Here is a 57,671-nt window from a genome sequence, read left to right on the forward strand (position 1 = left end):
CGCGCGTATCGGTCGCGCAGACGGTCAACCCGTCCTATCTCGTGGTGAGCCGCGACCGCCGCTTCGTGTATGCGGTCAACGAACTACCCGGCGATAACGGACCGGCATCGCAGCGCGGCGGCATCAGCGCCTTCCGCTTCGATGCAGCGAGTGGGCAATTGACGTTCCTGAACAAGGTCTCGTCGGACGGCAACGATCCGTGCTATCTGAGCCTGTCGCCGGACGGCAAGTATCTGCTGACCGCGAACTACTCGGTGGCGGCCGATCCGGGCGGCAGCTTCGCGGTGTTCCCGTTGCAGGACGACGGCCAGGTCGGCGCGTCGGTGCTGACCGTGCATCACGAAGGCGGCGGTCCGGTGAAGGGGCGTCAGGACAATTCGCATGTGCACTCCACCGTGTTCTCGCCGGATGGCCACTACCTGTTCGCGCAGGACCTCGGCGCCGACAAGCTGTACTCGTATCGCTATACGCCGGACGGCAGCCGCGGCCTGTTCGGTCCGACCGACTGGCGCTATACCCAGGAGAAGGCGGGCACCGGTCCGCGGCATCTGGTGTTCGGCGCGAACGGCAAGCAGGCGTATCTGACGAGCGAACTGGCCGGCACGGTCAGCACGTTCAATTACGACGACGGCAAGCTCACCCAGGTGCAGACCCTCTCGATGACCGAGCCGGGCTTCAAGGGCGCGGTGGGCGGGTCGGCGATTCATCTGTCGCCCGACGGGCGCTTCCTGTATGCATCCAATCGCGGCGACGCGAACGAGATCGTGATCTTCTCGGTGGACCCGGCCAATGGTCATCTGAAGAAGATCGGGCATCAGTCGAGCCTGGGAAAGTCGCCGCGCGAGTTCACGATCGACCCGACCGGCAACTGGCTGATCGTCGGCAATCAGAATAGCGGCAGCGTGTACGTGTTCAGGCGCGATCAGCAGAGCGGCCTGCTGGAGGCGAACCCGAAGCGGATCGATATCGACTCGCCGGTGGACTTCAAGCTGGTGTCGCCGTCGTAACGCCGAACCTCCGCGCTGAATGAAAAACGGGCCGCTCGAATGACTTCGAGCGGCCCGTTTCGTCATGGACGGTGACGTTGCAGTTCGCGGGTCGATCTGCCTGTCAACGCAAGCGTGCGCATCATTCCGCCGGTCCCGGCGCGAGCACTTCACGGCTGCCGTTGATACCCATCGCCGACACCAGCCCGGCCGTTTCCATCTGCTCGACCAGACGCGCCGCGCGGTTATAGCCGATGCGCAACTGCCGCTGCACCGACGAGATCGACGCGCGCCGCGTGCGTACCACGAAGGCGACCGCTTCGTCGTAGAGCGGATCGGCTTCCGCTTCGGGCGATTCGCCGAACAGGTCCTGGGACGCGCCGCCTTCGCTGGCCGGGCCATCGAGAATGCCTTCCTCGTATTGCGGCTCGCCGAACTGCTTCAGATATTCGACGATGCGATGCACTTCCTCGTCCGCGACGAACGCGCCGTGCACACGCTGCGGGTAGCCGGTGCCCGGCGGCAGGAACAGCATGTCGCCCTGGCCGAGCAGCGACTCCGCGCCCATCTGATCGAGAATCGTGCGCGAGTCGATCTTCGACGATACCTGGAACGCGACGCGCGTCGGAATGTTCGCCTTGATGAGGCCGGTGATCACGTCGACCGAAGGCCGCTGCGTGGCGAGAATCAGATGGATGCCGGCGGCGCGCGCCTTCTGCGCGAGGCGCGCGATCAGTTCCTCGATCTTCTTGCCGGCCACCATCATCAGGTCGGCCAGCTCGTCGATCACCACCACGATCAGCGGCAGCGGCGCGAGCGGTTCGGGCGCGTCCGGCGTCAACGAGAACGGGTTGCCGAGCTTCTTGCCCTTGGCTTCGGTGTCGCGGATCTTCTGGTTGAAGCCGGCGAGGTTGCGCACGCCGACCGCGGACATCAGCCGGTAGCGTTTCTCCATTTCGCCGACGCACCAGTTCAGCGCGTTGGCCGCGAGCTTCATGTCGGTCACGACCGGCGCGAGCAGATGCGGGATGCCTTCGTAGACCGAGAGCTCCAGCATCTTCGGATCGATCATGATCAGGCGCACTTCCTCGGGCGTCGCCTTGAAGAGCAGCGAGCAGATCATCGCGTTGATCGCCACCGACTTGCCGGAACCCGTCGTGCCCGCCACCAGCATGTGCGGTGCTTTCGCCAGATCGGCGACGACCGGGTGGCCGGTGATGTCCTTGCCCATCGCGAGCGTCAGCTGCGAGTGCGAGTTCTGGTAGACGCTCGCTTCGAGAATCTCGGAGAGGCGGATGGTCTGCCGCTTCGCATTCGGCAGTTCGAGGCCCATGCAGGTCTTGCCGGGAATCGTTTCGACCACGCGGATCGACGTGAGGCCGAGGCCGCGCGACAGATCCTTCATCAGGCCGACAATCTGGCTGCCGCGCACGCCGAGCGCGGGTTCGACTTCGAAGCGCGTGATCACCGGACCGGCGGAGGCGCCGACCACGGTGACCGGCACCTTGAATTCCTGCAGACGCTGTTCGATCAGCAGGCCGGTTTCGATCAGCGCATCCTCGGAGACGGTTTCGACGTCGATGTCGGCGGGCGCGAGCAGATCGAGCGTCGGCAGTTCGACCATCGATGCGGCGGGGGCGCGGAATTCGAAGCCGTTCGCCGGGGCGTGACCGCGTATGGGCGGGCGGGACGCGGGCGGGTCCTGGGGCTCGGCGATCGGCGCGGGAGCGGGCGCGGCCGGTTGTGGGGCTGGCGATGTGGGTGTTGCCTGGGTGCCTTCGGTGAGCTGAGGCGCGAAGGCTTGTGGCGCGGATGCCGCAGACTCAGCCGGGAGGGCAGGGGGCTGCACATCCGTTGCCTGGTCGGCCCAGGGCGGCACGCTTTCAGACGACGCGGCACGCGACGAGGCGGCCGCGTCGATGCTTTCCCAAGGCACGAGCGTCTTGTCGATGACGAGTTCGGCAAGCGGCGTTGCGGGTGTAGCCGTTGCGACCGTTGCGACGGCGGTTGCGGCTGCGGCTGCGGCTGCGGCTGCGGACGGCGAAGTGCCGTCGGCGAATGCGGACGCGTCCTCCGGGATGTCGTCCTCTTGCAGGCGAGCCGCGAAGATCTGGAACGGCGTCGGCGTGACGACGGGTGTCGCGGGTTTCGGCGTGGGGATCTCGAATGACGCGGGCGCCGTCGTGATGGCTGGCGTAATCGTCGCTGCCGATTCGAGTGTTGGCTTGGGTGCGAGCGCTTCCGCTGCCGTTGCCGCTGATGCTGCTGGAAGTGCCGACATCGGCGCGGGCGCGGAGACGGACTCAAACGTCGGCGCGTACTCGACCCCTGGCGCGGTTGCCGGCGTAGAGATTGGCGCGGCCGCAGCGATGGACCCAAGCACCGGTGCGGATTCCGCGACCGACGCAGATAAAGACTCCGATACGGATTCAGCCACCGGCGCAGATGCCGTCACCGACGCCGGTGCGAACGATGGCGTCGTGTTCAACGACGGCACGGCAGTCAACGGCGGTTGAACGACTGCCGGTTCGATCGGCCATTGCATGACCTGATCGGCGTCGTCTTCAACTGACGCATCGAATGCGTCGTTGGTGGATGGCGTGCCGGCGTTCGTCGCATGCGTTGTTTCAGGCTGCAACGTGTCAGGCGCCGGTTGTGTCGCATGATCGAACGACGTCGCGGCCATGGGCTCGGCAGTGGCTGTCGATGCCGTAGTCGCGGCGGTTGCCGCTGCCGCTGCCATCACCGATGCCGCTGCAACCGCCGTCTGCACCGCATGCACGTCAGGCGTTCCATGCGACGTCCCAAGCGGCGTCTCTACCGGCGTCGCGAACGACGTCTCCGCGCGCGCGGTATCGAATGACGACATCGCGACACTCATCGGCGGCGTGGTGAGTTTCGCGTGTTCCGCGCCGCTGGTTCGCGCAAGGCTCACGCCAGCGATATCCGTCCAGCGCGCGGTGTTCTCGGCGATGCTGCGCAAGGTCTCCTCGACGCTTGCGGGCGGCGTGACTTTCTGCGCGCCCTGCATCGTCCGCGAATAGGGGGGCGACGGAGGACGACGTACGCCCGCGCTCGACGGCGCAGTGTCCGCACGCGATGTCGCCGGGAGCGGTTGACGCGGCATCGGCGCGCGCTGGAGCGGCGTGGACGGCGTAACGGGATTGATCGAATGGAGCGAATTCGGCGACGCCGGGGCGCCACGTCCCGCTTCGACGGAGGTCTGTCTGGCGGAAGCGGAAGCAGAAGCGGAAACCTGATTAAACGCCGTACCCGCCAAACTACCGGCGGCGCCACTCGGCACGGTGCGCGCCGCATCCATCGGACGCGCATTTTTCATCGCGCTGCCGACCGGTACGCCGGCACGATCGACAGGATTCGCGCTGCCCGCCGGCCGCGCCGAAGCCAACGCCCCACCGGCACCCCGTCCCGCCACATCCCCGGTCCGCGCCTCGCGCAGCCAACCGGCCGGCGCAACCGGCTCGGCCGGCATCCACGCAGCGGCCTTATCCGTATTCGCAACCGATGCAGCCGACGCCGCCATCGGCGTCTGCCGCGGCGGCGTGATAGCGCCCGTACGCAACACCGGCTCAGCCTGCGCCGCACGGCCTCGCGCGGACGTCGCCCCGGCACGCCAGCTCGCGCTCGCCTGGCGCGTCGCCGCTTCTCTCGCGGCGGCTTCCCTCGCCGTCGCCGCGCCGGCACCCGCCGCCGCTTCCGCGCCACGGCCGCGCGCGGGCGGACGCCACACGGTCGGCCGCGCATAACGCCCGTTGGTTTTCGGCGCCATCGTGTTGACCGCGCCCGAACCCGGCGACGACAACCCATGCGACGACAGCCCCTGCGACATCGGCCCATCGTCGATGCTGCGATGACGGCGCGCTTCCTCGTCGCGCTTCGCCAGTCCGCGCGACAGACCCAGCCCGAACGCGGCATCCGCCCACGACGCGAAATCGCGCCAGCGGAAATCGATCAGCCACGGCAGGCTGATGCCGAACAGCGCCAGCGCCGCGAGCGGTGTGCCGATGTGTCCGAGCAGATGACCGAAGCCCGCGGCCAGCGCGTGCCCGAAGCCATTCACGCCGGTCACGTCGATCAGCGACGCCTCCAGCGTGCAGCTCGCCACCAGCACGCAGACGAAGCCGAGCCACAGCCGGATCGTGCCGGGACCGCGCAGGCCCGCGCCGCCCGGCAATACCGACTTCACGAGACGCCACAAAAGAGGAAGGAACCAGACGGCCGACCCGCCGAACCAGCCGAAAACTACCGTGTGCATGCTAGACATCAACGAATGACGGACCCGCGAAAACGCAATCCGTCGAGTTTAAACCGGCGAAGCGCGTGGCTTCGAAGGCGGACGCAAGCGGGCTTGCGTCGCAAGGGAGGAGGGCGCGATCCGCGAGCCGCGCGTGGGTCATTGCGCGCTGCGCTCGAAGATCAGCGTGTCGCCGTTATCCAGCACCAGCTGCATCTGCTGCGGCGCGCGCATCTGCACGCCGGTACGCTCGATGTGCGTGAGCGCATTCAGATACGCACCCTCGATCTGGCCGCCCGGCGTCGCGCAGGCCATGCGCGTGCCACCCAGCGTGCCGAAGCTCAGCTTGCCGTCTTTCAGCGCATACGAACCCATGTAGCGGTTGCAACCGGAGAAGCCGCTCGCGTGACGCTGGCCTTTGTCGGTGGACAGCTTGAGCGTGATCGGCGCCCCCTGATCGCCGGACGGAACCGCGCGTGCGGTGCCGTCGGCCTGTTTCCAGCCGCTCAACGTCCAGCTCGTGTCGTCGAGCAGTTGCGTGGCGGCGGGGTTGAACGGATCGGGCGCGGCGGCTTCCGAGTCCGGATGTTTCGGGATCGCGCAGGCGCTCAACAGCGCGGCGACGCTCAACGCGGCGACGGCCGCGCGCGCATACGGGGTGAAGCGCGCAAGAGCTCGCGCGGAGGAGCTTTGGAGCATGGCGTCGTTCCTCTTCAAACTGGCGAAGGCGTAAGGGTAACGCACTAAGCTCGCCGCGCGCGAGCGCGACGGCGGCACAGAGTGCGCAATGGCAGGCGCATCAAGGCGCGCAGCGGGGGACGCATGTTAACATCGTGTTCTATTCAATCCCACCCTCATCCGACTTTTATCTGGAGACCCCATGCAGATCGGCCAACGGATCGGCACGCCCCTTTCTGATTCCGCCACGCGCGTCATGCTGCTCGGCGCCGGCGAGCTCGGCAAGGAAGTGATCATCGCGCTGCAACGGCTGGGCGTCGAAGTGATCGCCGTCGACCGTTATCCGAATGCGCCGGGTCATCAGGTCGCGCATCGCGCGCACGTGATCGACATGACCGACCGCGCCGCGCTGCGCGCGCTGGTCGAACAGGAACGCCCGCATCTGATCGTCCCTGAGATCGAGGCGATCGCGACCGACGCGCTCGCCGCGATCGAAACCGACGGCCTCGCCGAAGTGATCCCGACCGCGCGCGCCACCCAGCTCACCATGAACCGCGAAGGCATCCGCCGGCTGGCCGCCGAGGAGCTCGGCCTGCCGACCTCGCCGTACGCGTTCGCCGATTCGCTCGACGAATTGCGCGCGGGCATCGCCAAGGTCGGTTATCCATGCGTGGTGAAGCCGGTGATGTCGTCGTCGGGCAAGGGCCAGTCGGTGCTGAAGAGCGATGCCGACGTCGAACCCGCATGGCAATACGCGATGGCCGGCGGCCGCGTGAATCACGGGCGCGTGATCGTCGAGGGCTTTATCGACTTCGAATACGAAATCACGCAGTTGACGGTGCGCGCGATCGACCCGTCGAGCGGCGCGGTCGGCACGTATTTCTGCGATCCGATCGGTCACGTGCAGGTGGCGGGCGACTACGTCGAATCGTGGCAGCCGCAGCCGATGAGCCCGCTCGCGCTGCAACGCGCGCGCGACGTCGCGGAGAAGGTGACGGCGGCGCTCGGCGGCCGGGGGCTGTTCGGTGTCGAACTGTTCGTGCGTGGCGACGAGGTGTGGTTCTCCGAAGTCAGCCCGCGTCCGCATGACACGGGTCTCGTCACGCTGTGCTCGCAGCGTTTCTCCGAGTTCGAACTGCATGCGCGCGCGATTCTCGGCTTGCCGGTGGATACGTCGTTGCGGGCGCCGGGCGCGTCGGCGGTGATTTATGGCGGCCTGGACGAAGCGGGCATCGCCTTCGAAGGCGTGGCCGCCGCGCTGGCCGTGCCCAATGCGGACCTGCGGCTGTTCGGCAAGCCCGAAAGTTTCCTGAAGCGCCGCATGGGCGTCGCGCTCGCGACCGGCGACAACCTCGACGAAGCCCGTGCCCGCGCGAAGCAGGCTGCGGCGGCGGTGCATCCCGTATCGGCGAAGTAAGACCGGCGAGCCGATTGCGCGGTGGGGCGAACCGATGCGCGTCGGCGCGTGTCTATCGACGGTGGAAGAGGGAGGCCGCTGCGCGCGTCGTGCCGCGTCCGGGAGCTGGGTCGTTGAGGCGGGAGGCCGGTATGGCGTTGGGAATGGACGGGAAGCAAGACGGGGATCGGACTGGCGAAGCGCGCCGCGGCGGCCTGCGCCGCGCGGCGGGCCGCCTGGGCGCGCTGAGCGTGGCGCTCGTGTTCAGCGCCGGATTGAGCGGTTGCGGTCTTGCGGCCGCGCCATGCCGGGTCGCGTCGGCGGGATTGAAGATCGTGCCGCTGGTCGGGCACGTCGCCGCCGCGCCGACCGATGCGTGCGCCGACGTCATCGATCCGTGAACGCCATCCCGCAACGGCGGCGCGATCGATGAATCCATGCGCTCGTGACCTGACGCGCGGCAACCGGCGAGGGCTTCCCATGAAGAGAAAGTTTGTTGCAATCACCATCGCATTCGGGCTTGCGACGCTCGCGGGCAGCGCGTACGCCGACTCCTTGCGTCTGACCGAAATCCAGACCCAGGGCCGTCAAACCCACAAGTACACCTGCGCGACCGGCAAGATTCTGCAAGTCACTTACTGGAACGCATCGAACGGCCAGAGCTTCGCGCTGGTGCCCGTGAAAGGCCAGCAACTGCTGTTCGTCAACACGCTGTCGGCGTCCGGCGTGCGCTATCAGGCCGGTATCTACACGTGGTGGACCAAGGGCCCGCGCGCCGATCTCTACGACGCGACTAACGGCGAAAACGCGCCACCTGTTCTGTCCGACTGCGTGACCATCAATCGTTGAGCGCGCGGCGCATGCGGTAATCGTGCGCCTCGCCCTGCGTCCTCCTTCCTGCCTCGTCATCCCTGCCCGCCGGCGCACATCCTTTCCGTTCGAGTAGTAAGCTGTCCGGCGTGGCAGGTGGCGTGTTCGCCGTGTTGTCCGCCTTGTCGTCGATCGTTGCGTCACGTCTTACCGTGCGCGGCCTCGCGCGGCTGCCGTCTTCCTCGACTGTCCTCTTTTGGCTGTTTCGTCTGCTTTGTCTGCTCTGACCGTTCCGTCCATTTACGGACCCCGACGGCCGGGCTCGCGGCCCGCGTCCGTTCAATCAAGCGAGACCCTCCATGAAAGCATCGGACCTGTTCGTCAAATCGCTGGAAGCCGAAGGTGTCGAGTACGTGTTCGGCATCCCCGGTGAAGAAAATCTCGATCTGCTCGAATCGCTGCGCCGCTCGAAAATCCGTCTGATCCTCACGCGCCACGAGCAGGCGGCCGGTTTCATGGCCGCCACCTATGGGCGGCTGACCGGCCGCACCGGCGTCTGTCTGGCCACGCTCGGCCCCGGCGCGACCAACTTCGTGACCGCCGCCGCTTACGCGCAGCTCGGCGGCATGCCGATGCTGATGGTCACCGGCCAGAAGCCGATCAAGTCGAGCAAGCAGGGCCATTTCCAGATCGTCGACGTGGTGCGGATGATGGAGCCGCTGACCAAGTACACGCGCCAGATCGTCTCGATCGGCAATATTCCGGCGGCCGTGCGCGAGGCGGTGCGCCAGGCCGAGGAGGAGCGCCCCGGCGCCACCCACCTCGAATTGCCCGAGGACGTCGCGCACGAGGAGGGCGACGGCAAGCCGATTCCGAAGAGCTACAGCCGCCGTCCGGTGGCGGAGGAAAAAGCGGTCGCGCGCGCGGTCGAGGCCATCATGCAGGCGAAGCATCCGCTGCTGATGATCGGCGCGGGCGGCAACCGCAAGACCACCACCAAAATGCTGCGCGAGTTCGTCGACCAGACCGGCATTCCATTTTTCACCACGCAGATGGGCAAGGGCGTGATCGACGAATCGCATCCGATGTGGCTCGGCAACGCGACGCTATCGGATGGCGACTTCGTGCACCGTGCGATCGACCACGCCGACTGCATCATCAACGTCGGCCACGACGTGATCGAGAAGCCGCCGTTTTTCATGCGCAGCGGCGACGCGGGTGAAAAGACCGTGATTCACGTGAATTTTCTCGGCGCGGAAGTGGATACCGTGTACTTCCCGCAGATCGAGGTGGTCGGCGATATCGCCAATGCGGTCTGGCAACTGAAGGAAAGCCTCAAGGTGCGCCAGGAGCATTGGGACTTCACGCGCTTCAAGGAGATCAAGGAACACTTCGAGGCGCATCTGGCGAAGGGTCAGCACGACGACCGTTTCCCGATGTACCCGGTGCGGATCGTCAACGACGTGTACGAATCGACGCCGGTGGACGGCATCGTGTGTCTGGACAACGGCATGTACAAGATCTGGTTCGCCCGCTATTACCGCGCGCACGAGCCGAATTCGCTGCTGCTCGACAACGCGCTGGCGTCGATGGGCGCGGGCTTGCCGTCGGCGATCGCGACGAAGATCGTGCACCCGGACCGCAAGGTGATGGCCGTATGCGGCGATGGCGGCTTCATGATGAATTCGCAGGAACTGGAAACGGCGGTGCGTCTGAAGCTGGATCTGGTGGTCCTGATTCTGCGCGACGACGCGTTCGGCATGATCCGCTGGAAGCAGGAAAACATGAATTTCCCCGACTACGGCATGACGCTTGCGAATCCGGATTTCGTCGCGTATGCGCAGAGCTACGGCGCGAAGGGGCATCGGGTCGAAACGGCGGCGGAGTTCGCGCCGCTGCTGCGCGAGTGTTTCGTCACGCCGGGCGTGCACGTGATCGACGTGCCGGTCGACTATTCGGACAACGAGCGCGTGCTCAATCGCGAGATCAAACGCCTGAGCGCGCAGCTTTGAGCGGCGCAACCCACGTCAGACACCGGAACCCGCAGAACCAGGAGAGTGCGTCATGTTGAACAAAACCTACCCGTACTACCTCGCGAACGAAGCGGTCGCGGCGAATACCGATCTCGAAGTCACCGACAAATTCAGCGGCGAAGTGGCGACCCGCGTGGCGATGGCCGACGCGGCCGCGATCGACCGCGCGATCGGCGCCGCCGTCGACGCGATGCCGGCGCTGCGCGCGTTCCCGCCGTTCAAGCGCCAGGCGGTGCTGGAGCACTGCGTGAAACGCTTTCGCGAGCGTTACGACGAGCTGGCGCTCGCGCTGTGCATCGAGGCGGGCAAGCCGATCAACGACTCGAAAGGCGAAGTCACGCGGCTGATCGACACCTTCAAGGTGGCCGCCGAGGAGGCGGTGCGCATCGACGGGGAAATCGTCAATCTGGAGATTTCGCCGCGCGCGAAGGGCTATCACGGCTACGTGAAGCGCGTGCCGATCGGCCCGTGCTCGTTCATTTCGCCGTTCAATTTTCCGCTCAACCTGACCGCGCACAAGGTCGCGCCGGCCATCGCGGCGGGCGTGCCGTTCGTGCTGAAGCCCGCGAGCCGCACGCCGGTCGGCGCGTTGATCATGGGCGAGATTCTCGCGGAAACCGATCTGCCGAAGGGCGCGTTCTCGATCCTGCCCGCGCATCGCGACGGCGCCGATCTGTTCACCACCGACGAGCGCTTCAAACTGTTGTCCTTCACCGGCTCGCCGGCGGTGGGCTGGGAGCTGAAGAAAAAAGCCGGCAAGAAGAAGGTGATTCTGGAGTTGGGCGGCAACGCGGCGGCGATCGTCGACGGCGATCAGGGCGGCAAGCTCGACTACGTGGTCGAGCGGCTCGCGTTCGGCGCGTTCTATCAGTCGGGGCAGAGCTGCATCGGCGTGCAGCGGATTCTGGTGCACGCGAGCCTCTATGACGCGCTGCGCGAAAAGCTGATCGCGAAGACGAAGTCGCTGGTGATGGGCGATCCGAAGGACGAAAAGACCTTCGTGGGGCCGATGATCTCGGAATCGGAGTCGCGACGCCTCGCCGGCTGGATGGACGCCGCCGTGCAGGCGGGCGCGAAGATCGTCGCGGGCGGCAAGGTGGACGGCGCGATGTTCGAGGCCACGCTGCTCGAGGGCGTGCGGCGCGATACCGATCTGTATCGCAAGGAGGCGTTCGGGCCGGTGGCGATTCTCGAACCGTTCGACCATTTCGACGCGGCGCTCGCCACCGTCAACGACAGCGATTTCGGCCTGCAGGCGGGCGTGTTCACCGATTCGCTCGCGCATGCGCATCGCGCGTGGGACGAACTCGACGTGGGCGGCGTGGTGATCAACGACGTGCCGTCGTTCCGCGTCGACAACATGCCGTACGGCGGCGTGAAGGACTCGGGCCTCGGCCGCGAGGGCGTGCGCTACGCGATCGAGGACATGACCGAAATGCGCCTGATGGTGATGCGCGAGACGTGGTGAGCGGGCTGTCACGCAACTGTCTTCTGTGCAAACTACGCTCGCCAGCACGGCGCGGCGGTGTGTCGTCGGCGCAGCGCCGCGCCGCCGCGACGCTGCGCGGCTTTCGCGGGCGTAAGCAGAAAGCCGCCGGATGCGCCATGAGTGTTTTTGCTGAAGTGCTACAATACCGGCCTTTCCGGCGGGTGTTTCCGCCGGCCGGAGCCGGTCGCATTTTCCTGCAATACCAACGGGTCCCGTGCGGAACGCCGTGGCTCCGCCTTCATCACGATGCCCTCCGCGGTTCCGACCGCTGCCGCGCGCACGCGCCAAGCGCATTTTTAGCGAAAGCCAAGCCACCATGTCCGACACAGCCGTCACGCCCAGCACTGCGACCTTCGATCAATTCGGCCTCGCGCCCGACATTCTGAGGGCCGTCAAGGAATCGGGCTACACCACGCCCACGCCGATCCAGGCGCAGGCGATTCCGGTCGTGCTGGCCGGCCGCGACGTGATGGGCGCCGCGCAAACGGGCACCGGCAAGACCGCGAGCTTCTCGCTGCCGATCATCCAGCGTCTGCTGGCGCACGCCAGCACGAGCGCTTCGCCGGCGCGCCATCCGGTGCGCGCGCTGATCCTCACGCCGACCCGCGAACTCGCCGACCAGGTCGCCGCCAACGTGCAGTCGTACGCGAAGCACACGGCGCTGCGCAGCGCCGTGGTGTTCGGCGGCGTGGACATGAACCCGCAATCCGACCAGTTGCGCCGCGGCGTCGAGATTCTGATCGCCACGCCGGGCCGTCTGCTCGATCACGTGCAGCAGAAAACCGCGAATCTGGGCCAGGTGCAGATTCTGGTGCTCGACGAAGCCGACCGCATGCTCGACATGGGCTTCCTGCCGGACCTGCAGCGCATCCTGAATCTGCTGCCGAAGGAACGCCAGACGCTGCTGTTCTCGGCCACGTTTTCCGGTGAAATCAAGAAGCTTGCCGCCACGTATCTGCGCAACCCGCAGACCATCGAAGTCGCGCGCAGCAATTCCACCGCGACCAACGTGACGCAGATCGTCTACGAAGTCGCGGAAGGCGACAAGACCGGCGCGGTCGTGCAACTGATCCGCGAGCGCAGCCTCAAGCAGGTGATCGTGTTCTGCAACAGCAAGATCGGCGCGAGCCGTCTCGCGCGCAGCCTGGAACGCGACGGCGTGGTCGCCACCGCGATTCACGGCGACCGTTCGCAGAACGAGCGGATGCAGGCGCTGGACGCGTTCAAGCGCGGCGAGATCGAAGCGCTGGTGGCCACCGACGTCGCCGCGCGCGGTCTGGATATCGCCGAACTGCCGGCCGTGATCAACTTCGACCTGCCGTTCAATGCGGAAGACTATGTGCACCGCATCGGCCGTACCGGCCGCGCGGGTGCGTCGGGCGACGCGCTGTCGCTGTGCAGCCCGAACGAGCGCAAGCAACTGGCGGACATCGAGAAGCTGATCAAGCGTCCGCTGGACGTGCAGCGTTTGACCGTGGATGCGCCGGTGCGCCATCACCACGAAGATCGCCCGCCGCGTCGCGAACGCAGCGAGGGGCGGGACGGACGTGATGGCCGCGATGGTCGTGACGAGCGTGGCGCTCGCCGGCGTTCGGGTCCGGGATCGTCGGGTTCGTTCGACCGTCCGCATCATCACCGCGCGCAGCCGATCGACGATTTCTTCCTGAAGCCGTACGAGCCTTCGCCGGCTTCGGTTCGCAAGGTTGAAGAGGCGGCGGCTTCGTCCAGCGCCGCGCCGCAGAAGTCGGGCTCGAAGCAGCCGCTCGCGGCCTTGCTGGGTGGCTTCGGCATGCCGCGGAAGTCGACTTCGTCTTCCTGAATTGAGGGTTGTTGAGGTTTGTCGGGCGGCGCTGTTGGCGCCGCTTTTTTGTTGGCGGCGCATTTTTTCGCCGTGCTTTTTTCTTCGCGACGCTTTTCCGCTTCGGTTTCTGCTTCGGTTTTCGCTTCGTTTTTTGCGTTATGCCCCGCCGATCTTCATCCGCTTCGCCCACGCGGCGGTAGCGGCGGCGTAGAAGCCGTCCAGCGTTTGCTTTGAGGCCGTGGCGCTGCCACTTGTGCCTTCGCTCCCGCTTCCCACATCCAGCCCAAGATGCCGCGCGGCCGCGTTCAACGCGTCGAGCGGCTTTTCCTTATCCAGCGCCGTCGCGCCGTTCTGCTTGCTGAGCTTTTCGCCCAGCGCGTTCGTCACCACGGGCACATGCAGATAAGCCGGCGTCGGCACACCGAGGCAACGCTGCAGATAAATCTGCCGGGCCGTCGAATCCATCAGGTCCACGCCGCGCACGATGTGCGTGATGCGCTCGTCCGCGTCGTCGACCACGACCGCGAGTTGATAGGCCCATTGGTCATCCGCGCGGCGCAGCACGAAATCGCCGACCTCGGTGGCCAGGTTCTGCATCTGAGCGCCTTGCCAGCGGTCCTGAAAATGGACGATGGCCGCGTCGCCGTCCGGCACGCGCAGACGCCACGCGCGCGCGGTCTTGCCGTGCAGGCCGTCGCGGCAGGTGCCGGGGTAGGCGAGGGTCGTGTTGCGGGCGTGCGCGTTCAGCAGCGAGTCGGCGATCTCCTTGCGCGTGCAGCCGCATGGATAGATCGACCCGGTCGACTTCAGTTGTTCCAGCGCCTGTTGATAGCGCGCCATGCGGTGGCTTTGCCAGACGGGCGGCTCGTCCGCGTGCATGCCGAAATGGGCGAGCGTCGCGAGGATGTCGTCGGCGGCGCCCGGCACCGTGCGCGGCGCGTCGATATCCTCGATGCGCACCAGCCACGTGCCGCGATGCGCGCGCGCGTCGAGCCAACTGGCGAGCGCGCTGACGAGCGAGCCGAAATGCAGCGGCCCGGTGGGTGAAGGCGCGAAGCGGCCGCGATAGGCGGTCATGGCGGCGATGGATGTGATGGCAGTGATGGCAGCGATTGCAGTGATGGCCGTCCCGAGGCAAACGGGCCGCCGCAACGCGCCTCGTTCATCATGCGGCGTGCGCGGCCTTGCTGTCCGGATGGCACGCCGGACACGTCTTGCCCGCCACGTAAAACGGCGACTGCTGTGCCTCGGGCGGCACCACCGCGCGGCATCCGAAGCACTGCACGGTCGCGGTAGGCTCCAGCTGCGGATTCAGCGCGGTGCGGTAGTCGAACACGAAGCAGTCGCCGTGATAATGCGCACCGCCCACTTCCTCGAAGTACTTCAGGATGCCGCCTTCGAGCTGGTACACGTTCTCGATACCCACTTCCTTCATGTGGATCGCAGCCTTCTCGCAGCGAATCCCGCCCGTGCAGAACGACACGACCGTCTTGCCTTCGAGATCGGCGCGATTCTGCTCGATCACTTCGGGGAATTCGCTGAACTTCGCAATGCGGTAGTCGAGCGCGTCGTCGAACGTGCCGACGTCGACTTCGAATGCGTTGCGCGTGTCCAGCATGACGACCGGGCGGCCCTCGTCGTCATGGCCGCGGTCCAGCCACTGCTTGAGCGTGGGTGCGTCGACGAACGGCGCGCGGCCCAGTTCCGGACGGATCGCCGGCTTCTTCATCGTGATGATTTCGCGCTTGAGCTTGACCAGCATGCGCGTGAACGGCTGCTTGTCCGACAGGCTTTCCTTGAACTGCAGCGTGGCGAACTTGCCCTCGAACAGCGGATCGTGGCGGATGTAGTCGATGAACGCGTCCGTGGCTTCGCGCGGGCCGGCGACGAACAGGTTGATGCCTTCCGGCGCGAGCAGCACGGTGCCGCGCAGACCGAGCGCATTGCAGCGGTCGGTGACGAACGGGCGCCAGGCGGCGGTGTCTTCGATGGTCGCGAAGTGATACGCGGCGAGGTTGACGATACTCATGGGTGTCCAGCGGTAAAAGTGGCCGACGGACTGAATGCCGACGGCCGGATCGCACGTGGCGCGGCCACGTCGAATTGGGCGAAACCCCTATTATCCCTCAAGCCGCCGGTTTCCCCGACCTGGCCGAATGGCCAGGTATTTGCGATAGCTCAAGGCGGGGGCGAACCGGCGTCGATCGTTGGGCGTGAGCGGCAGCGGTCCGGGCGGTTTCGCGCCGGGTCGGGCGACGCGAAGCGCGCACCGCGTCGACGTCGAGATGACTTGCCGAATGGTTAAAACAGCCATGGACCCAGCGTGTTAGGGCCGCTCGTGCCGGCGTCCTAAGCCGGATGGCCAACGCGCCGTTTTGGCCTGAAAACTCCGGGAGGGTGGAGTTACAATGTCGCCCATGTCAGATCCCCGCTTCGTTCATCTCCGCGTTCACTCCGAATTCTCGATTGCCGACGGCATCGTGCGTCTTGACGACATCGTCAAGGCCGCTGCCAAGGACGGCCAGGGCGCGCTCGCCCTCACCGATCTCGGCAACGCGTTCGGCCTCGTCCGTTTCTACAAGGAAGCCCGTGGCAAAGGGGTCAAACCCATTGCCGGCTGCGACGTCTGGATCACCAATCCGGACGACCGCGACAAACCTTCCCGTCTGCTCCTGCTGGTCAAGGACGGGCGCGGTTACCTGAATCTGTGCGAACTGCTCAGCAAGGCCTCGCTCACGAACCAGTATCGCGGCCGCGCGGAAGTCGAGGCCGGCTGGCTCGAATCCGGTCTCGGCGAAGGGTTGCTCGCGGTGTCGGGCGCGCAGCAAGGCGACATCGGCCTCGCGTTCGCGGCAGGTAACGAGGAGGCGGCGAGGCGCAATGCGCTGCATTGGGCGAAGGTGTTTCCGGGCGGCTTCTACATCGAGTTGCAGCGCTGCGGTCAGCCGGGCGGCGAACAATACGTGCAGCAGGCGGTTGCGCTCGCGGCGGCGCTGAAACTGCCGGTGGTCGCCACGCACCCCATGCAGTTCATGACGCCGGACGACTTCACCGCCCACGAAGCGCGCGTGTGTATTTCCGAAGGCGACATTCTCGCGAATCCGCGCCGCTCGAAGCGTTTCACGTCGGAGCAGTATTTCCGCAGCCAGGAGGAAATGGCCGCGTTGTTCGCGGATATTCCGTCGGCGCTCGCCAATACGGTCGAAATCGCCAAACGCTGCAATCTGACGCTCGAACTCGGCAAGCCGAAGCTGCCGCTGTTCCCCACGCCGGACGGCATGTCGCTCGACGACTATCTGGTGCAACTGTCGAAAGAGGGCCTGGAAAAGCGGCTCGAACAGTTGTACCCGGACGCGGCCGAACGCGACGCGCAGCGCGCCACGTACTACGCGCGCCTCGAATTCGAGTGCGGCACGATCATCAAGATGGGCTTTCCGGGCTACTTCCTGATCGTTGCGGACTTCATCAACTGGGCCAAGAACAACGGCGTGCCGGTGGGCCCGGGGCGGGGCTCGGGCGCCGGTTCGCTGGTCGCGTACGCGCTCGGCGTGACCGACCTCGATCCGCTGCGCTACAACCTGCTGTTCGAACGGTTCCTGAATCCGGAACGGGTGTCGATGCCCGACTTCGACATCGACTTCTGCCAGCACGGCCGCGACCGCGTGATCCAGTACGTGAAGGAAAAGTACGGCGCGGACGCGGTGTCGCAGATCGCCACCTTCGGCACGATGGCGGCCAAGGCGGCGGTGCGCGACATCGGCCGGGTGCTCGATCTCGGCTACATGTTCACGGACGGCATCGCCAAGCTGATTCCGTTCAAGCCGGGCAAGCACGTGACCATCGCCGACGCGATGAAGGAAGAGCCGCTGTTGCAGGAACGCTTCGACAACGAAGACGAAGTGCATCAGCTGCTCGAACTCGCGCAGCGCGTGGAAGGGCTCACGCGTAACGTCGGCATGCACGCGGGCGGCGTGTTGATCGCGCCGGGCAAGCTGACCGACTTCTGCCCGCTCTACACGCAGGGCGACGAAAGCGGCGTGGTGAGCCAGTACGACAAGGACGACGTGGAAGCCGTCGGCCTCGTGAAGTTCGACTTTCTGGGTCTCACCACGCTGACCATTCTCGATTGGGCCGAGCGCTATATCCGCCGTCTCGATCCGTCGAAGCAGGACTGGTCGCTCGCGCAGGTGCCGCTGGACGACGCCGCGTCGTTCTCGATCCTGAAGAAAGCGAATACGGTCGCCGTGTTCCAGCTGGAAAGCCGCGGCATGCAGGGCATGCTGAAAGACGCGCAGCCTGACCGCTTCGAGGACATCATCGCGCTGGTCGCGTTGTACCGTCCGGGCCCAATGGACCTGATCCCGAGCTTCTGCGCGCGTAAGCACGGCCGCGAAGTGGTCGAGTATCCGGACCCGCGCGTCGAACCTGTTCTGAAAGAGACCTACGGCATCATGGTCTACCAGGAGCAGGTGATGCAGATGGCGCAGATCATCGGCGGTTACTCGCTGGGCGGCGCCGACTTGCTGCGCCGCGCGATGGGTAAGAAGAAGGCCGAGGAAATGGCCCAGCATCGCGAGCTGTTCCGCCAGGGCGCCGCGAAGAACGGGCTGACCGGCGAGAAGGCCGACGAAATCTTCGACTTGATGGAGAAGTTCGCGGGCTACGGCTTCAACAAGTCGCACGCGGCCGCGTACGCGCTGCTCGCGTATCACACGGCCTGGCTGAAGGCGCACCATCCGGCGGAATTCATGGCGGCGAATATGTCGCTCGCCATGGACGACACGGACAAGGTCAAGATCCTGTTCGAGGACTGCCTCACGAACAAGATGGCGGTGCTGCCGCCGGACGTCAATCTGTCCGCGTACCGTTTCGAACCGGTCGCCGAGCCGGACGGCAAGCGCTCGAAAACGATCCGCTATGGTCTCGGCGCGATCAAGGGCAGCGGTCAGAACGCGATCGAGGAAATCCTGCGCGCGCGCGAAGAGGGTCCGTTTATCGACATCTTCGATTTCTGCAACCGCGTCGACCGCCGTATCGTCAATCGCCGCACGGTCGAGGCGTTGATCCGCGCGGGCGCGTTCGACGCCCTGCATGCGAACCGCGCGCAACTGATCGCCTCGGTGTCGCTGGCCATGGAGGCGGCCGAGCAGGCGAGCGCCAACGCGCTGCAAGCCGGTCTGTTCGACATGGGCGACGCGCCGTCGCAAGGTCATGAACTGGTCGACGAGCCCGAGTGGCCGGAAAAGAAAAAGCTGCAGGAAGAGAAGGCCGCCTTGGGCTTCTACCTGTCGGGCCATCTGTTCGACGCGTACAAGAACGAAGTGCGCCGCTTCGTGCGCCAGAAAATCGGCGAATTGAAGGAAGGGCGCGACAAGCTGGTCGCCGGCGTGATCGCTTCGCTGCGCACCCAGATGACCCAGCGCGGCAAGATGCTGATCGCGCTGCTCGACGACGGCACCGGCCAGTGCGAAGTGACGGTCTTCAACGAAACATTCGAGGCGCACAAGCAACTGTTCAAGGAAGACGAACTACTGGTCGTCCAAGGGCAGGCGCGCAACGACGCGTTCACCGGCGGCATCCGCTTCACTGTCGAAACGGTGATGGATCTCGGCCGGGCACGCTGCCGCTATGCGGATGCCGTGAAGGTGCAGATGAACGGCAATGCGGATGCGTCGGCGTTGCGGCGCGTGCTCGAAGCGCATAGCGCGGGCAAGGACGAATCGGCAGCCGCGCCGGCGCCGGCCGCTTCCGGGCGTGGCGGCAATGGCGGTGGCCGTAACGGTGGCGGCGGTTATGGCGGCGACAACGGCCGTCAGCGTCAGCCGGTGCATATCCCGAACGGGCTGGCGGTGCAGGTGGTGTACCGCAGCGAGAACGCGCAAGGCGAAATGCGCCTGGGCGACGCGTGGCGCGTGAAGCCGACCGACGAACTGCTCGCGGCGTTGCGCGGCGAGTTCGCGGGCAGCTCGATCGAGATCGTTTATCAATAAGTCGAGGGTAGGGCGTGCCGCGCGCGGCACGCCGTTTCAACGCTGCGGCTAGCGCCGAGCCTTGTCGCCCAGCAGCCCCAGCTTCAGAAACCGGTAATACACCGTCTCCGCGTTGAACAACGCGATCATGAAGCCCGCCCGGCCATCCAGAAAACCGCGCCGCAGCAGATAAGTGCGCACGAAGGCCCACGTGCCGCGCCCCAGCGCCTTGCGGAAACCGCCGCGTTTGCCCGCGGCGTGACGTTGCTTCGCGCCGGCGCTCGAATACGAATCGAGTTTGCGCAGCACGCTCTCGAAGTCTTCGTACGAGTAGTGCATCAACTTGCCGGCGAGCCGTTGCGCCGGCGTGTCGAACACCAGCCGCTCGTGCACGAGGTCGTCGGAGAAACGCGCGGCGCCGCGCTTGAACAGACGCGGAATCCAGTCCGGATACCAGCCGCTGTGATGAATCCAGTGGCCGCAGAAACTGGACAGACGGTCCACCGCGTAGATGTCGGCGGTGGGGGCGAGCAAGGTCGCGCGGATCGATTCCGCCAGTTCGGGCGAGACGATTTCGTCGGCGTCGAGCGAGAGAATCCAGCTCGTCGAGAGCGCATCGACCGCGCGGTTCTTTTGCGGGCCGAAGCCTGGCCAGTCGGTTTCCTCGATCACGCGGGCGCCGTGCGCGCGGGCGATGTCGGCGGTGCCGTCGGTGCTGCCGCCGTCGATCACGACGATCTGATCGGCGAACGACACCGCCTGCAGGCATTCGGCCAGTCGTGCCGCCGCGTTTTTGGTGATGATGGCGACGCCGAGGGTGGTTGCTTGCATGCGTGAATCGAACCGGAAGCGAAGGGTGAAAAAGGGACGAGCGGATACCGCCATCGAGGCGACGCGCCAGTATACACAGCCCATCCGTCCCCGCCCCCAGCCGTTACGCGCAAGCGTTTACAATGCATGTCTTTGATCTTGCGCGCGGCGGATATTCCGTCCACCGCGTTGCCGCCGTCCCGCATTCCCAGAGGATTCCTTGAGCGCGAAGCCATCGTTAAGCAAACCCATCGGTGCAGGTGAGGCGTCGTCGCCCGCCGTCGTTTTCCGGCGCTTGTGGCCGTATATCAAGCCGCTGATCTGGGTCGTCATCGGCGCGGTCGTCGCCATGGCCGTGAGCGCCAGCACCGACGCGCTGATTCCCGCGTTGCTCAAGCCGCTGCTGGACAAAGGCTTCGGCGCGCATGCCAGCGACAAGGCCAAATGGTTCGTGCCGGTCGCGGTGATCGGCCTCGCGCTGATCCGCGGCTTGTCGCAATACGCGTCAGGCTATCTGCTCGCCTACGTGTCGAACCGGATCCTGCTCGAACTGCGGCTGAAAATGTTCAACCGCATGATTCACACGAGCGTCGCGTTTTTCCAGCGGGAAACCGCGAGCACGGTGATCAACGCGATCGTCTTCGAGGTGAATCAGATCCTCAACGTGCTGCTGAGCGTGATGGTCACGCTGGTGCGCGATTCGCTGACCGTGGTGTTCCTGCTCGGCTATCTGTTCTATCTGAACTGGCGCCTGACGCTGATCGTCGCGGTGCTGCTGCCGGGCATCGGCTGGCTGGTCGGCAAGATCAACCGCCGGCTGCGGCGTCTGAACCGCGAGCATCAGTTGCTGACCAACGAGCTGTCGTACATCGTCGAGGAGACGGTGGGCGGCTACAAGGTCGTCAAGGTGCACAACGGCGAGCAGTACGAGATCGACCGCTTTACGTCGATGAGCAAGCGTCTGCGCGGCTACGCGATGCGGATGACCGTTTCCGGCGGCCTCGCGCAGCCGCTCACGCAGTTTCTCGCGTCGATCGCGCTGGCTGTCGTGATCACGATCGCGGTGGTGCAGTCGTCGTCGGATCAGACCACGGTCGGCGGTTTCGTCGCGTTCGTCACGTCGATGCTGCTGATCATTTCGCCGCTCAAGCATCTGATGGACGTGAACCAGCCGCTGCAACGCGGGATGACCGCGTGCGAGCTGATCTTCGGTCTGATCGACGAACCGTCCGAGCCGGAAGGCGGCGGCAAGCCGCTCGAGCGCGCGCGCGGCGAAGTCGAGTTCCGCGAGGTGTCGTTCAGCTACGGCAGCAGTGCGACGCATAACCGGCACACGCTGGATTCCGTGTCGTTCAAGGTCGCGCCGGGCGAAATGGTCGCGCTGGCCGGTCCGTCGGGCAGCGGCAAGACCACGCTGGTGAACCTGCTGCCGCGTTTCTTCGACACGACCGGCGGCGAGATTCTGGTCGATGGCGTGTCGTTGCCGGAATACGATCTGCACGCGCTGCGCAGCCAGATCGCGATGGTGAGCCAGGACGTCGTGCTGTTCAACGACACGGTGGCGAACAACGTCGCCTATGGGCAGACCGCGCAGCCGGAGAAGGTGGAAGCGGCGCTACGCGCGGCCAATCTGTGGGATACCGTCGCGGCCATGCCGAACGGCATCGACACGCTGGTCGGCGACAACGGGTTGATGCTGTCGGGCGGCCAGCGCCAACGTCTGGCCATCGCGCGTGCGATCTATAAAGACGCGCCGATCCTGATTCTCGACGAGGCAACCTCGGCGCTGGATTCTGAATCGGAGCGCCACGTGCAGGCCGCGCTGGAAACGCTGATGAAGGGGCGCACGACGCTGGTCATCGCGCACCGGCTGTCCACCATCGAGCGCGCGAACCGGATTCTGGTGATGGAAGCGGGGCGGATCGTCGAAAGCGGCAGCCACCGCGAACTGCTGAATCAGAACGGCCTGTACGCCAACCTGCACCGCATCCAGTTTCAGCAGGATGCGGCGTAAGGCGGCGTAGCGGTTCCGCTTCCCGCCAACTGTTGCTGGATCGCGCTCATCACGTCGGCGGGCGCGATCTCGTCGACATCGCCGGTACTCTGAATGCCGATCGAGCGGCACGCGCCGGTGAGCCGCAGATAAGGCGGCTCGCGGTCCGAAAATAGCGAAACGCTCGGCGTCGGCGTGGAATGGGCGACGTGCATCAAGCCGCCGTCCGCGCCCACGAAAAGGCGCGCCTGCGCCGCCACTTCGCGCGATTGCAGCAGGGTGAGTTGTGCGACGCAGGAACTGAGTTTCAGCGTCGCGAAACTGCGCTTCGACAACGCCTGCGCCGTGTCCAGTCCGTTATCCGAGCCGAGCAGCACGACGTGCTTCGGCATGGCCGGGTCGCTGGAACGGTCGATCATCTCCAGCACGTCGCCCCAATGCCCGTAGGTGCGGTTCGCGTCGAGCCCGCCGACGGCTAGCGCGAGAAAGGGCGCGTCCGGCACGAACGGACGCACCGATTCGCGGGTGGCCGGCTTTGTCGCGAGATACGGCTTGCTGATCGCGACGATGTTCGCATCCGTGTAGCCCAGCGCGAACGCGCGATTGACCGCCGCGTAGCTGAACGTGGTCTGGTTGCGGTCCGGGCCGTAGAAATACTGGAACAGACAGATATACGGCAGGTGCCGGAAGTGCCGGGCTTTCAGCTTGATCGACGGCAGGTTGAATTCCGACATCACGATCGCGTCGTACTGGCGGCCGGCCAGTTGCTGCAAGTCGGCGTAGACGTGCTGGAACACGTCGTCTTCCTCGAACAGTTTCTGCAGGTTCGGCAGCGTGAACAGGTCGATATCGAAGCCGCGGCCTTTGAGCAGCGCGCGGCCGGACATGTCCATCGTCGCGTCGCCGAAATTACGCTTGCCGGTGTAGATCCAGAGCAGCCGTTTCGTATTCGCGGCGTTCGCGAGTTCGAGGCGCCGTTGCCCGCGCAATCTGAGCAATCCGTACTTGTGCAGGTATTTCTTGACGATCTTCGCGCGCGACTGCTTGCGCAGAAATACGTCGGGCTCGTGCGCGACGCCGGGGTAGGGGATGCGGGTGGAGCGCTCGACCGCCGTGTCCACGATGCGCTTCAACGGGGCGGGCGCACTGCGGTAAAGCGCGCACATCAATCGGTTCATTGCTCGACGCTGGAAAAATTCTGGGGCTTGCCGCCGGCCCGGTGCGGGCCCGGCGCTGTGGTCGGGCGTATGGTACCAGTACACCGCAGCCGCGCCGATCGTCGTGACGGCGCGCAAACGAACGTCGTTCCGCGCGAGCCTCGCCGCGCCCGTCCGCGACGGCCGCCGGCGCATGCGGACGGCCCCGGCCGATTCGTCGGATCAGGACTTGACCCGGTACAATGGCGGGTCGCCACACGGGGGCGAGCGCTCGTCGCTCAAGGTGCGTCGTATCGATTACGAGCCACGTTCACGAGACATGGCGGGATCGGCACGCCGGCCCTTGCCGATTCTCGATCGATTCTCGATCGCGCCACGTTCGCTCTCCGCGCTCCCGGGCCGCGCACTTCCCATCAATGAGATTCGTCGCCGCGTCATGTTCAGTATCCTGATTCCGAGCTGGAACAATCTGCCGTATCTGAAGCTGTGTATCGACAGCGTCCGCCGCCATTCGGCGTTCGATCACGAGATCATCGTGCACGTCAACGACGGCAGCGACGGCACGCTCGACTGGGTGCGCGAGCAGGGCATCCGTCATACGTGGAGCAAGGGCAACGTCGGCGTGTGTCTCGCGCTGAACGACGTGGCGCGCCTCGCCACGCGCGACTGGATCCTGTTCCTGAACGACGACATGTTCTGCACGCCGGGCTGGGATCTTGGTTTCGAGGCCAACCTGCGCGCGCTCGGTCACTCGTGCGCGTATCTGTCCACGGTGCTGATCGAGCCGACCGATACCGGCAACGCCAACGTCACGGCGGCCAATTTCGGCACCGGCCCCGAGAATTTCGACGAAGCGGGTCTGCTCGAATTCGCCGCGTCGCTGCAGGCGTCCGATCGCGACGGCGTCGCGCTGCAGCCCATGCTGATCAGCCGCCAGTTGTGGCATACCGTGGGCGGCTACAGCATCGAGTTCGGCCCCGGCATGAGCAGCGACGACGATTTTCTGATGAAGCTGTGGCTGGTCGGTTGCCGCACGTTCCGCTCGGTGGGCGCGAGCCGCATCTATCACTTCGGCACCAAGTCGACCGGTCGCATCCGCCGCAATCGGGGCGGTCGCGAGTTCCTGATGAAGTGGGGCATTTCGCAACGCGATTTCACGCGCGACTTTATCCGTCGCAGCGCCGGCGCCGCGCCCGGCTCGTTGCCCAACGTGCCGCGCGCGCCGTTCAAGAGCCGCTTCAAGCGCGTGCTGTACGCGCTCGGCCGCTATCCGTTCGAGGATCTGGAAGGCTGGGAACCCGATCTGCCCGCCAAACTCACGTTGAACAAACCGTTCGGCGGCACGGCAAAAGACTAGACCGCGCGCGAGCCGCCCCGCGCCGCCGTCAAGCCGCGCGATCCGTTTGCACGAGCCATCACCACGGAATTCATTCGATGTTCTCAATCATCATCCCGACCTGGAACAACCTGCCTTATCTGCGTCTCGTGATCGAGAGCCTGCGGCGTCATTCCACGCACGCCCACCAGATCATCGTGCACGTCAACGACGGCTCGGACGGCACGCTGGCCTGGGTGCGCGAAGAGGGCATCGAGCACACCGCGTCGCCGGGCAACATCGGCATCTGCCACGCGGTCAACATCGCGGCGGCGCGCGCCACGCGCGACTACATCGTCTACATGAACGACGACATGTACTGCTGCCCGGGTTGGGACGACGCGCTCGTCAAACGGCTCGCGCAGATGCCCGCGGACAATCTCTTCATGCTGTCGGGCACGATGGTCGAGCCGGTCGATTCCGGCAACCCGTGCGTGGTGGTGCGCAACTTCGGCCGCGACGTGGAGAATTTCCGCGCCGACGAACTGGTCGCCGCGACGCCGCAACTGCTGCGCGCGGACTGGCGCGGCGCGACGTGGCCGCCCACGCTCGTGCATCGCGACTGGTGGTTCAAGCTCGGCGGCTACAGCAGTGAACTGAGCCCCGGCATGAGCAGCGACAACGATTTTTCGATGAAGCTGTGGGACGCCGGTTGCCGCGTGTTTCTCGGCGTCGGCGACAGTCTCGTGTATCACTTCCAGCAGAAGAGCACCGGCAAGATCGTGAAGAACGACGGGCGCCGCCAGTTCCTCAACAAGTGGGGCATGACGCAGGCCACCTTCGACCGGTATTTCCTGCGGCGCGGCAGCGCGGTGGAAGGTGGACTCGCGGTCGGCGAGCCGCAGCGAAGCGGCCGCTTGCGTCGCGCGCTGCTGAAGTCGCGGATCAAACGCGCGTTCAGCTAATGCGGTGAGCGCACGCGTTCAGCCGGCGTGTTCGGCCACGGTGGTCGACCGGGGTGGCCAACGCCATGCCCGTGTCCCGGCCATTCAGGGGCTAGCCGACGCGTTCGCATTCGCCCGCACTCCCGCTGCCGGCGCGGCATCCGCACGTTAGCTCTGCATCTACACGCCGCCCGTCACCAGCGGCAACACCGTCAAATCCGGGTGCGTGCCGTCGACGATGCTGCGGCCCACATGCACGCCTTCGTGAATCGCTTCGTCGTCGCTGGCGAAGCTTTCTTCGCCATCCGCGTGGAAGGGCACCGCGTGGCCCGGAATCGCCGGATTGGCGCCGGGGTGGCACACGTAGCCGACGTACGTGTAGCGGTCTGTCGCGCCGCCGGCCGACGGTGCGGCCGGGTGCGTCGTCATCTGCGCCGACCGGCCGCTTTCGCCGGGCGGATGCGCGACGAAGGCCGCCACGTGAATCTCGAAACCCTCGTACGCCACACTCTGCCAGGGCAAGGTTTGATCGGCCATGGCCGCCTCCTTCACGATCGCGTCTGTCAAAAGTCTAGGCGATTCCGCAAGCCCGCGTTGTCCGCGCCCGCTCCCCCGTCGGATAGAATGACGCGCCTTGCACCCAACCCGACTCTCGCTCATGTGGTTCAAAAACCTTCAGTTGCACCGTCTTCCCGCTCCGTGGTCCGTCACGCCCGAACAGATGCAGAAATGGCTCGCGCCGTACGCATTCGCCCCCGGCAATAGCGTCGAGATGCAGAGCCACGGCTGGGCGTCGCCGCGCGACGACGACTCGCTGGTGTATGCGCTCAATGGCCAGTTGCTGCTGAGCTTTCGCACGGAAAAGAAATTGCTGCCGGCCTCGGTGGTCACGCAGGTGACCAAGGCGCGCGCCGCCGAACTCGAGGAACAGCAGGGCTTCAAACCCGGCCGCAAGCAGATGCGCGAACTCAAGGAGCAGGTCACCGACGAACTGCTGCCGCGCGCCTTCAGCATCCGCCGCGATACGCGCGTGTGGATCGATTGCAGGAACGGCTGGCTGGTGATCGACGCGGCTTCGCAGGCGGTCGCCGACGAAGTGCGCGGTCTGCTGGTGAAATCGATCGATCAGTTGCCGCTCGGCACGGTGCGCGTCGCGCAATCGCCGGTTGCGGCGATGACCGACTGGCTGCTTTCCGGTGAAGGCCCCGCGGGCTTCACGCTCGACCAGGACACCGAGCTGCGTTCGCCGACCGAAGGCAACGCGACCGTGCGCTACGTCGGCCATACGCTCGACGCGGAAGACATGCGCCGTCATATCGAAGCCGGCAAGCAATGCATGCGGCTCGCGATGACGTGGAACGACCGCGTGTCGTTCGTGCTGACGCCGTCGCTGGTGATCAAGCGCATCGCGCCGCTCGACGTGCTGAAGGAAGCGAGCGACCCGACCGCGCAGAACGACGACGAGCGTTTCGATTCGGATGTCGCGCTGATGACCGCCGAGCTCGACCGCATGCTGTGCGATCTGCTCGACGCGCTTGGCGGCGAACAGGACGATCTGCAGATGCCGCAGCCCGTCGCGGCCTGACTGTTCGATGACCTGAGCATCTGAGCATCTGAACGTCTGAGCATTTGATGAGCATCTAGCCTCTGATTAAGCCGGATTTGGCCTGTCTGAATCCGGCTTAATAAAATTTACCCTTCATGTCCCGGCCGTCACACTGCTTGCGCTGACGGTGCATGCCGCCAGGAGCATTCCGTTCCATCGACGCGCGCCGGGTCTGTCAATGTGTCAGTCACTCCGTTCATGCCGGCCGCGTCACTCCGACCAGGACCCGACATGAAAATTGCCCACTCCATTTCCTCGATCGCGCTGCGTGTGGCTGGCATCGCGTGCGTGACCTGCGCGGCGGCCGTATCGACGCCGGGCGTCGCCGGCGCGACCGGCATGCCGTACCCGTCGACCCCGTTACCCGGCTATGCGCAGGACGAACTGCAGCGGATCGTCGATGCCGCGACCGGTTCGATGCCGCAGGCGCGGCAGCCCGAGCCGGCGTCGAAGTTTGAAACGGAAGAAGGGCAGAGCGTGGTGACGCCGCAGCGCGAAGAGGCCGAACCGCAGGCCTCGACCTATCGCGACGAGCGTCCATCGAAATCGCGCCGCCGCAAACGGCACCATTACGTCTGAGCTGTAGGTGAAGCGATGCGCGGCAGGACGATGCGCGGCACACGCCACGAACCGGCGTCGTAACGCAGCGTGCCGTGCAGCCGCCTCCGTCCGCCCGCGTTGAGCGACCCGCCGCCGTTGCCGCGAATATGATTAAGATGGCGATCAGTAGCGCGCATCCGTCACGGAGAGCTGCCGATGGTTCGTCTGGTCATGATCCTGCTGGGCGTCGATTACCTGCGCACGCGCTGGCGTTCGTTGCAGACGGTCGGCTGGGTGAGCGTGGCGCTCGGCGTGGTGGTGTTCGTCGATGCGCTCGACAACGCGCTGTATTTCCCGATCACGCCTTTTGCGTTGCTGCTGCTGCTCGAAGGGCTCGCGACGCTCGCGGTCGCATGGACCGGCATGGGCGGCCAGCGCACGCTGCGCTACGTGAAGGGCTTCGCATTCTGCTGCGCGGCGTTGCTGATTCTCGTCGGCAAGCACGGCAACTTCATTCTGTCGATGATCTTCGGCACGCTGTTTCTCGCCGATGGCCTGTTGCAGATCGTGTCGGCCAGAGTGGTCCGCTATCGCACGTGGCGGCTGGCGATGATCGGCGGCGGCATCGAGATCGCATTGGCGATTTTTTTCTATCAGCCGTATCCGACGCACTATGCCGGGACCGTGCCGTATTGCCTGGGGCTCGGCTTGATCTTCGGCGGCTGGAACATGATCTTGCTGAGCACGCGCGTGCGGCGGCTCGTGTCGAATCCGGCGGTGGGTGGACGGGGTGCGGCGGATAACGTCGCGAGCGAGGCGGCCGACGCGAATGACGCGGCCCGCAACGCCGAAGCCGCGAACCGCGGCGCGACCCCGAGCACGGCGACTGCTGCAATATCGCCCGCACCATCCCCCGCACGCTCCATCCGCGAATGGGACGGCCCGCCCGCTGCCGACGAAGCCGCGTTGACCGTGCACATCTGGACGCCGGTCGGCTCGGCGAAGGGCGAAGCGCGGCGTCAGTTGATCGTCGACCGCTATATCGCGGCAGTGGATCGCAACGGCGTGATCTCGACCGGCCATGCCGCGCTCGAATCGCCCGAGGGCGTCTACATCAGTCTGTATCCCGGCGTGGAGATCGATCGGTCGCCGGACGATTTCGCGCGCCTGCTACGCGCCACGCGCGAGAACGACGTGCCGGGGCTGTTCCAGCCCGACTACCCGACGGAAGCGCAGGCGTGGTGCCCGTCGACGGTTCAGGTGCGCATCCGCAATTACGATCCGGCGAGTCTGCGCCGCTTCTGGGATACGTATCGTCAGGACACCACGTACAACCTCACGTATCGCAACTGTTCGAGCAGCGTATCGCGGGCGCTGGAGGCGGCGATCGAGGGCGCGTCGGCGCGCGTGTGGGGCGAGCAGGGCGGATGGCGGCCGTTTCTGCGCGTGCTCGCCACGCCGGAGTTGTGGGTCGCGGCGCAGCTGCGCAAACGCGCCGCGACGATGGCGTGGACGCCGGGCCTTACGCTCGATTACGCGCGGGCGCTCAGCATGCTGGCCGATCCGCGTCCGTCGGGCTGGGTCAAGATGGCGCGCCTCGCGGTGCGGCGGATGATGCGCTCGCGACGGCGGTGGCGTGAAGAAGCACGGCATGCGCCGGCGTCCCATGATGCCGCGCGGCGCGTGGGCGGCGATACCGCGCGCGAATGAAGCGCTTCGCCAGCGGGAGACATGGATAGCCGGGAGGCAAGGCCGGGATGCGGGGCCGAGGTGGAAAGCCGTCGCTTTTCCGCGCGTTTTCGCGGCAAGACAGGCGCGCGCTGCCCAACATCGACGATGAAGAAAAAACGGTATTCGCATCAACGGCTTGGGGCTTTTGCCGGATAGTTATCCCCAGGCTTGCAAACAAAATCTGGGGATAAGTTTCGATGGACGCGTTGCCCGCGACGGCACTTAAGGCACGGTAACGCTAGACGGCTATCCACTCGCCGCCGGCGCACCGGACCGCGAGGCCGCACAAGCGCCCGAGCGATTCGCGAACAGCCTCGCGCCCGCCATCGCACCTCGCCAGGTAAACGCAACCGCATCAAGCACTTGCCCCGGTTGCTGGAAGCTTATCCACAAGCTTGCGAACAGTTTCTGTTGATAACTGCCTCGTCCGAAGCGCACCATCGATCCACTCGCCAACGTGCGCATCGCCACAGAAATCCGCCCGCCGGCAGCCTAAAGTTTTCCTGAAATCTGCCGACATGCACTGAACTCGCGTCGACTTCGTTTCACCCCGTTGTCGACCTCATTTTCAAACCGTGAACCGTTGCCGGCGCGCCGCGCCGAACCTGAACAGCATGATCTCCCGCACTCTGGCCGTCCTGTCGGCGGCCGTTCTTCTGGCATTACCGGCCACGTCGACCCTGCGCGCCGCGCCGGCCGAGCTTGCCGCGATCGCGGTCAGCCTGACGGTGCAGGAAACCTGTCTCGTGCAATCCGCCGATGCAGCGATCAGCCAGGCCAATCAGCCGGTGGTGTCCTGTCTGCACGGCGCGCCGTTCGAAATCACCCAGGTCGGCCTCGACCCGGCGACATCGGGCGCTGGCGCAAATTCGAACGCGTCGAACGCAGCCAACGCCGCGAACCCGGCCAACGCGACGAACGCATCGCGCGGCGCCGCGCAGCCGGTCGCATTCGTCGCGTCGCGCGACGCCCAGCAGACGGTCTGGACGGTCAATTTCTAATTTCTGGTTTGTCTCGACGAGCGCACCGTCGGCATCATCCTCAAAAACTGATCGTCGCGGTAATCGTGTCGCTATAACTGCCGGGCATCGGCGTGGTCTGCGCGGGCACTCGCCCATAGACCGGAATCGATACGGGATTGCCCGTCCCCGTGCCGGTCGACATGACCGTGCTGCCCGTGCCGTCGCCCCACGCGTGCGTATGGCCGGAATCCGTATAAAGCTGGTAATTCACCGCGCCGCCGCCGCCCGAGCGCTGCATCTGCCGCGCGCCGACATTGCCGCTCGAACCGCCGCTCAGCGCGATTTCATACGCGTCGCCATTGGTGCAGCGCGCCGTCACCGAGCCGGTCGCGCTCAACGCCGAACTCAGCACGCCCGTCGACGTGAACGCAATGTTGGTCGTGCTGATCAGGCAGTTGTTCACGACCGTCGCGCTGGCCGTGAACGAGAAGCTGCCGTTGCTCGTCGTCAGCGCCGCGCAGCCTGGCGCGAGCAGCAGATAGTAGCCATAGTTCAACGAGGTCTGACTCACCAGTTGCGAGTACGGCGTGCTCGCGTTGTTGACGGTCGGCACGGTCGGCTGGTTGCCGAGGATCTGGCCATAGAAGTTGACCGTCGCCGACGCGGTCGTGTCGGTCGCGGGCTTGTTCAGGATCAGCGAGATCGGCGTGGTGCCGAGCGTCGTCGAGCCCCACGGAATCGAATACGCGGCGTCCTGATACAGGTTGTACTGCAACTGGCTGGTGCCGTTCGCCATGGCGCGCGGCGTGGTGCCGTTCATGTTCAGACAGACCTGCACGCTCGGCGTCAGCGTGATCGCGGGCCACGTACATTGCACCGTGACGCTGCCCGTCGCGTTCACGGTGCTCAGCGCGATCGGGCTGACGTTGCCGAAGCTCAGCGCGGAGGGGCTCGCCGTGCAGGTTTGCGCGCTCGCGAAGCGGGGCAGCGCGCCGAGTACGACGCACAGCGCGATCAGCCACAGGACGCGCTTCATGGCGCCGCCGCGGCGCTGGACGACGCGGCGCTCGTACTGGCCTGCCCGCAGATCAACGGCCCGATGGTCGGCAGCGAACCATCGCTCTTTCGCTCGTAGTCGAACGACACGCTGCAATGCAGGTTCGGCCCCTCGATCTCCAGATGATTCTCGCGCTGCAGATGCTCGATGAACGTCAACCCGTCATAGCCGACGATCGTATCGCCGCCGCTTTCCACGTGATGCACGCGCGTGCCCGGCGGCAGCAGCTTGCCGTCCGCGCCGCGCAGAATCACCGAGGCCGCGCTGTAGCGCGACACGCGGAAGGTCGCCAGCACGCCCGCATGCGCCTTCGGCACGAGGTCCATCGAGGTCGTCGCGATGCGCGCGTCGGCGGGCAGGTTCATGCTGTCGATCGCGACCTGGTTGTGCTGGTACGCGTTCAGATCCGGAATCAGCAGATGGCCGCTGCGATCGGTCGTGCCGATCACGCGGTTTTCGTGCAGCACCGGCACGCCCGCGACGCCGTCGGTGGAGACCAGCGCGAAACCGTCGTCGATCCGGCGCGACGGCTGCACCGTGTGATCCATCAGCACGATCGCGCCGGTGAGGTCGAGCGAGGCGCCCGCCTGACGGTCGATGTCCTGCGCGACCGCCGTTACCTCGCCGTATTTGCCGAGGTACTGCGCCTGCGCCTGGCGGTACGGCACCGCGCCCGTGCCGCCGGCCTGCACGCCCCAGCCCCAGCCGCCGGCATAGTCGGGCGGACGCTGCGCGTTGAGGTTGTAGGTGGACTGGTTGTTCTGACGGCCGACGCTCGTGTTGATCGACGTGTTGTTGCCGAGGCCGAAGCTCGCGGTGAGGAAGATGCCCTGCGCGTCGTGCTGCAGGAAGTCCTTGTAGGTGCTGAAGGTCAGCGAGGCCAGACTGCCGAAGCTCAGCGTGTACGACAGCGAGCCGATGCGCGATGCGGATACGCCCGGATAGCGATAGCCGATGTAGCTGAGCGACAGCGTCTGCCGGCTGAAGACAGGCAGCGCGAGCGTCACGCGGTCGGTGGCGGTCGGCACCGGCGTGCCGTCGCGCGCGGCGAGGTCGCCGAAGTTGCCGTACGCGCGCAAAGTCTGCGCATCGATCGAGAAGCGCGGTTCGATCAGTTGATAGCCGAAGCCGACCTGCGTGCCGTTCAGCTTGCCCGCGCTCGCCGACAGCGAGCCGTTGATCACGCCCGCCATGCCCATGCGCACCAGCGCGCCGGCGCCTGCGTTGACGAGTCCGCCGGTCGCTTCGGCGTGACCTTCGAGCGTCAGCGAATCGCTGACGCCGCGCCGCGCGGTCGCGCTGACGGCCGGCCGCGGATCGTAGGAAAACGACTCGATGCCGTAGTTGCGGCGCAGGAAACCGGCTTCGAACGAATAGCTCGACAGGCCCGCGGCCAGCATCCGCGTATCGACGTAGAGCGGCAGCGAGGTCGCGATCGTGCGGCCGAGCGCGTCGTGCGTGATGACGGTCGCCTCGCCCGCGCCGGTGATGCCCGGCACGTTGTTGACGATGAACGGCCCGCTCGGCACGTTGCCGCTGTATTGCCGCACGTTGTTGATGTACAGATCCACCGCCGAGGGCACCACCGCCGTGCCCGACAGCGACTGCACCGGAAACGTCACGAGGTCGGGGCGCAGCGCGAAATTGCTGCGCCACTGGAAGCCGCCGAGGCGGATCGAGCGGCTCCAGTCGAGCGACGACGAGATCGTGTCGCCCACTTGCGTGGTGCTGAGCGAGGCCGGGTTCGAGGTGCTCCACGAACTGTCGTAGCGCACGTAGCGATGCAGGTCGCGGTACAGGTAGGCGATGCCGGTGTTGCTCACCACGCCGTACGGATCGAAGTAGCGTTCCTCGCTCCAGAGCGCGAGCTGGGCGTTGCTGTTGGTTTGCGCGAAGGCGTCGTAGTTGATCAGGAAGCCGCGCGACGATTCCGCGTCCGGCGTTTTCGTCAGCTCGCGGGTGTCGAACGTGTAGGGGCGGCGGATCGCGTCGGGTACTTCCAGGTCGATGCTCTGGCTCGCCGCGTCGTAGCGGTAGCGCAGGCCGGGAATGCGGTCGAGTTCGAGCGTGGCGGAGTCGGCGGCGCCGAGCTTGTCGGTGGCGACGCCGATGTCGCTCAGGTCTCTTGCCGTCGCGCTCAGGTGACCGTCGACGTCGCGAAAGTGCGCGATCAGCGAAGTGCGTTGGCCATTGAGCATGACTTCGAGGTACAGGTCACGGCCTGCCGCGGCGCTCGCGGCGGGTTGTAGCGCGGTGGCGCCGGCGGGGATCGGCGGCGTGGCCGTCGATGCGCTGCCCGGCGCCGCGGATGCCGGCGTGTTCGGGTTGGTGCGTGTCGTTGCGCCTGGACTCGGGTTCGGCGACGCATTCGACGGCGCCCCCGGCACGGGCAACGACATCGGCGAGGACATCGGCAACGGCAGGGGCAGGGGTGTCGTGCCACGCGCGCTGCCGCGCATGCGCGGGTTGGGGGGATTGCTGGTCGTCACCGCATCGGCCGGCGGCACGGCGTCCGCCGGCGTGCCGATCGAACCGGGCGGCGGCGCGGAAGGCGTGGGCGCAACCACTGAACCCAGATCCACGCCTGAAGCGGCGCCCGAAGGTGGGGCCGCCGTTGCGCCCGAAGTCGCGACGGGACTCGAGGTGGCGCTGGCAGCCGGCGTGGCGACTGAACCCGGGGCCGGGCCTGCAGCCGGCCCCGGCCCCGCGGTTGAACCTGCCTCCGGCGCCGCCGCCCCCACGGCCGCCGCCCGCTGCGGGATCTGCGCGCCGGCCCGGCCCGCACCGCACAGGAACAGCATGGCCGCGAGCGCGACGGCATGCGGCTTCCATCCATGACGTGTTCGCCGTCGTGTCATTCTCATCGATTGCGTGGCGGTCCATCGTGTCCGTTCCTTCGGCCGGCGCGCGCGCCGCGCCGGTCTCATGTGCTTGCGCGCTCCTCCAGCGCGCCGGGTCGTCCCGGGCCGCCACGCGGCCCGCGCCGCCCTAGTCGAGCTTGACGGCGGCTTCGGCCGGCAGCGAGTTGACCGATGCCCGTACTTTCAGCGGACCGTTCTGCGCGACGCTGTCCGGCAGCGCGACCGGCCAGTGCCGCTCGCGTCCGGCCAGCGCGTAGCCGAGCAGTCCCTTGTTGATCGTGTAGGCGTTGCCGGCGTTGTCGATCAACTGCACGGCGGCGATCTGCGCGCGCCGGCGGCCGGTGTTGTCGACCCGCAGCATCCAGCTTTGCGCGCTGCGCGCCAGATGCCAGGCAAGCTTCGGCTGACCGACGTCGACGGCCGGTTCGACGAACACCGGCACCGAGTAGCGCAGACGGATCGTCACTCCGCTGGTGGGCGCGGCATCCGGTTCAGGCAACTCGTCGATCAGCACGCGATAACCCTGCTCGGCCGCCGACGGCGCCGCGCCGGTGCGCACCAGCCGCACCAGTTGATCGGCATGGCCGGCGATCTGGATCAGCGGCGGACTGGCGACGAGGTCCTGGGTCGGCGTCAGCGTGTCCTCGCCGCCTGCCTGGTCCCAGCGGAACACGCGCACCTGGCCGAACAGCGGTTTCTCGCCGGGGTTCTTCAGCGTGATGCCGGTCGCGTTGGCCTCCGCCGACATGTCCACCATGACCGGCGAAATCTGCAGCGTCGCGGCTCGCGCGCCGGGCGCGCAAAGCGCGACCGCAATGGCGACGCCGGCAATCCCGGCGGTCGCGAAGGCTGGTGCGAGCCGGCTCGCGCGGGCGCGGACGACGGAAGGCCGGCGAGGCGCGCCCATGGCGCTCGCGCCGCGCGTCAAAAGTAGACCGTGGCGGTGATGGTGGTCTGATACGTGTCGGGTTTCGGCGTGGCCTGCGCCGGCACCTGGCCATACACGGTGATGGACTGCGCCGACCCGCTGCCGGTGCCGCTGACCGTGTTGGTGCCTTGCGTGTTGCCCCACAGGGTGGTGTGACCCGCGTCCTGGTACAGCTGGAAGCCGACCGTGGTGCCGGTGTTGCCGGTCGCGGTGCCAGCCATCAGACGGCTCGTCACCGTCGAACCGGTGACCGTGCCGCCGTCGAGCCCGACGTTGTACGGCGTGGTGTTCGTGCAGGTGACCGCGACCGTGGTCTGCTGGTTGATCGCGGTGGCCAGCACGCCGTTGCTGCCGAAATTCAGCGGGGTCGCGCTGATCGAGCAGTTGGCGGCGAGGGTGAGCGTGACGGTGAAGGTACTGGTTGCGGTGCCGTTCGAATACACGGCGGCCCGTGCAAGCTGAAGAGGCAAACCGAACATCAATGCGACGATCAAGCTGGATGACAGCAGTTTCCGTTTCATCATGAAACCTCTCAGGCCGACAGGACACCGGTTTTATCGCGCGGTCAATTTCAATCCGGCTCGCCGGAACGGCGAGTGACGGTTGGCATTTCCGCGCTGAGTGTTTGCTTTATGAAAAACGTCATTGCAATGAGTGAATTGAGTCTACACCAGACTTTCTTTGCGATACAAACGCTATGGCGATAAATTGCGCTTCAATGAATGCGTCAATGGCGATTCAGTGCTGGACGGGCAGGCAGGGCGGGCGAGACAGACGAGTCATTGTTGCCGCGCCGGGATGCTCGGGAAAATACCTAAATTGGCATTTTTTTCGAATGGGAATGAAAAATGGCAATTCGATTCGTGCGTATTGATTCGGAATTATGCGAATCGGATAATTTAACAATGCCGAATGGCTCGCTGTCCGTTGCATTAAAACGGCGATTTAAATCGATGCCGAATAGCCATTGATGCAGCGTAAATCGCCGATAATCGTTTGCGCCTAAAGCGGAGTGGGCGTCATTCGTCCAGTGCCCATGCGCGTCGGCGCTGCATCAGCGTGCTAGCGAGCGAGACCGCCGTGCCGATCGCACCCATCGCCGCGGCCAGCGCCACGATCAGCGGCCCGGTATGCGCACGGCTCGCGAACAGGCTGACCAGCAGGCCCGCGAGCGGCTGCGTGAGGTTGTTCAGCAGGATGATCACGCCGGTCGTCTTGCCATAGTCCTGCGGCGGCACGAGCCGCTGCCGCGCGCCGCGAATGTAGACGTTGAACATCTTGTCGAAGCCGACGATCAGCAGGAAGCCGAGCGCGTAGCCCCATGGCGCCGCGCTCGCGCCGGCGATCACGCCGCCCGCGCAGATCGCCGTGAACGCGAGCGGACCGAGCACGCGCGGCGGCCACGTGCTGCGCGCGATGGCCAGCAGGATCAGCACCGTGGTCACCGCGCCGGCGGTTTGCAGACCGGCGTAGTAGCGGTTCGATTGCGCGTGCACGCCGGTCACCATCGCGGCCGAGGTGGCGAGCGTCACGCCGATCACGAGGTTTTCCGCGGCGGCGAGCAGCACGATTTTTTTCAGGCCGGGGAGCACCAGCACGTGGCGCAGCGCGATGCGTAAGGGCAGCGTCCAGTGACCACGCGCGGCGGCCGGCGGTTCGGCGGCGCGAAAGCCGCTGCCGCGCTGCCAGACGAGCAGGGCGGCGTCGGCGGTGAGGAACAGCAGGCCGGTGCCGGCGACCACCCACTCCCAGCGCCACAGGCCGAGCAGCAGCGCGGCGAGCATCGGCCCGAGCACGAAGCCCATCTGGTCGGCGAGTTGCGAGTAGGCGAGCACGCGCTGGAATTGCTGCGTGCTGAAGATTTGCGGCAGCATGACTTCGCGCGCGACGAGCCCCTGGCTCGTCAACACACCGCACACGGCCGAGAGCGCGATCAGCCAGCCGATGCCGCCGAATGCCGCGTAAGCGAGCACGCCGCCGAAGCAGGCGAGCGCGCGCACGGCCTGGCTGATGCGCATCAACCTGAGCGGCGAGACGCGGTCGCACAGCGCGCCGAAAAATGGAAACACGAGATAGCGCGGCAAGGTCTCGATAAAGAACGCGAGACCCGACCACGAGACTTGATGCGTCGTTTGAAAGACGACGAGCGGGACGAGAAACAGCAGGATCTGATCGGCGAGACGCGCGACAAACAGCGAGCCGAAAAAAGCTTGATGGTTGACGCGCACCGCGGATGTCCCGTCGCTGGAAAGGTGGCACCGATCCTATCAAAGAACGCTGCCGTGCGCGCCGCTCGCCTGCGCCGGCCATGGCGTGACGTGGCGTCATGCGGCGCACCGGGCGGGCGATTCGTGATTCATGCAGCCACGCCCGCCGAAGTTCGCCCCACGCCTTACTTCATGCAGTCGTTCATGTTCTGCAGCACCTGCTCCGGGCTCAGATCGCGCGTGTGGCTGGCGAGCGACCAGCGATGGCCGAACGGGTCCTGCAACTGACCGTAGCGGTCGCCCCAGAACATGTCGCTGACGGGCAGCACGACGGTCGCGCCCGCTTCGACCGCCTGATTGAAGCTCGCGTCGACGTCCTCCACGTAGTGATGGATCATGACCGGCGTGCCCTTCAATGCGATCGGACCGAGCGTGTTGTGATCGGGCCATTCGTCGGTCAGCATCAGCATGGAGTCGCCGATCTTCAGGCAGGCGTGCATGATCTTGCCGCCGGGGCCGGGCAGATGGAACTGTTCGACGGCGTTGAAGGCTTTCTTGTAGAACGCGATGGCTTCGGCGGCGTTCGCGCAGATCAGGTACGGCGTGAGCGAGTGCATCCCTTCCGGGATCGGTTTGACGGCGGGGGTGGACATGACGGCGGCTCCTTGAATCGATCGTTCGTGAAGTGGCGTTGTGTTGGCTTGCGTGGCATCGCGTGAGTCGAGGACCTCGCTGGGCGCGGTCTTCAACAGTACGACGAACACCCAGCCTGCGAATCGACACGCCGGGAAAAATATTTTTTGCGCGGTGCTGGCGGCGGCGGACGTACCGGACAGGTGGAATGTGCCGGCGTCGCGCCCGCCGCCTTAACCGGCCGGATTGTCCTCGTCGGGCGGCGTGGCCGGCGCGTTGGGCGTGGCAGGTGCGTTGGGCGTACCCGGCTCGCCCGACGCCGCCGCGCCGGCGGGCGCGCCGAGAATGCTGACCTGGAAGGTCGGCGTGGCCGCCAGCGACTGCAAGGTGGCGTCTTCCGGAATGTGTTCCAGCAGCGGCAGGATCACCGAGCCGCCGATCACCGCGCGGCGGCTGTCGTCGGCCGGCCGCAAACCCCACACGTCCTGATAGACGACCGGCACCGCGACGCCGTTGCGGGTCGTGTTGCCGATATACAGCATCACGTGACCGCCGATGTAGATCAGCGTGCGCAACGGCACGCCATGCTGCGCGAGATAGTCGAGGCGCTGCGCGGGCGTGGACGACGACAGGTCGACCATGCGCCCCGCGCTCATCTGCGTCGACGAATGGCGCGGCAGCCAGACGCCAAACGCCGCGAAGATGCTTTGCAATTCCGACGAGCAGTCGTTGTAGAGGCCGCTGTTGCCCCAGCCGTACGGCCGGCCGATCAACGTCTTCATCAGCATGGCCAGGTGACGCGGCGTGGCGGCGAGCGGCATCGGCGCGATCTGGTCGTCACGCAGCGTCGCGGTGCGGATCAGTGCCTGGCCGTCGGCGTCGCGCGCGGGGACGAGGAGCTGGCGCGTGATGGCGTCGGACGAAGCAGCGGCGGCGGAGGCGGCGTTGGAAACCGCAAGAGACGCAGCCGAAGCGGGAGAAGCCGAAGCGGAAGACGCCCCCAGCGGCAACATCGTCCCCGCCGGCGCATCGAAGCGGAACACGCCACGGCTGTCCCGCACCGCCGCCGACGCCACGATCACCGCACCGAGCGATCGCGCTGTCGCCGCGCGCCACGTGTCGACGAAGCGGTCGTCGGTCATGCCGACGCCGTCGCTGCGCACCCAGCCTTGAACATCGGGCGTCTGCACATAGCGCCACGCACCGTCGGCGCTGCTGCCCAGCACATAGAGCGGCGTGCCGGGCCGTACCGCCGAGATCTGCAGGTTGTCGAACGGATAACCTTCGCCGGCCAGCCGGTGATCGTAGAACGACGGATCGATGGTCGGCAGTTCGCGCACCATCAGGTTGGTCGTGGCGATCGCGCGCCGCTCGGGGCGATAGACGGCGTCCTGCGTGAACTGCGCGACGTTCTCGTTGAGCGCGATCGCATCGATCCACGCCTTGTCGTGCGGCCGGAAGTTTTCGCCGTAGCCGAGCGCCGCGCCGCTTTTGCCCGTGTTGTCGAACTTGTCGAGCCGGCGTTGCTGCAAAGCGGCAATGTCCGCGCCTTGCTGACGGTAGACCCGCATCGCCACGAACGCCGAATTCCACGGCGACGGCGCGCTGGTGCCGGTGCCGAAATAGCGCGCGTAGAGGGCCTTGAAGTGCGCCTGCTGATCGGCGGCGCTCAGGAACGGACGGTCGTAGCCGGGGCTATCCGGTTCGAGCCAGTGATCGACGTTCTGATCGTAATTCCCGATCGGGAACAACGACACGGTATCGAGCGGCGCGCGCGCGTCGCGCGACTGCGACGGATTGCTGCAGGCGCCCAGCGCGACGAGCGCCGCGAGCGCGGTGCCGAGAGCGGCGGCGCGGCCGATGGCCGGCAGCGCGAAAGCAAGGCGGGGTGGGACGGCGACAGGCATGGGCTTCGAATCGGAAAGGGCCAGGGGCACGATGATACGGCGTCGGCGCGCGCGGCGATATGAACGGCGCGTGACATGATGCGCTGCAAGGTGTTGTGAGCACACGCCGTTGTGCAAATCCATACACAACGCTTTCGTGTTTTCATGTCGTTTCAGGCCGTGCCTTGAGGCTTTCGGCACCACGGCTATCCCGTCACGTATCACCCATCAGGAGAACGACATGCAAACCAGCGCACGCAATCAATTCACCGGCGAAGTCAGCGAAGTCAAACACGGCGCCGTGAACGACGAAGTCACGCTGCGCACCCAGGACGGTCTGGAGATCGTCGCGATCATCACGCATGGCAGCGCCGAAAAGCTCGGCCTCGCCGCCGGCAAGAAGGCGTTCGCGCTGGTCAAGGCATCGTCGGTGATCGTGATGGTCGATGTCGCGAAGAACCAGGTGTCGGCGCGTAACTGCATCGCCGGCACGGTGTCGGCCGTCACGAAGGGCGCGGTCAACTCGGAAGTGACGATCAGCGCAGGCAGCGCGCAGATCGCGGCGATCATCACCAACGACAGCGTCGATCGTCTCGCGCTCGCGAGCGGCAAGGCGGCAACGGCGATCTTCAAGGCATCGAGCGTGATCGTCGGCGTCGATCAGTAAGCGCGCGTTCCGGCGTAAAAAGGGGGACGTGCCGCGCGCGTCCCCCTCGTTTTTTGTCTCTTCCGTCTTCCTCCTCTCCCGCGTTGCGCTGAAGGAACCGGCCGCTTGCATTAAACTGCAGAGCCTCGTTCCTCATTCCGTGTTCGTCACGGGCACCGCCATGTTCGACGTTTCCTCCGCCTCAACTCTGCCCAAGGCCGCGCACTACGAAGAACTCGTCGCGCAGGCGCGCTCGCTCCTCGCTGGCGAAACCGACTGGATCGCCAATGCCGCGAATTTCTCCGCCTTCGTGTTCCATTCGCTGAGCGATCTGAACTGGGCCGGCTTCTATTTCCACGACGGCAAGGAGCTGGTGGTCGGGCCGTTCCAGGGCAAGCCCGCCTGCGTGCGCATTCCGCTCGGCAAGGGCGTCTGCGGCACGGCCGCGCAAACGCGCCAGACGCAGGTGGTGCGCGACGTGCACGAATTCCCCGGTCATATCGCATGCGATTCGGCATCGAACTCGGAAATCGTCGTGCCGCTCGTCGCGCCGGACGGCACGCTGATCGGCGTGTGGGACGTGGACAGCCCGGTGGTCGCGCGCTTCGACGAAGAAGACGCGAAGGGCATGGAAGCGCTGTGCGCGGTGTTCATCGAAACGGCCTTGCCGCGCGGCGTGTAAACCGGCGTTTCAGTTGGCACATAATCCGGCATACAAGCGGATTCTCACGGCACCCTATGCACATTTGTACATAGACTAGATGCACTTCAGGGGATGGGTCGGCGGACCTCATCCCGCTATCGTTCTCTCCACGCGCTCACGATGTCCCGCCCATAACGCTTGCGGGGCCACGACGATGAGCGCGACGAACCCCCACCAGGTTTTGGAGACACGCATGAGTTCCGCCATCGCTACCCCCGCCGTTTCTTCCGGCAACACCCAGCCGCTGACCTTCCAGCGCTCCCCCGCATTGCCCCGCAATTGCACGTTCGACGCCCACGACTGGGAAATCCTCGCCCGCTACTGGCATCCGGTCGCCTTCGCCGCCGACGTCACCGACAAGCCCATCAGCGCGACCCTGCTCGACGAGCCGCTCGTCGTATTCCGCTCGAACGGCCAGCTGGTGAGCGCGCGCGACATCTGCCCGCACCGCGGCGCGCCGTTGAGCCAGGGGTGGGTCGATAACGGCAACATCGTGTGTCCGTATCACGGTCTCGCCTACGGCAACGACGGCAAGTGCAAGCACATTCCGTCGCAAGGCGACGGCCCGATCCCCGAGCGCCTGCAACTCGTCACGTACGCGACGCAGGAAGCCTATGGGCTGGTGTGGGTGTCGCTCGGCGGCGGCCACGAGGCGTTGCCCTCGTTCCCGTTCTGGAACGACGCGGACTTCCAGCAGATCCTGCCGCCGTCGATCGACATCAATGCATCGGCCGGACGTCAGACCGAAGGCTTCATCGACGTCGCGCATTTCGCGTGGATTCACCACGACAGCTTCGCCGACCGGCAGAACCCGGTGGTGCCGCAGTACTCGGTCGAACGACGCGAGCGCGGCATGCAGGCAGAGTACGTGAGCAACGTCAGCAACTTCCCGAAGTCGATGCAGCACCGCGCGCCCGACGGCTTCCTGTGGCGCCGTATTTTCGAAGTGGACGTGCCGTTCTTCGCGCGTCTGACCGTGCATTTCCCCGAGAACGGGCGCCTCTCGATCCTGAACGCCGCGAGCCCGATCTCGGCGCGCAAGACGCGTCTGTTCGTGCCGATCGTGCGTAATTTCGACAAGGATCTGCCGCTCGAGGACGTCTACGCATTCAACCGCCAGGTGTTCGAGGAAGACCGCGCGATCGTCGAGCAACAGCGTCCGGAAGATCTGCCGATCGACCGCACGGCCGAAGCGCCGATCCTGGCCGACCGCTCGTCGGGCGCCTATCGTCGCGCGCTGGCCGAGATCGGTCTCGGCCAGGCTTATGTGCGCTAACGCGCGCCGCGATTCGGGAGAGATGCCATGAAAGTATGGGAATGCGTGATCTGCGGCTTTCGCTATGACGAAGCGCTCGGTTTGCCCGAGGCGGGCATCGCGCCCGGCACGCGCTGGGAAGACGTGCCGGACGACTGGCTGTGTCCGGACTGCGCGACCGGCAAGCATGACTTCGAGATGCAGGTGGTCGCATGAGCGCCGCGCAGCAGGACAAGGACGTCGCGCCGGTGGTGATCGTCGGCACCGGCATGGCGGGTTACACCGTGGCGCGCGAGTTGCGCAAGCTCGACAGCGCCGTGCCGATCGTGATGATCAGTCGCGACGACGGCAGCTTCTATTCGAAGCCGATGCTCTCCAACGCGCTGGCGATGAAGAAGGAGCCGCAGGCGCTCGCGAGTTTCGACGCGATGGCGATGGCCTCGCAACTGGGCGCGTGGATTCGCGTGCATCAGAACGTCGAGCGCATCGTGCCGGAGGAGCACACGCTGGTCGTGGATAACGCGTTGCTCGGCTACAGCCGGCTGGTGCTGGCGACCGGCGCGGACCCGCGCCGTCTGCTGGTCGGCGGCGATGGCGCGGACGACGTGCTGTCGATCAACGACCTCGACGATTACGCGCGTTTCCGGCTGGCGCTCACGCGCTGCCGGTCGGTGGCGATTCTCGGCGCGGGCTTGATCGGCTGCGAGTTCGCCAACGATCTCGCGGCGGCCGGTTACGCCGTCGATCTGATCGATCCGGCGACCACGCCGCTGGCGCGTCTGCTGCCGCGGCAGGTCGGCGAGATCTTCGCGCAGGCGCTGGAAAACGGCGGTATCCGTTTCCATCCGGGGCGTAGCGTGAGCCGCATCGATCGTCTCGCGGACGGTTATCGCCTGAGCTTCGCCGACGGCGAGCGGATCGACGCCGACCTCGTGGTGTCGGCGATCGGACTCGCGCCGCGCACGGCGCTGGCCGCGGCCGCCGGTCTGGAGATCGACCAGGGTATCCGCACCGACGCATGGTGCCGCACCAGCGCGCCCGATATCTACGCGCTCGGCGATTGCGCGGCGATCGACGGCAAGGTGCAGCCGTACGTGCTGCCGATCATGCATGCGGCGCGCGCGCTGGCGCGCACTTTGGCCGGCGAGCCGACGCGTGTCGCGTTCCCGGTGATGCCGGTCACGGTGAAGACGCCCGCGAGTCCCGCGGTCGTCGTGACGCCCGAAGGCGAGGGCGCGTGGTCGATCGACACCGGCGACGATGCCGCCGCGCATGCGGTGCGCGCGGTGTGCACGCATGCCGACGGTGAACGTACGCTGGGCTTCGCGCTGGTCGGCAAGGCGGTCGAAGGCAAGGCCGCGCTGATCAAGGCGATGGCCACGCCGGCGCCCGTCGCGTCGTAGGTGCCCGCATCGTCCTGATCTGATGGGCACGCCATAACAATCTTCCTTCTGACCGACCTGACTTCGTGGTCGCCTGATGTTTGACAGGGCCTGTCACCTGGCCTGCATCCGATGATCTCGTTCGCGCCGCAAGCGTTGCTTGCGGCGTTTTTTTTGGCGGGGGGCGGTGCGTGTGGCGTGGCGCAGGAGCGGTGCGTAGTAACGGCGCGTTGTAGCGACGCGGAGTAGCGGCATGTGAAAGCCGCTTTGAGAAAACTGCTGTTTAAAAACCGCTCAGGGCGCCAGATCTTTCGCGACGTTGGCGATCAGCCTGCGCAGCCAGATCGCCGCGATGCTGCGATGCGTGCGGTCGTGCCACAACTGGTAATACGTCAGCGCGCGCGTTTCGCCCGGCACCGGTTCGATGCGCAGCGGCAGCAGCTTCGTGTAATGCGTGGCCAGCGCGCGCGTGGTGGTGAACAGCAGGTTCGAGCGGGCCAGCACGTAGGGCGCCATGCCGAAGTAGGGCAGCGTCGTCGTGACCGTGCGCGACAGACCGTTGCGCGCGAGTTCGATATCGACGGTGCCCCATGCGGTCGTGTTGTACGTGGTGACCGCCAGATGCTCGGCCTCCTCGTAGACCGCCTTGCTGAGTCGCCCCGGTTTGATCGGGTGACCGTTGCGCAGCAGGCAGACCAGTTCGTCCTTGCACAGCGGTTGCAGATGCAGATGTTCGGGCGGCGTGCGCCAGTTGCCGATCACCAGATCGAGAAAGCCGCTTTCGAGGCCGTGCTCGTAGCCGCCGTCCACCATCATCAGATGCCGGAATTCGAGCTTCGCGTGCGGCGCCTCGCGATGGAACGCATCGACCACCGCCGGCACGAAGAACGCGTCGAGATAATCGGGCGAGCCAATCCGGAACGTCTGACTGGTGTTGGCCGGATTGAACGACGTGGTGGGATGCAGGATCGCCGCGATGCTGCTCAACGCCTGCGCGGCGGGTTCGATCAAGGTCAGCGCGTGCGGCGTCGGCACCATCCTGCTGCCGCTGCGGACCAGCAGCGGATCGCCCGTCATGTCGCGCAGTTTGCGCAGCGCCACGCTGACGGTGGGCTGCGACTGTCCGAGCAAAGTCGCGGTGCGCGACACGCTCGACTCCGTCAGGAGCGTGTGCAACACCTTGAGCAGGTGCGAGTCGATGACTTCCTTGGACATGAAATGCGAGGCTCTATGGCGTGCGATGGCGCGCGGATTGTTTCGGCGCGGCGGCGCCGGCGAAGCGGCGCTCTGTAGCGGGGGATATGCAATCGAAATATATCGACGGATATAACGGGCGTCAATCGGGCCACACCCTGCGCGAAAACGCCAAACGTCCGCGCGTATTGATCTATGACGCGCGGAATATGGCGGTAATAGTCGAAGTGGTATGGCGTGCGCGAACACCGCGCGGCGAACGACGGTCTTCGTCGAACCGTGGACGGTCGAAAGACGGGCCGCTGAAATTTCGCGGCGCCGGCTGGCGACGGATCGAACGATCCGTGTTGGGGATTACACCGAGGGAAACGATTGGCGTGACGTTTGCGCGTCCCGCGCGGCAAAGCGCGCCGCGAAAGCCGTTATCATACGCACGGTTAGCCGCTGGAACAGGCCGCTTCACAGGCCGCGCCGGCGCCGCATGTCGAAGCGAAACACGCGAAAGTCCGACCGTTCGCGTCCCACGCTCGATGACCACGCTCGATCGTTCGACTTCATGGGACATTCAAAGGCCGGCGCGATGCAATACCACCTCCATGCCGATGCGCGCACGCGCGACGCCGCGTTGGCGTCGGCGCCGTACGGCATGTTTCTCTGCACCGCCGACGGCCGCTTCGACGCCGTCAACGCCGCTTTCGAAAAGCTGACCGGATTCACCGCCGCCGAATTGCTCGGCGTGCGCAGCTTCGAAGCGCTACTCGATCCGTCCGAACTCGCGAAGCGCCGTGCCGAACTGCCGCCGCTCGCCGCGATCGGCGAGCGCTACGAAGGCGAGTGGACCTGGGTGCGCCGCAACGGCACGCCGGTTCGCGTGGTGCTCGCGCTGGCGCCGCTCGTCACCGAACCCGCGTACGTCGACGCGCTGGTCGGCGAGCCGGCTCGCTACGTCGGCATCGCGATCGACATGACGCGCTACGCGCAGTCCGAAGCGCGGCTCTGGTACGTCGCGCATCACGACGGCGTGACCCGCCTGCCGAACCAGACGCTGTTCACCGAACGTCTCGAAATGACGATCGCGCGTTGCGAGCGCAGCGGCGGCGGCTTCAGCGTCGTGATCGCCGAGCTCGACCATCTGCGCAAACTGCGCGATGCGCTCGGACTGCACGCCGCGGAACTGGTGCTGCAGATCGTCGGCGAGCGGCTGCGTAGTCTCTTTCCGAACGACGGCACGATCGCGTCGGTCGGCGGCACGCAGTTCGCGTTGCTGATCAACGAGAGCGGCGCGGCCGCCGAAGCCTTCGCGACCGAAGCGCTCGGCCGCATCGCCGAGGCGATCGACTGCGGCGGCACCACGCTGAACATCACCGCGAGCCTCGGCATCGTCGCCTATCCCGCCGACGGCGCCGACGCGCCGACGTTGATGCGGCGCGCGGGGGTCGCGCTGTCGGCGGCGTCGGCCGTGCACGGCAATGCGGTGCGGCGCTTTTCCACCGCGCTCGAAGGCCAGGCATCGCGCCGTTTCGAACTGGAGCGGATGCTGCGCGAAGCGCTCGATCATCAACAGTTGCATCTCGTGTATCAACCGCAGGTCACGCTGGCGAACGGCCATATCGCCCAGGTGGAGGCGTTGCTGCGCTGGCACCATCCGTTGCGCGGTCCGATCAGTCCGGTCGAGTTCGTGCCGGTCGCCGAGGAGGCGGGGTTGATCGAGCGGATCGGCGAATGGGTGATCCGCACCGCGTGCCGCGATGCGGGCAAACTGCTGCGGCTCACCGGCAATCTGCCGCGGATCGCGGTCAACGTGTCGCCGCAGCAGTTCCAGCGGCACAACCTGTTCGAAACGATTCGCGACGCGCTGGAAGACGCCGCGCTCGATCCGTCCTACCTCGAAGTGGAAATCACCGAGGGCGTGCTGCTCGGCGACACCGAGCAGGCCCTGCACACCTTGCACGCGCTGCGTGAGCTCGGCGTGGAGGTCGCGCTCGACGACTTCGGCACCGGCTATTCGAGTCTCGCGTATCTGACGCGTTTTCCGATGAACCGGCTCAAGATCGACCGCTCGTTCGTGATGCGGATGAGCACCGATCCGCAGTGCGCGGCGCTGGTCGGCGCGATCATCGCGATGGCGCATGCGCTCAAGCTGCGCGTCACGGCGGAAGGGGTGGAGACGGCGGAGCAGGCCGCGCAGCTCGAAGCGCTGGGTTGCGACGAAGCGCAGGGGTTCTGGTTTTCGCGGCCCATCACGGTGGCGGCGCTGCGGAATCTGTTGAAGCCGCTCGGGGCGAGTTGATCGAAGTGTGGTGGCGCGGGGCGGGGCGAGGTTGGAGGTTCGCTCGCCATCGGTCCAAGGTTGACGGCCTTCGGTCTACGTCGCGTTTTCGATAACCGTTTTCGATAAATCATGCGCGTCGATATGGTTAGCGATCCGTATCGATCATGGTTGGCGCGCGTCGAATATCAGCGCACCGCGTCATTCCTTATACCGTTGCAACGCATCCCCACGATGCACCGCGTGCTTGCCGCTCTTATCGCTTTCGACCTCGTAATGAGGATCGTCCGCCGACGCATCGACCGTTCTGCCGTCCACGCTCGTATGGGTAGAAATGACACGCACGACCTTGCCGTGGGTCAGTCCTTGCGGCGTGTTCCAGCTGACGTGGTCATGCACCTTGAAAGTCTGGCTCATGGTCGTCTCCAAAGGGCCCGGATCGACTGCCCGCGCGCTTCCTGGCGGTCGAGCAACCCGCGTGCCGCCTCGGCCGGGTAAATTCGATCCACGCCGCTTAATGACGGTTAATGCCGGTCAATGCCGCTCCAGCGTGATTCCGCCTCGGTCCGGTATCCATTCTGTAAAGGGCGGGAACGCATCCTGCTTCACTGCGTCGGGTGAATCTACGCAACGGAATGAAGACACGATGAACGATCTCCTGAACCGTCTCCTGCATTTTCAGCCGTCGCTGCTCGTCACGATGACGCACGACGTGCTTCGTATCGTCCTCGCCCTACTGATCCTGGTGGTCGGCTGGTGGCTGTCCAACCGCGTCGGCGGCATGTTCGCCCGCGCGCTCGCGCGCACGCACGCCGATCCCACGCTCGCGCCGATGCTGGCCGCGATGAGCACGTGGGCCGTGCGCGTGCTCGTGTTCATCGCGGCGCTGAGCGAGGTCGGGATTGCGACCGCGAGCGTGCTGGCCGTGCTCGGCGCCGCCGGTCTCGCCATCGGGCTGGCCTTGCAAGGCACGCTGCAGAATATTGCCGCCGGCATGATGCTGTTGATGCTGCGGCCGTTTCGCGTCGGCGACGTGATCGAGGGTAGCGGCGCGGCGGCCGGCATCGTGCGCGAGGTGGGGTTGTTCACCACGCGCATCGAGCGCGGCGACGGCAACGCGGTGTTCGTGCCGAACAGCCAGATCTGGAGCAACCCGGTGATCAACTACAGCAGCGGCGGCACGCAGCGCATCGAGGTGGAAGTGGGACTGGCGCAGCGCAAGGATGTCGATGCCGCGATCGGCGAGCTCAAAAAGCTGGTCGCGGACGAGCCGCGCGTGTTGAGCGGATCGACGCTGGCGCCGGTCATCACCGTGGCCGAGTATCCGGACACGGGCGGCGCGACGCTGCGGATCGCCGCATGGGTGCGCACGCCGGATGCGTCGTTGACCAGCGGCGACCTGCACGAGCATGCGCAGAGCGCGCTCGAACAGGCGGGTTGTCCGGTGGCGGCCTGAGCGCGGGAACGGCCGGCTGCCTGACTGCCCGAGGCGCCTGACCGCCAGACCGCCAGACCGCCAGACCGCCGCGTTCAGCCGCGAGGCACCCCGTGCAACACCCGGGTCGCGCGTGCGCGCGAGCCCCCCTTATAATCTGCTTCTGCTCAACCATGTTGAACCGGACTCGTTTGATCGACCCATCGGAATCCGTCAGCCGCGCATCGCCGGCTCAGCGTGACGCGCCCAACGTGCTCGGCGCATTGCGCGCCGCTACGGCGGAGCGTCACGAATTGCTGCACACGATCATGCCGCTGTCGGTGGACAGCGTGGCGCTGCGCGACTATCTCGCGCACCTGACGATTCTGCGCGACTGGCTCGCGCCGCTCGAAGCGTGGTTGCAGCATTTCGACGATGGCCCGCAAGCGGCCACGCAGCCGTCCCGCCTGGATCGGCTGGCCTTGATCGACGCCGATCTGACGGACCCCGCCGCGGCGCCATCCACGAACGAAGGCACCATCCCAGCTCCCGCAGACGACCACCCCTGGCACGGCCCGCAAAGCGCCGCTTTCCGCTGGGGCGTGTGCTACGTGATCGAGGGATCGCAACTGGGCGGCGCGGTGTTGTACGCGCGTCTGCATGAACGTCTCGCGCCGCATCCGCTCGGTTTTCTCGCGGCCGGCCGCGAAACGCTGGGTCCGCGCTGGCGGGCCTTCGTGCAGGCACTGTCCGCCGAAGTCGCCACGCCGGAAACGATCGACGAAGCCTGCCGCGGCGCGGCCGCGGCGTTCGACCGTCTGATCGATCATGCCAATCACGCCAGCCACGCGCGCTGCGCGGCCATGGCGGCCTGCGCGGATGCCCGCTGATGCGCGCCCGGGACCTGCCCATGGATAGCCGCCTCGTGGACCCGTCCGCACCGCCGCATCAGTTCGATGCGGCGCTCGCTTTCGAAGCGCTGCCCGACGCGTATCTGATCCTCAACCATCGGCACGAGATCGTGCTTGCCAACGCGCGCTATCTGGCGTTGCTGGGGCAGTCGCTCGGCGATCTGCTCGGCCGGTCGATCTTCGACGTCAACCAGTTCGGGCCCGCCGAGCAGCGCGAAGCGCGACGCGCGTGGTTGAGTGGCGCGCTAAAGGGACTGTCCGCGGGCGAACCGAAATGGTCGCCGCTGTTTCGCTACGAGATGCCCCGGCGGCACGGCGATGACGCGAACGCGAATGCGAACGCGGATGCAGACAGCCACGCCGACGTACCGCGCTACTGGAAGATCAAGGCGAGCCTGCTAGGCGCGCGTCCGGGCGCGGGTACGCATATCGCGCTGCGCGTCAGCGAAGTCACCGAGGGTATCTCCGACTACGAGCGCGACCAGCGCGAACGCGCAAAGCTGCGCTCGCAGGCGCAACTGCGCCAACTGCTGGCCGACGAGGCGAAAGCCCAACTGCGCGAGCACCAGGAGCGTTTTCAGCTCGCGCTCGCGTTCTCGCAGGTCGGCGCGTGGGAACTCGACCCGGCGACGGGCGCGATCGAATGCACGGATCAGTGCAAGATCAACCTCGGGCTTGGTGCATCGTCCACGCTGTCCGAGCAGCGTCTGCTCGGCGAGATCGTGCATCCCGAAGACCGCGTGCGGGTGCGCGAAGCGATGGAGCACGGTCTCGCGAACCAGCAGCAGTTCGATGCCGACTACCGCGTCGGCTGGGGAAGCGGGGCGACTCGCTGGATTCTCGTGCGCGGCGTCGGCCGCTATACGGCGGACGGCGCGCTGACCTCGGTGATCGGCTTCACGCTCGACATCACCGCGCGCAAGGAGGCGGAACTGGAGCAGCGGGAAATCGCCGCTTCCGAGAAGCGCGCGCGCGAGCACAGCGAACGTCTCACGATGGCGATGGACCACTTCGTCACCACCGTCAGTCACGAATTGCGCTCGCCGCTTTCCGCGATCCTGTCGTGGACCGATCTGCTGCAACGCTCGGCCGATCCGTCGCACGTCACGCGCGCCACCGACGTGATCAAGCGCAACGCGCGTCAGCTTTCGCATATGGTCGACGATCTGCTGGACAGCGGCGCGATCGTCACGGGCAAGCTGTCGGTCAATCTGCAACCGGTCGATCTCGGCGCGTTGACCGGCATCGTCGCCGACGACCTGCGCATGCATGCCGAAGCCAAGGGGCTGCAACTGATCGCCGACGATCTGAGCTCCGCGATGGTGCTCGCCGACGAAAGCCGCATGAAGCAGGTGATCTGGAATCTGGTGTCGAACGCGGTGAAGTTCAGCCCTCAGGGCACAGTCACGCTATCTGTATCTGTGCATGCCGAAGGCGAGCGCGTCGAACTGGCGGTTCAGGATACGGGCGTGGGCCTGGATCAGACTTCGCTGGAACGGGTTTTCGAGCGCTTCCAGCAGTTCGGTCAGGAAGGCTCCGGGCGGGTGGCGGGGCTGGGCCTCGGATTGTGGCTGGTGAAGAATCTGACGGACCTGCATGGCGGCACGATCGTCGCCGAAAGCGCGGGACCGGGGCAGGGTGCGACGTTCCGTTTGTGCTTGCCGGTGTATCGCTAGGCGGGTCGTATTGCGGGTAAGCGGCGCGGGGTGAAGCGTGCCTGGGTGGCACGTCTCACGTGGGGACACACCCCGCCGCGTGCCCTTGCTTCTGTCCACAATGGGCCGGGGCGGTTTGCTTCAGGCGGGGTCAGCGGGAATACGGCGGCGGTTCGTTCAGCACCGCCCAGAACATGCCGAGGTCGTTGATCGCGGCCATGAAGTCGTCGAACGCGACCGGCTTCACCACATAGGCGTTCACGCCGAGGTCGTAGCTGCGCAGCAGATCGCTTTCCTCGCGCGACGAGGTGAGCATCACCACCGGAATGCGCTTGAGCTTCTCGTCGCTGCGCACGGCCTTCAGCACCTCGTGACCGTCGACCTTCGGCAGCTTCTTGTCGAGCAGGATCACGGCGGGGTTTTCTTCCACGCGATCCGACCATTGCCCCTGGCGGCGCAGATACTGCAGCGCTTCATCGCCGTCGCGCAACGACACCACCGGATTGGCCAGGCGCGTTTTCTCCAGCGCAATCAACGTGAGTTCCACGTCGTTCGGATTGTCTTCCACCAGCAGGATCGGTCTTAGCACGCTGTTTCCTTCATTTCGATTCATCTTGCGAGTCTGTCCGCGCTTGCTACTCTTTCGACTCTTTCGGCACGGGGCGAAAGCGTTTGCCCGGCGACAACGCGGTCAGGCGGGCCACGGCGGCGGCCGCGGATTCTTCCCCCTGGCTCGCGTCGGCCACGAACACGTGCGGCAGTGAAAAATACATGGCCGCGCCGCGATCCATCTCGCCGACGGCCCATGCTTTACCGCCGTGCCGCTCGACGATCCGCTTCACACCAGCAAGCCCGATGCCCGTGCCGGGAAATTCCTCGACGCGATGCAGCCGCTGGAATACGCCGAACAGTTTATCGACGTAGCGCATGTCGAAACCGACGCCGTTGTCCTTGACGAAAAAAACCTCTTGCCCGGCCAGTTCGCCGTCGCCGGCATAGCGGCCGATTTCGATCGTGGCGTGCTCGCGGGTGGAGGTGAATTTTACCGCGTTCTCGATCAGGTTACGGAGCACCACGTGCAATAGCACCGCATCCGCGGTCACGTGGCCAAGTTTGCCGACCTGCCATTCGATGGCGCGCGGCGCGGCTTCCTTGGTTTCGTCGGCGATCAACGCGCTGATCGTCGCGTTCAGATCGACGGATTGCGGACGCAGCGCGGCGCGGCCCATCTGCGAGAAAGCGAGCAGATCGTCGACCAGCTTGCCGCCGAAACGCGCCGACGAAATGATTCGCTCGACGAAGTGCTTGCCGCGCTCCGACAGGCGCTCGCCTTCCATGTCGCGCAGCAGGTCGGCGAAACCGACGATATGGCGCAACGGCGCGCGCAGATCGTGCGACACCGTGTACGAGAAGCCTTCGAGTTCCTTGTTCGCGCGGCCGAGTTCGAGCGCCAGTTGCGCGAGCTCCTCGGCGCGGCGCAGCACGATGCCGAGCAGCGCGGTGCGGAATTCGACCGCGATTTCGAGTTCAGCCGGACGCCACGGCAAGGACAGCCCGCGCACGGTATCGGTCCACACGTCGAAGCTCTTGCGCGGCGATAGCGAGTCGGCGAGGCCCGCGAGTTTCTCGCGCGGGTCGCCGGCCCACTCGATAGTCTGCACCACTTCCTCGCGGAACCACAACACGTAGTTGCGGAACAGCTTCGAGATCGACACCGCGAGCAGACCCGCATGATCGGGATGGGCCGGCAAGGCCGGGTAGGCGGTAGCGAGCGAGTCGGTGGCGAAGGTGTCGTCGACCTGGGTGTCGAGCCATTCGACCAGTTGCGCGACCTGAGCCTCGGACGGCGTGACGCCGACCCGCAGAATGCGCCCCTCGAAGACGATCGCCGCGCCGTCCGACGCGGTCAGGGCGAGCAGGTCTTTCGGGTCGTCGACGAGCGCGTCGGTGAAGCTATCCGTGTTGGCCATCGCGGCAAGCAGGCGCGCGAGCGTGCGGCGCAGCGCGAGCCGGTATTCGGCTTCGGCGTGGTCTTCTTTCGCCTCGATCTGCAACGACAGCACCTGCGCGATGTGCTCGCACGCGGTGCGCACTTCGAACGGCGGCACACGCGCGCTGTCGTGGTGGCACGAAATCAGCCCCCACAGTTTGCCGCGCACCACGATCGACATCGACATGGACGACAGCGTGCCCATGTTCTTCATGTACTGCACGTGCACCGGCGAGACGCTGCGCAGCGACGCGTAGGTGAGGTCGGTGGGCTTGCCGGTCGACGGATGCCGCGGCGGTACGAGCGGCGCGGCGGCATAGTCGGCATCGGCAATGAGGCGGATGCGGTTGCGGACGTAGAGCGCGCGCGCCTGGGCCGGAATATCGGAGCCGGGGAAGCGTTGCCCGAGATACGAGCGGTAGCCCGGCTCGACCTGTTCGGCCAGCACGTGACCGGCGCCCGCGTCGTCGAAGCTGTAGACCATCGTGCGGCCGAAACCGGTGATGCGCTGCACCTCGTCGGCGGCGAGCTGCGCGAGACCTTCGACGGTCTCCGCGTCCTGCAGACGGTTGATGAAGGTGCGCACGAGCGGGTACATCGACGAAAACACGTCGATCGTGCCGCGCGCCGGTTCCAGTTCGACGAACGCGACGCCCTGGTGACGATGCACGATCACCGCGAAGGGCGTTGCGGGTGAATCCTGCGTCTGCGATGGAGGTGGAAGATTAGAGGCTTGCGATGCATGCGTCGATGCCGCGCGCGCTTCGCGTGGATCGCTCATCGAGCCGATGTACAGCGGGATGCCTTCTTCCCGATGCGTGCGCAGCGCCTCGACGATGCGCGCGGCCCACTCGCCGCCGAGCACATCGGCGAGCGGCGCGCCGAGCAGACGCTCGGGCGCGAGGCCGGACACGCCGGGGGCGCCGCTGTCGGCAATGAGGGCCGTGGCGTTCGCGCTGACCTGCAGCACGTTGCCGTCTTCGTCGATGCTGAACAGAAAGCCGTGCGGCTGAATGCCGCCGGGAATGTGGATGGGTTCTCTTGCGCAGTTGTCTTCGAGTCTCGAAGACACGGAAGATGTGAGGTCTGCCATGCGTGCTCCACGAACGGTACAGGGCATTTTCGCATAGCGGGGTCGAGTTGTCGGGGCAGGTCTGCGCTATCGATGCAGATCAGCGGCTTGTTCCGGCGGAGCACGTTTTTTGCTGCTGTGCTTGCTGCCCGAGTGAGTCCGTAGCAGATTGCGCCGGTTGCTTGCGGTTTGTATGCGGTTGCGTTGGCATGCGACCAGTGCCATGCAAGCGCCGCGGCGACGCGTGACGCGTGACGCGCGGCCCATGCGGACGCACCTCCCTTAGCCCGACCGTCAGGCAGGAGCCGACATGAAAGCAATCCGTCAAACAATAAATGCTGCTGTTTTTACCGGCGTGATGTGCGCGTCGAGCGTGTTGCTGAGTGCATGCGGCGGAGGACACGGCGGCAGTTCAAGCACCAGCAGCGGATCGTCGCCTGCGGGCGGCATCAATCTGCAGGTCGTGTCGTTCGGCGACAGTCTGTCCGACGTCGGCACCTATGCGCCGATCGCCGGCGCGGTCGGCGGCGGACGCTTCACGACCAATCCCGGTCAGGTCTGGTCGCAGGATGTCGCGCAGTACTACGGCGGTTCGCTTACCGCCGCATTCACGATCGACGTCGGTCATGAGCTGAGTCCGCAGAACGGCTTCGGCTACGCCGAAGGCGGCTCCACGGTGGCGACGCCGGCCAACCAGTACGACTTTCTCACCGACGTGATCGGCAACGTCGAGATGCCGGTGAATCAGCAGGTCGGCAGCTATCTGAGCACCCACGGCAGTTTCAACGCGAACCAGCTCGTGCTGGTGTGGGCGGGCGCGAACGACGTCCTGCGCGCCGGCACCCTGCCGAGCGCGGCGCCGGTCGTGCAGACGGCCGCCACCGCGCTGGCCCAGGTGATCGGCCAGATTGTCGGGAACGGCGCGACGCATGTCGTGGTGGTCAACGTGCCGAACATCGGCCTGTCGCCGAAGGGCGTGACCTCCGCCGATGGCGGCGCGAATCTGACGCAGCTCTCGCAGCTTTTCAACAGCGACCTGAACACCGCGTTGCAGACGGCGGGACTGCAAGGCAAGGTGATCCCCGTCGATGCCTACACATGGCTGAACGGCGTCGTCGCGAACTATCAGAGCAACGGCTTCACGGTGTCGAACACCGCGCAGGCCTGCGACCCGAACAAGACGCCGGATGACACCTCGCTGCTGTGCTCGCCGGCTACCTATGCGACAGCCAACGCGGACCAGACCTATATGTTCGCCGACGACCTTCATCCGACCACGCATCTGCACGCGCTATTCGCGCAATTCGTGGAGCAGCAGATTGCGGCGACGGGATTGGGGCATTGAATGCGTATTGAATAATCAATTGAGCGATCTGGTCGTTTGGGCTCACTCGTGAGATGCCCATGTTCTTACGCAGTTGTTTGAGTCGGTCATAACTTCAATTGGAATGTGATGCTTTTTTACAAATTGCGAAGTCATTACCGGCTTGTCGAGTAATTTCCGGTGCGCGTGCGATAGAATCCGTCACGAAAAATATGCTTGCGCTACGGAGAGAGAATGCAGCACGCAAAAAACGCTGGGGTTCAACGGTTGGCAGAGTCAATTGGCAAACGCTGGAAATCGATTCTGGTGATATCGGTTCTTGGTGCAGTAGTCGGTGTCGCCGGTTCGACGCTGGTTCCGAAACGATGGCCGGCGCGGGTACTGGTGCAGGTTGGGCAAACTGAAAACGGCACGCCGCTGGTCGATCCGGCGGGTTTGGTCGAACGGATCAAATTTCCCTCGTTTGCAACTCAAGTGATCACCAGCATGGGTCTTCCCGGGGATGATGAGGATCCGCGCGTGAAGCTATTCAAGAAGACTTTATGGGCCAATGTTCCGCGAGGCGGTAGTCTGATCGAAATTCACGTCAACGGATATTCGCCACAGGAGGCGAAGAACAATGCAATAGCGGCTTTAGCGCTGATCCAAAAGGATCACGAAGCGCTGCTTGCGCCAGCTATTGACAGAAAGCAGAAGCTGCTAACTCAATACGAGCAGCAACTTAAAGAACACCTCGACCAGCGGTCCGCGATTTTATCCCGGCTTCAATCTAAATCCGGTGCCGATAATTCGCATGGATCGCAGGATATCGTCTTTTCAATTCTGATCCAGTCGGATGGTTTCGAAACGCGTGCGCTTACTGAGCAGATCGCCCGATTGCGCGATCAACTCGACACGACAAGAATGTTTAATACGAAAGCGGTTGCGCCGGTGTATGTGCGCGATCGTCCGGACTCGCTGTCGGCGGGGGCTTGCTCCGTATTCGGTCTGCTGGCAGGTTTGGCGGTGTCGCTCGCCTGGTTGCTGATTAAGGACGCAAGCTTGCGCATGTCATTTTACGGCGCAGTGGTTGGGCGCACCGGCCGCACTGGTCGCGCGATCGGCTAGGCTGGCACCTCGCGTCATGGATGTAAGAAGGCCGCCTTCATGGCGGCCTTCTGTCGTTAGGCGTTGGTCTTCGCAGATGGCGCGCGGCGCTTACCTACATCAGCACAATATCGTACTGTTCCTGACTCAAATTCGACTCCACCTGCAACGACACCGGCTTGCCGATGAAATCGATCAGCATCGCCAAATGCTGCGACTCTTCTTCCAGAAACAGATCGATCACCTGCTGCGACGCCACCACGCGAAACTCGCGCGGATTGAACTGGCGCGACTCGCGCAGAATCTCGCGCAGCACGTCGTAGCACACGGTGCGCGACGTCTTCACCTGGCCCTTGCCCTGACACACCGGACACGGTTCGCACAGCACATGCGCGAGCGATTCGCGGGTCCGCTTGCGGGTCATCTCGACGAGACCCAGTTGCGAGAAGCCGTTCACCGTCACGCGCGTGCGATCGCGCGACAACGCCTTCTTCAGTTCGCCCAGCACCTGATCGCGATGCTCGGTGTTCTCCATGTCGATGAAATCGATGATGATCACGCCGCCCAGATTGCGCAGCCGCAATTGTCGCGCGATCGTGTGCGCGGCTTCGAGATTGGTCTTGAAGATCGTATCGTCGAAATTGCGCGCGCCCACATAGCCGCCGGTGTTCACGTCGATGGTGGTCATCGCCTCGGTCTGGTCGATCACCAGGTAGCCGCCCG

45 protein-coding genes (2 of these 45 cut by a window edge) are annotated in these 57,671 nt (G+C 65.7%); 26 read left to right on the forward strand and 19 right to left on the reverse strand.

The window, feature by feature from the left end; genetic code table 11:
- Positions 1–1,007: the 3' portion of a lactonase family protein gene (locus tag LFL96_RS05255; protein WP_280998817.1), read on the forward strand. It extends 151 nt beyond the left edge of the window; 1,007 of the gene's 1,158 nt are visible here — the last part of the coding sequence; its start codon lies beyond the left edge, outside the window; its stop codon occupies positions 1,005–1,007.
- 121 nt (positions 1,008–1,128) lie between these two features.
- Here LFL96_RS05255 and LFL96_RS05260 read toward each other — a convergent pair whose 3' ends face one another.
- Positions 1,129–5,262 carry a DNA translocase FtsK gene (locus tag LFL96_RS05260; protein WP_280998819.1) on the reverse strand — a complete coding sequence of 1,378 codons (4,134 nt, stop codon included), beginning with the start codon at positions 5,260–5,262 and terminating at the stop codon, positions 1,129–1,131.
- A gap of 138 nt (positions 5,263–5,400) precedes the next feature.
- Entirely contained in the window at positions 5,401–5,940 is a 540-nt protein-coding gene (locus LFL96_RS05265; protein WP_280998821.1) for an META domain-containing protein, read from the reverse strand.
- 181 nt (positions 5,941–6,121) lie between these two features.
- Between LFL96_RS05265 and purT the strand changes: the two genes are divergently transcribed.
- The 6 genes from purT (at position 6,122) to LFL96_RS05295 (ending at position 13,466) form a co-directional block, all read left to right on the forward strand.
- Positions 6,122–7,336 carry a formate-dependent phosphoribosylglycinamide formyltransferase gene (gene purT, locus LFL96_RS05270; protein ID WP_280998823.1) on the forward strand — a complete coding sequence of 405 codons (1,215 nt, stop codon included), beginning with the start codon at positions 6,122–6,124 and terminating at the stop codon, positions 7,334–7,336.
- Positions 7,337–7,530: 194 nt separating this feature from the next.
- Complete coding sequence (locus LFL96_RS05275; RefSeq protein ID WP_281000574.1) at positions 7,531–7,716, forward strand: DUF6726 family protein; 186 nt, start codon at positions 7,531–7,533, stop codon at positions 7,714–7,716.
- A 79-nt stretch (positions 7,717–7,795) separates the two neighbouring features.
- Positions 7,796–8,164, forward strand: coding sequence for an MliC family protein (locus tag LFL96_RS05280; RefSeq protein WP_280998825.1), 369 nt, complete (start codon positions 7,796–7,798; stop codon positions 8,162–8,164).
- 320 nt (positions 8,165–8,484) lie between these two features.
- Positions 8,485–10,137 carry an acetolactate synthase large subunit gene (locus tag LFL96_RS05285; RefSeq protein WP_280998827.1) on the forward strand — a complete coding sequence of 551 codons (1,653 nt, stop codon included), beginning with the start codon at positions 8,485–8,487 and terminating at the stop codon, positions 10,135–10,137.
- A gap of 52 nt (positions 10,138–10,189) precedes the next feature.
- Positions 10,190–11,626 (forward strand): aldehyde dehydrogenase family protein, encoded by a 1,437-nt coding sequence (locus LFL96_RS05290; RefSeq protein WP_280998829.1) that lies wholly within the window; start codon positions 10,190–10,192, stop codon positions 11,624–11,626.
- Positions 11,627–11,963: 337 nt separating this feature from the next.
- Complete coding sequence (locus LFL96_RS05295; RefSeq protein ID WP_280998831.1) at positions 11,964–13,466, forward strand: DEAD/DEAH box helicase; 1,503 nt, start codon at positions 11,964–11,966, stop codon at positions 13,464–13,466.
- 138 nt (positions 13,467–13,604) lie between these two features.
- Here LFL96_RS05295 and gluQRS read toward each other — a convergent pair whose 3' ends face one another.
- The gene (gluQRS, locus tag LFL96_RS05300) at positions 13,605–14,525 is read right to left on the reverse strand and encodes a tRNA glutamyl-Q(34) synthetase GluQRS (protein WP_280998833.1); all 921 of its coding nucleotides are present in this window, start codon (positions 14,523–14,525) and stop codon (positions 13,605–13,607) included.
- A gap of 88 nt (positions 14,526–14,613) precedes the next feature.
- A complete protein-coding gene (locus tag LFL96_RS05305) occupies positions 14,614–15,477 on the reverse strand; it encodes a sulfurtransferase (protein ID WP_280998835.1) in 864 nt (287 codons plus the stop codon).
- Between the two features lie 379 nt (positions 15,478–15,856).
- Here LFL96_RS05305 and dnaE point away from each other — a divergent pair, with 379 nt between their 5' ends.
- The gene (gene dnaE, locus LFL96_RS05310; protein ID WP_280998837.1) at positions 15,857–19,438 is read left to right on the forward strand and encodes a DNA polymerase III subunit alpha; all 3,582 of its coding nucleotides are present in this window, start codon (positions 15,857–15,859) and stop codon (positions 19,436–19,438) included.
- Between the two features lie 48 nt (positions 19,439–19,486).
- On the opposite strand, the gene LFL96_RS05315 is transcribed toward dnaE, so the two are convergent.
- Positions 19,487–20,248, reverse strand: a complete 762-nt coding sequence (locus tag LFL96_RS05315; protein ID WP_280998839.1) for a glycosyltransferase family 2 protein — start codon at positions 20,246–20,248, stop codon at positions 19,487–19,489.
- A 199-nt stretch (positions 20,249–20,447) separates the two neighbouring features.
- Between LFL96_RS05315 and msbA the strand changes: the two genes are divergently transcribed.
- Complete coding sequence (gene msbA / locus LFL96_RS05320; protein WP_280998841.1) at positions 20,448–22,241, forward strand: lipid A export permease/ATP-binding protein MsbA; 1,794 nt, start codon at positions 20,448–20,450, stop codon at positions 22,239–22,241.
- Here msbA and LFL96_RS05325 read toward each other — a convergent pair.
- The gene (locus LFL96_RS05325) at positions 22,223–23,398 is read right to left on the reverse strand and encodes a glycosyltransferase family 9 protein (protein ID WP_280998843.1); all 1,176 of its coding nucleotides are present in this window, start codon (positions 23,396–23,398) and stop codon (positions 22,223–22,225) included. The two genes, msbA and LFL96_RS05325, sit on opposite strands and share 19 nt — an antisense overlap.
- Before the next feature lie 415 nt (positions 23,399–23,813).
- On the opposite strand from LFL96_RS05325, the gene LFL96_RS05330 reads away from it, so the two are divergent.
- Positions 23,814–24,734, forward strand: coding sequence for a glycosyltransferase (locus LFL96_RS05330; RefSeq protein ID WP_280998845.1), 921 nt, complete (start codon positions 23,814–23,816; stop codon positions 24,732–24,734).
- 77 nt (positions 24,735–24,811) lie between these two features.
- Positions 24,812–25,657, forward strand: a complete 846-nt coding sequence (locus LFL96_RS05335; RefSeq protein WP_280998846.1) for a glycosyltransferase family A protein — start codon at positions 24,812–24,814, stop codon at positions 25,655–25,657.
- Between the two features lie 159 nt (positions 25,658–25,816).
- On the opposite strand, the gene LFL96_RS05340 is transcribed toward LFL96_RS05335, so the two are convergent.
- Entirely contained in the window at positions 25,817–26,173 is a 357-nt protein-coding gene (locus LFL96_RS05340) for a hypothetical protein (protein ID WP_280998847.1), read from the reverse strand.
- A gap of 121 nt (positions 26,174–26,294) precedes the next feature.
- Here LFL96_RS05340 and LFL96_RS05345 point away from each other — a divergent pair, with 121 nt between their 5' ends.
- The 4 genes from LFL96_RS05345 to LFL96_RS05360 all read left to right on the forward strand — a co-directional run bounded on the left by LFL96_RS05345 (position 26,295) and on the right by LFL96_RS05360 (position 30,514).
- Entirely contained in the window at positions 26,295–27,221 is a 927-nt protein-coding gene (locus tag LFL96_RS05345) for a recombination-associated protein RdgC (protein ID WP_280998848.1), read from the forward strand.
- Between the two features lie 252 nt (positions 27,222–27,473).
- On the forward strand, positions 27,474–27,821 hold the full coding sequence (locus LFL96_RS05350; RefSeq protein ID WP_280998849.1) for a hypothetical protein: 348 nt from the start codon (positions 27,474–27,476) through the stop codon (positions 27,819–27,821).
- Positions 27,822–27,998: 177 nt separating this feature from the next.
- On the forward strand, positions 27,999–29,492 hold the full coding sequence (locus LFL96_RS05355) for a DUF308 domain-containing protein (protein ID WP_280998850.1): 1,494 nt from the start codon (positions 27,999–28,001) through the stop codon (positions 29,490–29,492).
- Between the two features lie 635 nt (positions 29,493–30,127).
- Entirely contained in the window at positions 30,128–30,514 is a 387-nt protein-coding gene (locus tag LFL96_RS05360; RefSeq protein ID WP_280998851.1) for a hypothetical protein, read from the forward strand.
- 40 nt (positions 30,515–30,554) lie between these two features.
- On the opposite strand, the gene LFL96_RS05365 is transcribed toward LFL96_RS05360, so the two are convergent.
- From LFL96_RS05365 to LFL96_RS05395, 7 genes are all read right to left on the reverse strand, one after another.
- Positions 30,555–31,511: a spore coat U domain-containing protein gene (locus tag LFL96_RS05365; protein WP_280998852.1), complete on the reverse strand. Its 957-nt coding sequence runs from the start codon at positions 31,509–31,511 to the stop codon at positions 30,555–30,557.
- On the reverse strand, positions 31,508–34,390 hold the full coding sequence (locus tag LFL96_RS05370; protein WP_280998853.1) for a fimbria/pilus outer membrane usher protein: 2,883 nt from the start codon (positions 34,388–34,390) through the stop codon (positions 31,508–31,510). Before LFL96_RS05370 ends, LFL96_RS05365 begins: the two co-directional genes overlap by 4 nt.
- A gap of 130 nt (positions 34,391–34,520) precedes the next feature.
- Positions 34,521–35,300 carry a fimbria/pilus periplasmic chaperone gene (locus LFL96_RS05375; protein WP_280998854.1) on the reverse strand — a complete coding sequence of 260 codons (780 nt, stop codon included), beginning with the start codon at positions 35,298–35,300 and terminating at the stop codon, positions 34,521–34,523.
- 17 nt (positions 35,301–35,317) lie between these two features.
- Positions 35,318–35,800, reverse strand: coding sequence for a spore coat U domain-containing protein (locus tag LFL96_RS05380; protein WP_281000576.1), 483 nt, complete (start codon positions 35,798–35,800; stop codon positions 35,318–35,320).
- A gap of 540 nt (positions 35,801–36,340) precedes the next feature.
- Positions 36,341–37,549: an MFS transporter gene (locus LFL96_RS05385; RefSeq protein WP_280998855.1), complete on the reverse strand. Its 1,209-nt coding sequence runs from the start codon at positions 37,547–37,549 to the stop codon at positions 36,341–36,343.
- 164 nt (positions 37,550–37,713) lie between these two features.
- The gene (locus tag LFL96_RS05390; RefSeq protein ID WP_280998856.1) at positions 37,714–38,181 is read right to left on the reverse strand and encodes a VOC family protein; all 468 of its coding nucleotides are present in this window, start codon (positions 38,179–38,181) and stop codon (positions 37,714–37,716) included.
- A 213-nt stretch (positions 38,182–38,394) separates the two neighbouring features.
- Complete coding sequence (locus LFL96_RS05395) at positions 38,395–40,068, reverse strand: SH3 domain-containing C40 family peptidase (RefSeq protein ID WP_280998857.1); 1,674 nt, start codon at positions 40,066–40,068, stop codon at positions 38,395–38,397.
- 220 nt (positions 40,069–40,288) lie between these two features.
- Here LFL96_RS05395 and LFL96_RS05400 point away from each other — a divergent pair, with 220 nt between their 5' ends.
- From LFL96_RS05400 to LFL96_RS05420, 5 genes are all read left to right on the forward strand, one after another.
- On the forward strand, positions 40,289–40,714 hold the full coding sequence (locus tag LFL96_RS05400; protein ID WP_280998858.1) for a TOBE domain-containing protein: 426 nt from the start codon (positions 40,289–40,291) through the stop codon (positions 40,712–40,714).
- Between the two features lie 160 nt (positions 40,715–40,874).
- Complete coding sequence (locus LFL96_RS05405) at positions 40,875–41,375, forward strand: GAF domain-containing protein (protein ID WP_280998859.1); 501 nt, start codon at positions 40,875–40,877, stop codon at positions 41,373–41,375.
- Between the two features lie 214 nt (positions 41,376–41,589).
- Positions 41,590–42,672, forward strand: a complete 1,083-nt coding sequence (locus LFL96_RS05410; RefSeq protein WP_280998860.1) for an aromatic ring-hydroxylating dioxygenase subunit alpha — start codon at positions 41,590–41,592, stop codon at positions 42,670–42,672.
- A 27-nt stretch (positions 42,673–42,699) separates the two neighbouring features.
- On the forward strand, positions 42,700–42,867 hold the full coding sequence (locus tag LFL96_RS05415) for a rubredoxin (protein WP_115782269.1): 168 nt from the start codon (positions 42,700–42,702) through the stop codon (positions 42,865–42,867).
- Positions 42,864–44,054: an FAD-dependent oxidoreductase gene (locus tag LFL96_RS05420; protein WP_280998864.1), complete on the forward strand. Its 1,191-nt coding sequence runs from the start codon at positions 42,864–42,866 to the stop codon at positions 44,052–44,054. Before LFL96_RS05415 ends, LFL96_RS05420 begins: the two co-directional genes overlap by 4 nt.
- A gap of 273 nt (positions 44,055–44,327) precedes the next feature.
- Here the strand turns inward: LFL96_RS05420 and LFL96_RS05425 are convergent, their stop codons facing one another.
- On the reverse strand, positions 44,328–45,248 hold the full coding sequence (locus tag LFL96_RS05425; protein ID WP_280998866.1) for a LysR family transcriptional regulator: 921 nt from the start codon (positions 45,246–45,248) through the stop codon (positions 44,328–44,330).
- Positions 45,249–45,807: 559 nt separating this feature from the next.
- On the opposite strand from LFL96_RS05425, the gene LFL96_RS05430 reads away from it, so the two are divergent.
- Entirely contained in the window at positions 45,808–47,517 is a 1,710-nt protein-coding gene (locus LFL96_RS05430; protein WP_280998868.1) for a GGDEF domain-containing phosphodiesterase, read from the forward strand.
- 180 nt (positions 47,518–47,697) lie between these two features.
- On the opposite strand, the gene LFL96_RS05435 is transcribed toward LFL96_RS05430, so the two are convergent.
- A complete protein-coding gene (locus tag LFL96_RS05435; RefSeq protein ID WP_280998870.1) occupies positions 47,698–47,913 on the reverse strand; it encodes a DUF2945 domain-containing protein in 216 nt (71 codons plus the stop codon).
- A 229-nt stretch (positions 47,914–48,142) separates the two neighbouring features.
- On the opposite strand from LFL96_RS05435, the gene LFL96_RS05440 reads away from it, so the two are divergent.
- From LFL96_RS05440 to LFL96_RS05450, 3 genes are all read left to right on the forward strand, one after another.
- The gene (locus LFL96_RS05440) at positions 48,143–48,952 is read left to right on the forward strand and encodes a mechanosensitive ion channel family protein (RefSeq protein WP_280998872.1); all 810 of its coding nucleotides are present in this window, start codon (positions 48,143–48,145) and stop codon (positions 48,950–48,952) included.
- Positions 48,953–49,122: 170 nt separating this feature from the next.
- Positions 49,123–49,800: a biliverdin-producing heme oxygenase gene (locus LFL96_RS05445; RefSeq protein WP_348638415.1), complete on the forward strand. Its 678-nt coding sequence runs from the start codon at positions 49,123–49,125 to the stop codon at positions 49,798–49,800.
- Between the two features lie 20 nt (positions 49,801–49,820).
- Positions 49,821–51,497 (forward strand): ATP-binding protein, encoded by a 1,677-nt coding sequence (locus tag LFL96_RS05450; protein WP_280998874.1) that lies wholly within the window; start codon positions 49,821–49,823, stop codon positions 51,495–51,497.
- Positions 51,498–51,627: 130 nt separating this feature from the next.
- Here LFL96_RS05450 and LFL96_RS05455 read toward each other — a convergent pair whose 3' ends face one another.
- Entirely contained in the window at positions 51,628–52,065 is a 438-nt protein-coding gene (locus LFL96_RS05455) for a response regulator (protein ID WP_280998876.1), read from the reverse strand.
- 46 nt (positions 52,066–52,111) lie between these two features.
- The gene (locus LFL96_RS05460) at positions 52,112–54,559 is read right to left on the reverse strand and encodes an ATP-binding protein (RefSeq protein WP_280998878.1); all 2,448 of its coding nucleotides are present in this window, start codon (positions 54,557–54,559) and stop codon (positions 52,112–52,114) included.
- A 337-nt stretch (positions 54,560–54,896) separates the two neighbouring features.
- Between LFL96_RS05460 and LFL96_RS05465 the strand changes: the two genes are divergently transcribed.
- Entirely contained in the window at positions 54,897–55,883 is a 987-nt protein-coding gene (locus LFL96_RS05465) for an SGNH/GDSL hydrolase family protein (RefSeq protein ID WP_281000580.1), read from the forward strand.
- Positions 55,884–56,096: 213 nt separating this feature from the next.
- Positions 56,097–56,969: a hypothetical protein gene (locus LFL96_RS05470; protein WP_280998880.1), complete on the forward strand. Its 873-nt coding sequence runs from the start codon at positions 56,097–56,099 to the stop codon at positions 56,967–56,969.
- 94 nt (positions 56,970–57,063) lie between these two features.
- On the opposite strand, the gene rng is transcribed toward LFL96_RS05470, so the two are convergent.
- Positions 57,064–57,671: the 3' portion of a ribonuclease G gene (gene rng, locus LFL96_RS05475; protein ID WP_280998882.1), read on the reverse strand. It continues 862 nt past the right edge of the window; only the last 608 of its 1,470 coding nucleotides appear in the window; its start codon lies off the right edge, out of view — the gene reads right to left on this strand; it ends in the stop codon at positions 57,064–57,066.

It is taken from the genome of Paraburkholderia sp. D15 (assembly GCF_029910215.1).
In the GTDB taxonomy this organism is placed as follows: Bacteria; Pseudomonadota; Gammaproteobacteria; order Burkholderiales; family Burkholderiaceae; genus Paraburkholderia.

What these genes read in the sequence shown, in the direction of transcription:
- LFL96_RS05260 (WP_280998819.1), bottom strand. Translation starts at nt 5,262, where the DNA reads ATGCACACGGTAGTTTTCGGCTGGTTCGGCGGGTCGGCCGTCTGGTTC.
- LFL96_RS05265 (WP_280998821.1), bottom strand. Translation starts at nt 5,940, where the DNA reads ATGCTCCAAAGCTCCTCCGCGCGAGCTCTTGCGCGCTTCACCCCGTAT.
- purT (WP_280998823.1), top strand. Translation starts at nt 6,122, where the DNA reads ATGCAGATCGGCCAACGGATCGGCACGCCCCTTTCTGATTCCGCCACG.
- LFL96_RS05280 (WP_280998825.1), top strand. Translation starts at nt 7,796, where the DNA reads ATGAAGAGAAAGTTTGTTGCAATCACCATCGCATTCGGGCTTGCGACG.
- LFL96_RS05285 (WP_280998827.1), top strand. Translation starts at nt 8,485, where the DNA reads ATGAAAGCATCGGACCTGTTCGTCAAATCGCTGGAAGCCGAAGGTGTC.
- LFL96_RS05290 (WP_280998829.1), top strand. Translation starts at nt 10,190, where the DNA reads ATGTTGAACAAAACCTACCCGTACTACCTCGCGAACGAAGCGGTCGCG.
- LFL96_RS05295 (WP_280998831.1), top strand. Translation starts at nt 11,964, where the DNA reads ATGTCCGACACAGCCGTCACGCCCAGCACTGCGACCTTCGATCAATTC.
- gluQRS (WP_280998833.1), bottom strand. Translation starts at nt 14,525, where the DNA reads ATGACCGCCTATCGCGGCCGCTTCGCGCCTTCACCCACCGGGCCGCTG.
- LFL96_RS05305 (WP_280998835.1), bottom strand. Translation starts at nt 15,477, where the DNA reads ATGAGTATCGTCAACCTCGCCGCGTATCACTTCGCGACCATCGAAGAC.
- dnaE (WP_280998837.1), top strand. Translation starts at nt 15,857, where the DNA reads ATGTCGCCCATGTCAGATCCCCGCTTCGTTCATCTCCGCGTTCACTCC.
- LFL96_RS05315 (WP_280998839.1), bottom strand. Translation starts at nt 20,248, where the DNA reads ATGCAAGCAACCACCCTCGGCGTCGCCATCATCACCAAAAACGCGGCG.
- LFL96_RS05325 (WP_280998843.1), bottom strand. Translation starts at nt 23,398, where the DNA reads ATGAACCGATTGATGTGCGCGCTTTACCGCAGTGCGCCCGCCCCGTTG.
- LFL96_RS05330 (WP_280998845.1), top strand. Translation starts at nt 23,814, where the DNA reads ATGTTCAGTATCCTGATTCCGAGCTGGAACAATCTGCCGTATCTGAAG.
- LFL96_RS05335 (WP_280998846.1), top strand. Translation starts at nt 24,812, where the DNA reads ATGTTCTCAATCATCATCCCGACCTGGAACAACCTGCCTTATCTGCGT.
- LFL96_RS05340 (WP_280998847.1), bottom strand. Translation starts at nt 26,173, where the DNA reads ATGGCCGATCAAACCTTGCCCTGGCAGAGTGTGGCGTACGAGGGTTTC.
- LFL96_RS05345 (WP_280998848.1), top strand. Translation starts at nt 26,295, where the DNA reads ATGTGGTTCAAAAACCTTCAGTTGCACCGTCTTCCCGCTCCGTGGTCC.
- LFL96_RS05350 (WP_280998849.1), top strand. Translation starts at nt 27,474, where the DNA reads ATGAAAATTGCCCACTCCATTTCCTCGATCGCGCTGCGTGTGGCTGGC.
- LFL96_RS05355 (WP_280998850.1), top strand. Translation starts at nt 27,999, where the DNA reads ATGGTTCGTCTGGTCATGATCCTGCTGGGCGTCGATTACCTGCGCACG.
- LFL96_RS05360 (WP_280998851.1), top strand. Translation starts at nt 30,128, where the DNA reads ATGATCTCCCGCACTCTGGCCGTCCTGTCGGCGGCCGTTCTTCTGGCA.
- LFL96_RS05365 (WP_280998852.1), bottom strand. Translation starts at nt 31,511, where the DNA reads ATGAAGCGCGTCCTGTGGCTGATCGCGCTGTGCGTCGTACTCGGCGCG.
- LFL96_RS05370 (WP_280998853.1), bottom strand. Translation starts at nt 34,390, where the DNA reads ATGACACGACGGCGAACACGTCATGGATGGAAGCCGCATGCCGTCGCG.
- LFL96_RS05375 (WP_280998854.1), bottom strand. Translation starts at nt 35,300, where the DNA reads ATGGGCGCGCCTCGCCGGCCTTCCGTCGTCCGCGCCCGCGCGAGCCGG.
- LFL96_RS05380 (WP_281000576.1), bottom strand. Translation starts at nt 35,800, where the DNA reads ATGTTCGGTTTGCCTCTTCAGCTTGCACGGGCCGCCGTGTATTCGAAC.
- LFL96_RS05390 (WP_280998856.1), bottom strand. Translation starts at nt 38,181, where the DNA reads ATGTCCACCCCCGCCGTCAAACCGATCCCGGAAGGGATGCACTCGCTC.
- LFL96_RS05395 (WP_280998857.1), bottom strand. Translation starts at nt 40,068, where the DNA reads ATGCCTGTCGCCGTCCCACCCCGCCTTGCTTTCGCGCTGCCGGCCATC.
- LFL96_RS05400 (WP_280998858.1), top strand. Translation starts at nt 40,289, where the DNA reads ATGCAAACCAGCGCACGCAATCAATTCACCGGCGAAGTCAGCGAAGTC.
- LFL96_RS05405 (WP_280998859.1), top strand. Translation starts at nt 40,875, where the DNA reads ATGTTCGACGTTTCCTCCGCCTCAACTCTGCCCAAGGCCGCGCACTAC.
- LFL96_RS05410 (WP_280998860.1), top strand. Translation starts at nt 41,590, where the DNA reads ATGAGTTCCGCCATCGCTACCCCCGCCGTTTCTTCCGGCAACACCCAG.
- LFL96_RS05415 (WP_115782269.1), top strand. Translation starts at nt 42,700, where the DNA reads ATGAAAGTATGGGAATGCGTGATCTGCGGCTTTCGCTATGACGAAGCG.
- LFL96_RS05420 (WP_280998864.1), top strand. Translation starts at nt 42,864, where the DNA reads ATGAGCGCCGCGCAGCAGGACAAGGACGTCGCGCCGGTGGTGATCGTC.
- LFL96_RS05425 (WP_280998866.1), bottom strand. Translation starts at nt 45,248, where the DNA reads ATGTCCAAGGAAGTCATCGACTCGCACCTGCTCAAGGTGTTGCACACG.
- LFL96_RS05430 (WP_280998868.1), top strand. Translation starts at nt 45,808, where the DNA reads ATGCAATACCACCTCCATGCCGATGCGCGCACGCGCGACGCCGCGTTG.
- LFL96_RS05435 (WP_280998870.1), bottom strand. Translation starts at nt 47,913, where the DNA reads ATGAGCCAGACTTTCAAGGTGCATGACCACGTCAGCTGGAACACGCCG.
- LFL96_RS05440 (WP_280998872.1), top strand. Translation starts at nt 48,143, where the DNA reads ATGAACGATCTCCTGAACCGTCTCCTGCATTTTCAGCCGTCGCTGCTC.
- LFL96_RS05450 (WP_280998874.1), top strand. Translation starts at nt 49,821, where the DNA reads ATGGATAGCCGCCTCGTGGACCCGTCCGCACCGCCGCATCAGTTCGAT.
- LFL96_RS05460 (WP_280998878.1), bottom strand. Translation starts at nt 54,559, where the DNA reads ATGGCAGACCTCACATCTTCCGTGTCTTCGAGACTCGAAGACAACTGC.
- LFL96_RS05465 (WP_281000580.1), top strand. Translation starts at nt 54,897, where the DNA reads ATGTGCGCGTCGAGCGTGTTGCTGAGTGCATGCGGCGGAGGACACGGC.
- LFL96_RS05470 (WP_280998880.1), top strand. Translation starts at nt 56,097, where the DNA reads ATGCAGCACGCAAAAAACGCTGGGGTTCAACGGTTGGCAGAGTCAATT.